This window comes from Devosia sp. MC532, assembly GCF_016461625.1.
Taxonomy (GTDB): Bacteria; Pseudomonadota; Alphaproteobacteria; order Rhizobiales; family Devosiaceae; genus Devosia.
On record NZ_JAEMNZ010000013.1, the window covers coordinates 1 to 55622 of the forward strand.

General features: G+C 57.7%; 58 protein-coding genes, 1 tRNA gene and 1 pseudogene (1 of these 60 running past the window's edge). 33 read left to right on the top strand and 27 right to left on the bottom strand.

Features of this window, described 5'->3' with window-relative positions; all coding sequences use genetic code 11:
- Window positions 1–92: 92 nt before the first annotated feature.
- Complete coding sequence (locus JHC09_RS14745) at window positions 93–488, bottom strand: DUF6538 domain-containing protein (RefSeq protein WP_199532594.1); 396 nt, start codon at window positions 486–488, stop codon at window positions 93–95.
- A gap of 91 nt (window positions 489–579) precedes the next feature.
- Window positions 580–669: transfer RNA gene (locus tag JHC09_RS14750), tRNA-Ser, on the bottom strand.
- A 504-nt stretch (window positions 670–1173) separates the two neighbouring features.
- Here JHC09_RS14750 and rplU point away from each other — a divergent pair.
- The 16 genes from rplU (at window position 1174) to JHC09_RS14830 (ending at window position 14427) form a co-directional block, all read left to right on the top strand.
- Window positions 1174–1668, top strand: a complete 495-nt coding sequence (gene rplU, locus JHC09_RS14755; protein ID WP_169196507.1) for a 50S ribosomal protein L21 — start codon at window positions 1174–1176, stop codon at window positions 1666–1668.
- Between the two features lie 12 nt (window positions 1669–1680).
- The gene (gene rpmA, locus JHC09_RS14760; protein WP_169196508.1) at window positions 1681–1947 is read left to right on the top strand and encodes a 50S ribosomal protein L27; all 267 of its coding nucleotides are present in this window, start codon (window positions 1681–1683) and stop codon (window positions 1945–1947) included.
- A gap of 118 nt (window positions 1948–2065) precedes the next feature.
- Window positions 2066–2593: a GNAT family N-acetyltransferase gene (locus JHC09_RS14765; RefSeq protein WP_199532595.1), complete on the top strand. Its 528-nt coding sequence runs from the start codon at window positions 2066–2068 to the stop codon at window positions 2591–2593.
- Window positions 2590–3150, top strand: a complete 561-nt coding sequence (locus tag JHC09_RS14770) for a GNAT family N-acetyltransferase (protein ID WP_199532596.1) — start codon at window positions 2590–2592, stop codon at window positions 3148–3150. The genes JHC09_RS14765 and JHC09_RS14770 overlap by 4 nt, the downstream gene beginning before the upstream one ends.
- Window positions 3151–3155: 5 nt before the next feature.
- Complete coding sequence (locus tag JHC09_RS14775; RefSeq protein ID WP_199532597.1) at window positions 3156–3683, top strand: GNAT family N-acetyltransferase; 528 nt, start codon at window positions 3156–3158, stop codon at window positions 3681–3683.
- Entirely contained in the window at window positions 3680–4717 is a 1038-nt protein-coding gene (gene obgE, locus JHC09_RS14780; protein WP_169196512.1) for a GTPase ObgE, read from the top strand. Before JHC09_RS14775 ends, obgE begins: the two co-directional genes overlap by 4 nt.
- Before the next feature lie 115 nt (window positions 4718–4832).
- Window positions 4833–5966, top strand: a complete 1134-nt coding sequence (gene proB, locus JHC09_RS14785) for a glutamate 5-kinase (protein WP_199532598.1) — start codon at window positions 4833–4835, stop codon at window positions 5964–5966.
- Window positions 5963–7249, top strand: a complete 1287-nt coding sequence (locus JHC09_RS14790; protein ID WP_199532599.1) for a glutamate-5-semialdehyde dehydrogenase — start codon at window positions 5963–5965, stop codon at window positions 7247–7249. The genes proB and JHC09_RS14790 overlap by 4 nt, the downstream gene beginning before the upstream one ends.
- 63 nt (window positions 7250–7312) lie before the next feature.
- Window positions 7313–7948, top strand: a complete 636-nt coding sequence (locus JHC09_RS14795) for a nicotinate-nucleotide adenylyltransferase (RefSeq protein ID WP_349236559.1) — start codon at window positions 7313–7315, stop codon at window positions 7946–7948.
- Window positions 7949–8129: 181 nt separating this feature from the next.
- The gene (gene rsfS, locus JHC09_RS14800; protein ID WP_248306085.1) at window positions 8130–8519 is read left to right on the top strand and encodes a ribosome silencing factor; all 390 of its coding nucleotides are present in this window, start codon (window positions 8130–8132) and stop codon (window positions 8517–8519) included.
- Between the two features lie 6 nt (window positions 8520–8525).
- Window positions 8526–9011, top strand: coding sequence for a 23S rRNA (pseudouridine(1915)-N(3))-methyltransferase RlmH (rlmH, locus tag JHC09_RS14805; RefSeq protein ID WP_199532600.1), 486 nt, complete (start codon window positions 8526–8528; stop codon window positions 9009–9011).
- A 117-nt stretch (window positions 9012–9128) separates the two neighbouring features.
- Window positions 9129–10538 carry a peptidoglycan DD-metalloendopeptidase family protein gene (locus tag JHC09_RS14810; RefSeq protein ID WP_199532601.1) on the top strand — a complete coding sequence of 470 codons (1410 nt, stop codon included), beginning with the start codon at window positions 9129–9131 and terminating at the stop codon, window positions 10536–10538.
- 8 nt (window positions 10539–10546) lie between these two features.
- Window positions 10547–11959, top strand: a complete 1413-nt coding sequence (locus tag JHC09_RS14815; RefSeq protein ID WP_199532602.1) for a S41 family peptidase — start codon at window positions 10547–10549, stop codon at window positions 11957–11959.
- Between the two features lie 87 nt (window positions 11960–12046).
- Window positions 12047–13201 carry a divergent polysaccharide deacetylase family protein gene (locus JHC09_RS14820; protein WP_199532603.1) on the top strand — a complete coding sequence of 385 codons (1155 nt, stop codon included), beginning with the start codon at window positions 12047–12049 and terminating at the stop codon, window positions 13199–13201.
- A gap of 9 nt (window positions 13202–13210) precedes the next feature.
- Entirely contained in the window at window positions 13211–13744 is a 534-nt protein-coding gene (locus JHC09_RS14825) for an RNA pyrophosphohydrolase (protein WP_199532604.1), read from the top strand.
- Complete coding sequence (locus tag JHC09_RS14830; RefSeq protein WP_199532605.1) at window positions 13741–14427, top strand: aspartate/glutamate racemase family protein; 687 nt, start codon at window positions 13741–13743, stop codon at window positions 14425–14427. Before JHC09_RS14825 ends, JHC09_RS14830 begins: the two co-directional genes overlap by 4 nt.
- Window positions 14428–14507: 80 nt before the next feature.
- On the opposite strand, the gene JHC09_RS14835 is transcribed toward JHC09_RS14830, so the two are convergent.
- The 6 genes from JHC09_RS14835 to JHC09_RS14860 all read right to left on the bottom strand — a co-directional run bounded on the left by JHC09_RS14835 (window position 14508) and on the right by JHC09_RS14860 (window position 21940).
- On the bottom strand, window positions 14508–14930 hold the full coding sequence (locus tag JHC09_RS14835; RefSeq protein ID WP_199532606.1) for a F0F1 ATP synthase subunit epsilon: 423 nt from the start codon (window positions 14928–14930) through the stop codon (window positions 14508–14510).
- A gap of 92 nt (window positions 14931–15022) precedes the next feature.
- Window positions 15023–16462 (bottom strand): F0F1 ATP synthase subunit beta, encoded by a 1440-nt coding sequence (atpD, locus tag JHC09_RS14840; RefSeq protein WP_169196523.1) that lies wholly within the window; start codon window positions 16460–16462, stop codon window positions 15023–15025.
- 21 nt (window positions 16463–16483) lie between these two features.
- Window positions 16484–17371, bottom strand: a complete 888-nt coding sequence (locus JHC09_RS14845) for a F0F1 ATP synthase subunit gamma (protein WP_169196524.1) — start codon at window positions 17369–17371, stop codon at window positions 16484–16486.
- Window positions 17372–17392: 21 nt separating this feature from the next.
- Window positions 17393–18928 carry a F0F1 ATP synthase subunit alpha gene (gene atpA / locus JHC09_RS14850; protein WP_169196525.1) on the bottom strand — a complete coding sequence of 512 codons (1536 nt, stop codon included), beginning with the start codon at window positions 18926–18928 and terminating at the stop codon, window positions 17393–17395.
- On the bottom strand, window positions 18929–19489 hold the full coding sequence (locus JHC09_RS14855; protein ID WP_199532607.1) for a F0F1 ATP synthase subunit delta: 561 nt from the start codon (window positions 19487–19489) through the stop codon (window positions 18929–18931).
- 282 nt (window positions 19490–19771) lie between these two features.
- Complete coding sequence (locus tag JHC09_RS14860) at window positions 19772–21940, bottom strand: primosomal protein N' (protein ID WP_199532608.1); 2169 nt, start codon at window positions 21938–21940, stop codon at window positions 19772–19774.
- 247 nt (window positions 21941–22187) lie between these two features.
- Between JHC09_RS14860 and JHC09_RS14865 the strand changes: the two genes are divergently transcribed.
- From JHC09_RS14865 to JHC09_RS14880, 4 genes are all read left to right on the top strand, one after another.
- Window positions 22188–23303, top strand: a complete 1116-nt coding sequence (locus JHC09_RS14865; RefSeq protein WP_199532609.1) for an FUSC family protein — start codon at window positions 22188–22190, stop codon at window positions 23301–23303.
- Between the two features lie 41 nt (window positions 23304–23344).
- Entirely contained in the window at window positions 23345–24274 is a 930-nt protein-coding gene (locus tag JHC09_RS14870; RefSeq protein WP_199532610.1) for a tyrosine recombinase XerC, read from the top strand.
- Window positions 24275–24335: 61 nt separating this feature from the next.
- Window positions 24336–25277: a DMT family transporter gene (locus JHC09_RS14875; RefSeq protein ID WP_199532611.1), complete on the top strand. Its 942-nt coding sequence runs from the start codon at window positions 24336–24338 to the stop codon at window positions 25275–25277.
- 68 nt (window positions 25278–25345) lie between these two features.
- Window positions 25346–26686, top strand: coding sequence for a hypothetical protein (locus tag JHC09_RS14880; protein WP_199532612.1), 1341 nt, complete (start codon window positions 25346–25348; stop codon window positions 26684–26686).
- Window positions 26687–26759: 73 nt separating this feature from the next.
- On the opposite strand, the gene JHC09_RS14885 is transcribed toward JHC09_RS14880, so the two are convergent.
- The 6 genes from JHC09_RS14885 to sdhC are packed head-to-tail and all read right to left on the bottom strand — an operon-like array spanning window position 26760 to window position 31069.
- Window positions 26760–27542, bottom strand: a complete 783-nt coding sequence (locus tag JHC09_RS14885; RefSeq protein ID WP_169196532.1) for a succinate dehydrogenase iron-sulfur subunit — start codon at window positions 27540–27542, stop codon at window positions 26760–26762.
- Window positions 27543–27599: 57 nt separating this feature from the next.
- Window positions 27600–27896, bottom strand: coding sequence for a hypothetical protein (locus tag JHC09_RS14890; protein ID WP_169196533.1), 297 nt, complete (start codon window positions 27894–27896; stop codon window positions 27600–27602).
- A 4-nt stretch (window positions 27897–27900) separates the two neighbouring features.
- On the bottom strand, window positions 27901–28449 hold the full coding sequence (locus JHC09_RS14895) for a hypothetical protein (RefSeq protein WP_199532613.1): 549 nt from the start codon (window positions 28447–28449) through the stop codon (window positions 27901–27903).
- Window positions 28450–28470: 21 nt separating this feature from the next.
- Window positions 28471–30282 carry a succinate dehydrogenase flavoprotein subunit gene (gene sdhA / locus JHC09_RS14900; protein ID WP_199532614.1) on the bottom strand — a complete coding sequence of 604 codons (1812 nt, stop codon included), beginning with the start codon at window positions 30280–30282 and terminating at the stop codon, window positions 28471–28473.
- A gap of 4 nt (window positions 30283–30286) precedes the next feature.
- Complete coding sequence (gene sdhD / locus JHC09_RS14905; RefSeq protein ID WP_199532615.1) at window positions 30287–30679, bottom strand: succinate dehydrogenase, hydrophobic membrane anchor protein; 393 nt, start codon at window positions 30677–30679, stop codon at window positions 30287–30289.
- Window positions 30680–30682: 3 nt separating this feature from the next.
- Window positions 30683–31069, bottom strand: a complete 387-nt coding sequence (gene sdhC, locus JHC09_RS14910; RefSeq protein WP_169196537.1) for a succinate dehydrogenase, cytochrome b556 subunit — start codon at window positions 31067–31069, stop codon at window positions 30683–30685.
- Window positions 31070–31453: 384 nt separating this feature from the next.
- On the opposite strand from sdhC, the gene JHC09_RS14915 reads away from it, so the two are divergent.
- Window positions 31454–33481, top strand: coding sequence for a methyl-accepting chemotaxis protein (locus tag JHC09_RS14915; protein ID WP_248309041.1), 2028 nt, complete (start codon window positions 31454–31456; stop codon window positions 33479–33481).
- Between the two features lie 114 nt (window positions 33482–33595).
- Here JHC09_RS14915 and JHC09_RS14920 read toward each other — a convergent pair whose 3' ends face one another.
- Window positions 33596–33802: a DUF1737 domain-containing protein gene (locus tag JHC09_RS14920; RefSeq protein WP_169196538.1), complete on the bottom strand. Its 207-nt coding sequence runs from the start codon at window positions 33800–33802 to the stop codon at window positions 33596–33598.
- Window positions 33803–33869: 67 nt separating this feature from the next.
- On the opposite strand from JHC09_RS14920, the gene JHC09_RS14925 reads away from it, so the two are divergent.
- The 3 genes from JHC09_RS14925 to JHC09_RS14935 all read left to right on the top strand — a co-directional run bounded on the left by JHC09_RS14925 (window position 33870) and on the right by JHC09_RS14935 (window position 35452).
- Window positions 33870–34508, top strand: coding sequence for a carbonic anhydrase (locus tag JHC09_RS14925; protein ID WP_199532616.1), 639 nt, complete (start codon window positions 33870–33872; stop codon window positions 34506–34508).
- A gap of 330 nt (window positions 34509–34838) precedes the next feature.
- Complete coding sequence (locus JHC09_RS14930) at window positions 34839–35084, top strand: hypothetical protein (protein ID WP_199532617.1); 246 nt, start codon at window positions 34839–34841, stop codon at window positions 35082–35084.
- A gap of 71 nt (window positions 35085–35155) precedes the next feature.
- Window positions 35156–35452, top strand: a complete 297-nt coding sequence (locus tag JHC09_RS14935) for a hypothetical protein (protein WP_199532618.1) — start codon at window positions 35156–35158, stop codon at window positions 35450–35452.
- Here JHC09_RS14935 and JHC09_RS14940 read toward each other — a convergent pair.
- The 3 genes from JHC09_RS14940 to JHC09_RS14950 all read right to left on the bottom strand — a co-directional run bounded on the left by JHC09_RS14940 (window position 35449) and on the right by JHC09_RS14950 (window position 38324).
- Window positions 35449–36312 carry an EamA family transporter gene (locus tag JHC09_RS14940; RefSeq protein ID WP_199532619.1) on the bottom strand — a complete coding sequence of 288 codons (864 nt, stop codon included), beginning with the start codon at window positions 36310–36312 and terminating at the stop codon, window positions 35449–35451. The genes JHC09_RS14935 and JHC09_RS14940 overlap by 4 nt on opposite strands.
- Window positions 36312–37187 (bottom strand): EamA family transporter, encoded by an 876-nt coding sequence (locus JHC09_RS14945; RefSeq protein ID WP_199532620.1) that lies wholly within the window; start codon window positions 37185–37187, stop codon window positions 36312–36314. Before JHC09_RS14945 ends, JHC09_RS14940 begins: the two co-directional genes overlap by 1 nt.
- Window positions 37188–37289: 102 nt before the next feature.
- Window positions 37290–38324 carry an aspartate-semialdehyde dehydrogenase gene (locus JHC09_RS14950; RefSeq protein ID WP_169196544.1) on the bottom strand — a complete coding sequence of 345 codons (1035 nt, stop codon included), beginning with the start codon at window positions 38322–38324 and terminating at the stop codon, window positions 37290–37292.
- A gap of 320 nt (window positions 38325–38644) precedes the next feature.
- On the opposite strand from JHC09_RS14950, the gene JHC09_RS14955 reads away from it, so the two are divergent.
- Window positions 38645–39835: an NAD(P)/FAD-dependent oxidoreductase gene (locus JHC09_RS14955; RefSeq protein ID WP_199532621.1), complete on the top strand. Its 1191-nt coding sequence runs from the start codon at window positions 38645–38647 to the stop codon at window positions 39833–39835.
- A gap of 56 nt (window positions 39836–39891) precedes the next feature.
- On the opposite strand, the gene JHC09_RS14960 is transcribed toward JHC09_RS14955, so the two are convergent.
- Complete coding sequence (locus JHC09_RS14960; RefSeq protein ID WP_199532622.1) at window positions 39892–40452, bottom strand: acyloxyacyl hydrolase; 561 nt, start codon at window positions 40450–40452, stop codon at window positions 39892–39894.
- A gap of 180 nt (window positions 40453–40632) precedes the next feature.
- Between JHC09_RS14960 and JHC09_RS14965 the strand changes: the two genes are divergently transcribed.
- Window positions 40633–41643, top strand: coding sequence for an LLM class flavin-dependent oxidoreductase (locus JHC09_RS14965; RefSeq protein WP_199532623.1), 1011 nt, complete (start codon window positions 40633–40635; stop codon window positions 41641–41643).
- Here the strand turns inward: JHC09_RS14965 and JHC09_RS14970 are convergent.
- Entirely contained in the window at window positions 41640–41921 is a 282-nt protein-coding gene (locus JHC09_RS14970; protein WP_169196548.1) for a hypothetical protein, read from the bottom strand. The two genes, JHC09_RS14965 and JHC09_RS14970, sit on opposite strands and share 4 nt — an antisense overlap.
- A gap of 131 nt (window positions 41922–42052) precedes the next feature.
- Between JHC09_RS14970 and JHC09_RS14975 the strand changes: the two genes are divergently transcribed.
- The 3 genes from JHC09_RS14975 to JHC09_RS14985 all read left to right on the top strand — a co-directional run bounded on the left by JHC09_RS14975 (window position 42053) and on the right by JHC09_RS14985 (window position 45432).
- A complete protein-coding gene (locus tag JHC09_RS14975; RefSeq protein WP_199532624.1) occupies window positions 42053–43069 on the top strand; it encodes an NAD-dependent epimerase/dehydratase family protein in 1017 nt (338 codons plus the stop codon).
- Between the two features lie 259 nt (window positions 43070–43328).
- The gene (locus JHC09_RS14980; protein ID WP_199532625.1) at window positions 43329–43967 is read left to right on the top strand and encodes a hypothetical protein; all 639 of its coding nucleotides are present in this window, start codon (window positions 43329–43331) and stop codon (window positions 43965–43967) included.
- Window positions 43968–44073: 106 nt separating this feature from the next.
- Window positions 44074–45432, top strand: coding sequence for an anti-phage deoxyguanosine triphosphatase (locus JHC09_RS14985; RefSeq protein ID WP_199532626.1), 1359 nt, complete (start codon window positions 44074–44076; stop codon window positions 45430–45432).
- On the opposite strand, the gene JHC09_RS14990 is transcribed toward JHC09_RS14985, so the two are convergent.
- Window positions 45429–46193 (bottom strand): FadR/GntR family transcriptional regulator, encoded by a 765-nt coding sequence (locus tag JHC09_RS14990; protein ID WP_199532627.1) that lies wholly within the window; start codon window positions 46191–46193, stop codon window positions 45429–45431. The genes JHC09_RS14985 and JHC09_RS14990 overlap by 4 nt on opposite strands.
- 137 nt (window positions 46194–46330) lie before the next feature.
- On the opposite strand from JHC09_RS14990, the gene JHC09_RS14995 reads away from it, so the two are divergent.
- Window positions 46331–47719: a M20/M25/M40 family metallo-hydrolase gene (locus JHC09_RS14995; RefSeq protein WP_199532628.1), complete on the top strand. Its 1389-nt coding sequence runs from the start codon at window positions 46331–46333 to the stop codon at window positions 47717–47719.
- Between the two features lie 41 nt (window positions 47720–47760).
- Here the strand turns inward: JHC09_RS14995 and trmD are convergent, their stop codons facing one another.
- The 3 genes and pseudogenes from trmD to JHC09_RS15015 all read right to left on the bottom strand — a co-directional run bounded on the left by trmD (window position 47761) and on the right by JHC09_RS15015 (window position 49644).
- Entirely contained in the window at window positions 47761–48441 is a 681-nt protein-coding gene (gene trmD / locus JHC09_RS15000) for a tRNA (guanosine(37)-N1)-methyltransferase TrmD (RefSeq protein ID WP_199532629.1), read from the bottom strand.
- Entirely contained in the window at window positions 48438–48974 is a 537-nt protein-coding gene (rimM, locus tag JHC09_RS15005; protein ID WP_199532630.1) for a ribosome maturation factor RimM, read from the bottom strand. Before rimM ends, trmD begins: the two co-directional genes overlap by 4 nt.
- Before the next feature lie 67 nt (window positions 48975–49041).
- Window positions 49042–49644, bottom strand: a pseudogene (locus tag JHC09_RS15015) (DUF4893 domain-containing protein).
- Window positions 49645–49721: 77 nt separating this feature from the next.
- Here JHC09_RS15015 and JHC09_RS15020 point away from each other — a divergent pair.
- Window positions 49722–50027 carry a hypothetical protein gene (locus tag JHC09_RS15020; RefSeq protein WP_169196557.1) on the top strand — a complete coding sequence of 102 codons (306 nt, stop codon included), beginning with the start codon at window positions 49722–49724 and terminating at the stop codon, window positions 50025–50027.
- A 2-nt stretch (window positions 50028–50029) separates the two neighbouring features.
- Here the strand turns inward: JHC09_RS15020 and JHC09_RS15025 are convergent, their stop codons facing one another.
- Entirely contained in the window at window positions 50030–50458 is a 429-nt protein-coding gene (locus tag JHC09_RS15025) for a metallopeptidase family protein (RefSeq protein ID WP_199532632.1), read from the bottom strand.
- 1 nt (window position 50459) lies between these two features.
- Window positions 50460–51866: a 3-isopropylmalate dehydratase large subunit gene (gene leuC, locus JHC09_RS15030; protein ID WP_169196559.1), complete on the bottom strand. Its 1407-nt coding sequence runs from the start codon at window positions 51864–51866 to the stop codon at window positions 50460–50462.
- A 202-nt stretch (window positions 51867–52068) separates the two neighbouring features.
- On the opposite strand from leuC, the gene JHC09_RS15035 reads away from it, so the two are divergent.
- Window positions 52069–53373 (top strand): hypothetical protein, encoded by a 1305-nt coding sequence (locus JHC09_RS15035; protein ID WP_199532633.1) that lies wholly within the window; start codon window positions 52069–52071, stop codon window positions 53371–53373.
- Between the two features lie 57 nt (window positions 53374–53430).
- A complete protein-coding gene (locus JHC09_RS15040) occupies window positions 53431–54630 on the top strand; it encodes an ATP-grasp domain-containing protein (RefSeq protein WP_199532634.1) in 1200 nt (399 codons plus the stop codon).
- Between the two features lie 22 nt (window positions 54631–54652).
- On the opposite strand, the gene purH is transcribed toward JHC09_RS15040, so the two are convergent.
- Window positions 54653–55622 carry the 3' portion of a bifunctional phosphoribosylaminoimidazolecarboxamide formyltransferase/IMP cyclohydrolase gene (gene purH / locus JHC09_RS15045; RefSeq protein ID WP_199532635.1) on the bottom strand. The gene runs 614 nt beyond the window's last position, so the window shows 970 of its 1584 coding nt (coding positions 615–1584); the start codon falls outside the window, past its right edge; its stop codon occupies window positions 54653–54655.

A 55622-nucleotide genomic window follows, 5' to 3' on the forward strand; every position in this document is an offset into this window, starting at 1 on the left:
ACCCCGATCCCTGACCAGCCTGACAGCCTCGAGCTTGAACTCCCGGCTGAACTTGCGTCTCTCCATAAAAACTCTCCAGTTCCAAAAACACCTTAACTCGGTGTCCTCAAAACCGGCAGCAGCTCAAAAGTAGGCGCTGGCAGCTCCAGCATCTCACCATCGTAGAACCCACCATCGCGCCGCTGGTCATCCTCTTCCAGCAGATACGCGTAGTAGGCTTGCTCGACAGCCGTCAGCTCCGCATCGGTCAGCTCTTCGCGGATGGAGACCACAGCATTTTGTCGACGACGATGTTCATCGAACCGCGCATCCACCTCCGCAGCGGCCTTACGAACAAGCTTGACGGCTTCTCTGGAATCTTTGGTCCTGAGAGAAAAAACCTCTTCGGTCTTCGGATACGTGTCTCGGATGTCCAACGGCACGGAAGCACGATGGTAGTAAACGCCTTTACGGCACACCAAGCGGGGATGTTTTGGCACGTCAGTCATGCCCTTCGCTGTAGCAGTTCAATGGAACAGCAGGAAGGTCAAGGCACTGGATATGCTGGGAATTCAGGAACTCTGGGCTTCCAGAGTGAAGTGGCGGAGAGGGGGGGATTCGAACCCCCGATAGAGTTGCCCCTATGCCGCATTTCGAGTGCGGTGCATTCAACCGCTCTGCCACCTCTCCGCGAGGTCTTCAGCGATCTTTTCCAAGACCGCCGTGGTTGATGGGCGGCTTATGACATAGGCTTTTTACCCTTGCAACTCCCCCGCCCCAAGATTTCCTCGCTGATATTGCGACATGTTTTCCGCCTCACCCTGCAGACCGAGGCCAAACACAAGGGGAAGTCCCGCAATCCCACGCCTTCAGCAGGGCTAAAAGCGGTCGCTATGCAATTTTGCTGGACGGAGAGGCGATTGTGGAAAACACCATGATCACAGTTCAGCAGAACCGACGAGCAAAGCCCGGTTTTTCAGGGGCTTTGCCTTGACTCTGGCGCCATTTCCCTCGATAAGCCGAGCAACTTGCGCGCTGGTGTCTAACCAGAGCGTTTGTTTCGTTTGAAAACGCTGTTCGAGGCTACGGGTCAAACTCGATTTGACCAATCGCGAAGACCGCTGATCCCAAAAGGGTTTGCGGCGCCGTAGAGCGCGACAACAAGGGACCGATTGAAACCCAATCGGACTATATATGACTTTTGCCGTTATCAAGACGGGCGGTAAGCAGTACAAGGTTGCTGCTAACGACGTCATCAAGATCGAAAAGCTGGACGCAGCTCCAGGCGACATCGTCACCTTCGACGAAGTCCTCATGGTTGGCGACACCGTCGGCGCTCCGCTGGTGGAAGGCGCTCTGGTCGCTGCTGAATTGGTTGAAACCAAGAAGCAGAAGACCGTCATCATCTTCAAGAAGCGTCGTCGCCACAATTCGCGTCGTCGTAACGGTCACCGCCAGCAGCTCACCACTGTTCGCATCACCGAAATCCTGACCGGCGGCGCAAAGCCGACCATTCAGGCTGCTGCTAAGGCTGAAGCCCCAGCTGCTGTTGCTGATGAAGCTGCAGCACCAAAGGCTGCTAAGAAGCCAGCTGCTAAGAAGGTTGCTGCAACCGACGACGCTGCTGCTGAAAAGCCAGCAAAGAAGGCCGCTGCCAAGAAGGCAGCTCCTAAGGCCGATCAGGAATAAGGAGCCCTAGAGATGGCACATAAAAAAGCAGGCGGTTCATCCCGCAACGGTCGTGATACCGCTGGCCGTCGTCTTGGCGTGAAGAAGTTCGGTGGCGAAGCTGTTATCGCTGGCAACATCATCATCCGTCAGCGCGGCACCAAGTGGGCAACCGGCACCGGCGTTGGTCTTGGTAAGGACCACACCATCTACGCACTCGTAGACGGCAACGTTGCGTTCCGCACCCGCGCAAACAACAAAGTACACGTGTCTGTCATCCCGGCAGCAGCAGCCGAATAATCCGGCAAGCTGACAATCTTGCCGGTGACCCTAGGTCCCCCGGCAAGTTTGGTGACACACCGAAAATGAAGGGGGACCGGGAAACCGGTTCCCCTTCTTTCCTTTCGGAGTGAATGCTATGACCAGCTTTAAAGACCTGCTGCCAACCACGACCACCACTGCGCGCCTGGTTCTGGCCACTCCGACCCTCAATGACGTCCAAGCCATCGCGCGCGCGTGCAATAATCGAAATCTGCATCGATTCATGTCGCGATTGCCCTTCCCATACGGCGAAGACGACGCCCGCTTCTTTATCGAAAACATTGTTCCCAGTGATGGCGAGCACGTGCTCGGCATTTATCTCGAGGGAGCGTTAATCGGTATCGTTGGTTTTCGTCTTGAAGGCGGACAGGAGCCAGAACTGGGCTACTGGCTGGCGGAAGAGCATTGGGGGAACGGTTATATGAGCGAAGCCGCCGAAGCCTTGGTGGCTGCGGCGCGCAAAACAGGCATCGCATCGCTTAGGTCGCGCGCCTTGGCCGAGAACACCGCCTCGCGCGGGGTTTTGCGTAAAATTGGCTTTATCGAAGTGGGGGAAGGCCCTGACCTCGAAGGCAATCTGATCGGACAGCCCGTCGTTTATATGAGATTGGAACTCATAAGATGACCACGCTCAGAACAGAACGCCTGACCCTCAGGCAGCCAAGCCTTGATGATGCACCAGCCTTTGTTTTGACCATGGGCTCTTATGATGTTGCGCGCTGGATGACGCCTCTGCCGTGGCCATTCACCCTGAGCATGGCGCGCGATTGGCTGGCCGATGTGATCGCGCCGAGCTCAGTGCGCACCATGTTTGTCGTTGAACAGAACGGCATCATGGTGGGTGGAGTGACCATCACCCCTGAGCTGGGGTTTGGCATAACCCGCAGCCATTGGGGACGCGGCCTCGGCACCGAGGCGGTGCGCGCCGTGCTCGATTGGTATTTTGCCTCATCCGAACGGGACGCCATCACCACGGCGGTGCAGATCAACAATTTGGCGTCGCTCCGCTTGCAGGAGAAACTGGGTTTTTTGCCCATTGATCGCGACCGACGCTTCTCTCATGCGTTGCAGCACAATGTGGAGCATGTGATCTCCCAACTGACGCGCGGTGCTTGGGTGGGACGAGAGATGCTCGCCGAACCGCAAGCGCGAGAGGATAACAGACGCGTGCTGGAATGCTGAGCCCGATGATCAAAACCGCGCGCCTAACGCTGCGTCAGCCAATATTGGCCGACGCCGAGCTGATTACCCGCTATCTCAATAATTTTGAGGTATCGGGCAATCTGGCGCGCGTTCCCTACCCTTATGAGCGCAGCTATGCCGATACTTGGCTGCGGTCTTTGCGCCCACCCAGTGTCGCAGACGAGGTCAATTTCTCAATTGATCTCGACGGACGGGGATATGTGGGCCATATCGGCTATCAATCTGGTCCATCCGGTCCTGTTTTGGGATATTGGTTGGGTCAACCCTATTGGAACCAAGGGATCATGAGTGAAGCCGCGACGGCAGCTGTCGCGTGGTTTTTTGCGCAAACCCAGGCTCCAGCCCTTTACTCGGGCGTCTACCATTTCAACCATGCCTCGCTGGCCGTGCAAAAACGGCTCGGGTTTACCGAGATGGAACGTTCCACTTTGCACTGCCTTGCACGAGACGCTGAGGTAGAGCATATCGATACCATATTGACGCACAGCGTCTGGAAGGCACGACAGGCATGAAATTTCTCGACCAGGCCAAGGTCTACATCAAATCAGGTGCTGGTGGCGCTGGCGCTGTCAGCTTCCTGCGCGAAAAATTTGTTGAGTTCGGCGGCCCCGATGGCGGCAATGGCGGACGCGGCGGCAATATTATTGCGGAATGCTGCGAAGGGCTGAACACGCTCATCGACTTCCGCTATCAGCAGCACTTCCGCGCTGACACCGGCGTACACGGCATGGGCAAGAACCGCACCGGTGCCGACGGCGAAGACATTGTGCTGCGCGTGCCCAAGGGCACCCAGATCTTTGAAGAAGATCAGGAAACGCTGATCGCCGACTTCACTGAAATCGGCCAGCGCGTTGTTCTGCTGCAGGGCGGCAATGGCGGCTTCGGCAATGCCTATTTCAAGACCTCGTCCAACCAGGCGCCGCGCCGCGCGAACCCTGGCCAGGAAGGCATTGAAAAGGGCATTTGGTTGCGCCTGAAACTGATCGCGGACGCGGGTCTCGTCGGCCAGCCAAACGCAGGCAAGTCGACCTTCCTCGCCGCTGTTTCGGCGGCAAAGCCAAAGATCGCCGACTATCCCTTCACCACGCTGCACCCCAACCTCGGTGTTGTGCGCATTGGCGAGCGTGAATTCGTTCTGGCCGATATTCCGGGCCTCATCGAAGGCGCGAGTGAAGGCATTGGGATCGGTGACCGTTTCCTCGGCCACATTGAACGCTGTAAGGTTCTGATCCACCTCATCGATGGCACCAATGAAGACGTGGCACACGTCTATGAAGCGGTGCGCTATGAGTTGGGCGCCTATGCGGACGTTTTGGCAGAGAAGGAAGAGATTGTTGTTCTCAACAAGATCGACGCTCTGACCGAAGAAGAGATCGCCGAAAAGGTCGCCGCCATTCAGGAAGTGACCGACGCTGAAATCCGCCTCGTTTCCGGCGCGACCGGTAAGGGTGTCGATCAGGTTCTTTACGACGTGCTGAACCTGCTTGATGCAGAAAAGGCCGCAGAGGACGCTGGCAAGACTGCCCACGTTCCGTGGACACCATAATCTAGCCCAATCTGGGGGTTCTCGCTGTGTTGAGAACCCCTTTTTTCCGACGACCCACGCGCCTCTTGAGAACCAGGCTCTGGCGCACCAAAGACCCACAATCGGATCTAAACAGATGACCGCCCTCGCCTCCTACCGCCGCATCACCATCAAGATCGGCTCGGCCCTTTTGGTGGACAAAGCTGGCAAATTGCGCGCCGAATGGCTGGCGCAGCTGGCTCAAGACGTGGCGAGCTTGAAAGGCGAAGGCAAGGAGATCGTTATCGTCTCCTCAGGCGCGATTGCGCTCGGTCGTGGGCTGCTGGGACTATCGGCGCTGTCGCTGACGCTCGAACAATCGCAAGCGGCCGCCAGTGCCGGGCAAATTGCGCTGTCGCAGGCTTGGGCAGAGGCATTGGGCAAGCATGGTATTGTGACCGGGCAAATCCTGATCACGCCCAATATCACCGAAGAGCGCCGCTACTTCCTCAATGCGCGCACAACCATCCGCACGCTGCTCGGCTTGGGCGCAATTCCAATCATTAATGAGAATGACTCGGTGGCTACGGCTGAAATTCGCTATGGCGACAATGATCGCCTGTCGGCGCGCGTCGCCACGATGATCGAAGCGGATTTGCTTGTTCTGCTCTCCGATATTGATGGACTCTACACCGCGCCTCCCGCCAAAGACCCCAACGCGACCCATATTCCGGTCGTGGACCGCATCACGGCTGAAATCGAATCCATGGCAGGTGGCGCTGCGAGCCACCTCTCGCGTGGCGGCATGACCACCAAGGTCGAGGCAGGCAAGATCGCAACGCTTGCGGGGACCGCGATGATCATCGCCAAGGGCACCGAAGCGCACCCGCTGGCCCGCCTCAACATGGGCGGCCTACACACCCTATTCAAAGCGGCCACCAGCCGCGCCCAATCGCGCAAACGCTGGATTATGGGCACGCTTTCGGTAGCAGGCACGCTGCAGCTCGACGCCGGTGCCGTACGTGCGCTGCGGCAGGGCAAATCGCTGCTGCCCGTTGGCGTGACCAAGATCACTGGTGATTTTGAGCGCAGCGACACGATTGCTATTCTCGATGACTCCGGGCGCGAAATTGCGCGTGGGCTGTCGAGCTTTGACAGTGCAGACGCCCGTCTCGTGATGGGCAAAAATTCTGATCGCATGGGCGAACTTCTGGGCGTTGGCAACCGCTCGGAAATGGTTCATCGCGACAATCTGGTTATGATCGGTATCGACGAGGAGGCTTTGGTATGAGCGCAGCAGAAATGACCGCGGACGCCTCCCTGCCTCAGATCATGGCCGAGCTGGGCCGCAACGCGCGCAAGGGCGCGAGTGCCCTAAAGATCGCGACGGCCGAGCAGAAGCGCACGGCCCTGCTCACCGCCGCTGGCGCGATCAACGCGCATCGGAAAGCCATTTTGAAGGCCAATGCGCTCGATATGGCAGCCGCAACGGAAAAGGGCATATCCGGCGCTTTCCTCGATCGACTTTTGCTCAATGATGCGCGGATCGACGGCATTATTGCAGCGGTCAAAACCATTGCTGAGCTGCCTGATCCCGTTGGCACCGTCATTTCCGAATGGGATCGTCCCAACGGGCTTCATATCGAGCGCGTGCGCACCCCGCTCGGCGTGATCGGCGTGATTTTTGAATCGCGCCCGAATGTGACCGCTGACGCGGGCGCGCTCTGCATCAAGGCCGGCAACGCCGTTATTCTGCGCGGCGGCTCGGATAGTTTCCACTCGTCGCGCGCCCTGGTTGATTGCCTGCTCGATGGGTTGCATTTGGCCGGCCTGCCGGTTGAATGCGTGCAGCTAGTACCGACAACGGATCGTGCAGCCGTGGGCGAAATGCTCAAGGGTCTCGACGGCAATATTGACGTGATCGTGCCACGAGGCGGCAAATCGCTAGTGGCACGCGTACAGGCCGAAGCGCGGGTGCCGGTGTTTTCCCATCTTGAGGGACTGGTGCACGTCTACGTCGATAAAAGCGCTGACCTCGACAAGGCTGTGGCGATTACCGCCAACGCCAAAATGCGCCGCACGGGCATTTGCGGCGCGGCTGAAACCCTGCTGGTTCACAAGGACGTAGTGGACACCCATCTCAAGCCGATTATCGCAGCGTTGATCGAAAAAGGCTGCGAAATCCGTGGCGATGCGCAGGTTATGAGCTTGATCCCCGACGCCATCGCGGCGACGGAGCAGGACTGGAAGACCGAATATGAAGACGCCATCATCTCGGTGAAAATCGTCGATAGTGTTGAGGCCGCCATCGCCCATATCGAGCATTATTCGAGCCATCACACCGAGGCGATTATCGCTGAGGATGGTGAGGCGGTTGAAAAATTCTTCAACGAGATCGACAGCGCCGTGATCATGCACAATGCCTCAACCCAATTCTCCGACGGTGGTGAATTTGGCTTCGGCGGCGAGATCGGTATTGCGACGGGCAAGATGCATGCTCGTGGGCCGGTGGGCGTAGAGCAGCTGACGAGCTTTAAATATCGCGTGCGCGGCAACGGGCAATTGCGGCCTTGATGCTGAAGCCCCCCTCACCCGCCGCTTCGCGTCGACCTCTCCCCCTAGGGGCGAGGTAAGAAAGTGCTCCGGCCAAAACTCAAGATTGCGGGTATCACGGAAATCCCACCTTCGGGATCGGGGATGCGCATTGGGCTTTTTGGCGGGAGTTTTAATCCCCTGCATGATGGGCACCTCCTCGTGATGGAGGAAAGCCTAAGACGTTTGCAGCTTGATGCGCTCTGGGTTTTGGTGACGCCGGGCAATCCGCTCAAGAACAACGCGGGCCTACCGAGCTTAAAAGAGCGGGTGTTGGCGGCGCGGGCGCGCATCGGCGATCCGCGCATCAAAGTCACCGGGTTCGAGGCGGCGCTCGGGATAAAATACACTTGGCAGACGCTGAACCATCTTGTCACAGCCCTGCCCGACCGACGCTTTGTTTGGATCATGGGCGCGGACAGCCTCGCTGACATGCACAAGTGGGAGCGCTGGCGGCAAATTTTTGCGACCACGCCGATTGCCGTCTATGCGCGTCCCGGCGCGGCGCGAAAAGCCTTGGTCAGCCGAGCCTCTGCCACATTTGACTACGCAAAACGTGATGAAGACGCTCCAGCCCTGATTGTCGGGGCGCAGACGCCAGCCTGGGTTTATCTCCAAGGCAGGCAATCAAATCTGTCGTCTAGCGCCATTCGAGCGGGTCAAAATCCTGCTGTTTCTTGATTTTCAGCCTGACCTTGCGAAATCCTCGGTAAACGCGTATTTTTAGGGCCAATGGTGAATTCACCGGAACAGGAAATGACGGCTTGCCGTATTCACGTCGCCGCGACATTCCGAGCAACAATTTTAGGATCGATATCCCTCGCATGACCCATGCACGCGCATGGGCGGAAGGCCTTTGCTAATGGCCACGCCCGAAAACACCGCCCCTGCTTCCCGAGACGACGTAGTGGCACAGAAGAAAACTCTCATTGAGGTTATCCTCAACACGATCGATGACGCCAAGGCCGAAGACACTGTGTCTGTCGACCTCGAAGGCAAGTCCTCGATTGCTGATTACATGGTGGTGACCTCTGGTCGCTCGAACCGTCACGTCGCCGCTGTTGCTGACCAGCTGGTCATCGCCCTGCGCGACGCCGGTTTCGGTAAGCCACGCGTTGAAGGCCTGCAGCAGGCCGACTGGGTACTGATCGATGCGGACGACGTTATCGTTCACATCTTCCGCCCAGAAGTGCGCGAGTTCTACAGCATCGAAAAGATGTGGCAGGCCGATTTCTCGGCGGATCAGCACTAAGATCTCATGCGCATCGCAATCGCGGCCGTTGGCCGGATGAAGAACGGGCCAGAGCGCGAGCTTGTGGCCCGTTATCGTGAGCGCGCTCAGGGCAGCGGCAAACCATTGGCTCTGACCGGCTTTGACGTATCAGAACTCAATGAAAGCCGGGCCGGGTCAGCGCCTGCGCGCAAGAGCGAGGAAGCCAAAGGCCTCCGCGCCGCTCTGCCCGAGGGCGGGGTTCTGGTGGCGCTCGATGAGCGCGGCAAAGCCATCACCTCGGAAAGTTTTGCCAAGCAAATCGGTCGTTGGCGCGACGATGGCCGCTCGTCAGTGAGCTTTATGATCGGCGGCGCTGACGGACTTGATCCAGAACTGGTGAAACAATGCGATTTAGTGGTGAGCTTTTCACCCATGGTCTGGCCACATCAGCTGGTTAGGATCATGCTGGCTGAACAACTTTATCGCACAACCACAATCCTTTCGGGCCATCCCTATCATCGCGGCGACTAGGCTTTCGCCATAGTCTCGCCGCTGTGATGGTTAAGCAGAGTTAACGGGCGATTGTCCGAAGGCTTGCTAAATTGCCGCTGAATTGATTCGGGATCGTTTATCCCTTGAGGAGACGCCATGCCTCTGCGGCCGGCCCGCACCGTTAAGACCCTGCTTGCCGGCACCGTTCTGGCAGGCCTTGGCGTATTCCCTATTCTCTCACAAGACGCTGAACCTATTTCCAATCCGGCAGCGGAACTCCGCCCGGCGCTCGACGTCGCCCAACCTGCTGGTGAGGTAGGTCTCGACTTAACAACTGAACAGCCTGTGGCCCCCGCGGTCGAGGTCCTGCCACCCGAAGAGCCGCAGCTCGATGTCGGCAATCTGGAAGAAGTTGAAGCCTCGCTGACCATCTCGCGGGAGCGCATCGATGCGCTTAAAGCCGAGATTGAAGCGATGGAAGGCGATCGCACCCAGCAGAACGCGGCGCTCATTGGCGCGGCGCAGCGGGTCAAACTGGCGGAAATCGAAATCGCCGATGTGGAAGAGCGCCTCTCCGAGCTGATCGTTAAAGAAATGGACGTCCGCGGTCGTCTTGATGGCGCTGACGCTGAGGTCGCCAATGTGCTGGCAGCGCTTCAACGCATATCGCTCAATCCGCCTCCGGCACTCATCGTCGATCCGAGCGATGCTTTGGGTTCGGCGCGCGGGGCTATGCTGATCTCAGCGATCGTGCCGCAATTGCGCGCCAAGGCGGATTCTGTGTCGGCAGACCTTAAAGAGCTGACCGATATTAAGATCGCGGCCATGGCCGAAGAGGAAACTCTGCGCGCCAATCAGGATGTTCTCGAAGAAGAACAATTGCGCATTGCGACCCTGATTACGGCACGCAAGACCGGTATCAACCAACGCACCACCCAATTGCAGGCGGAAGAGGAAGCGGCTGTTGCCCTGGCGGAAAAGGCCGCGACGCTGCGCGAACTGATCAGCGCGCTCTCTGACCGCGCCAACGCCTCAACGCGTCCCGCCTCGCCTGACGAGGACCTGCCGCGCCTCTCGCCAGAGGCTGTGCAATTGGCTTTTGCCAACACCAGCCGGACGCAACCTGCAGTGCCCTTCCCACTGGCACGCGGGTATTTGACCCAACCAGCCAATGGCACGCTGGCGCTCGATTGGGGCGCCAATGACGGCAAAGGTGGGGTCTCTCAAGGCCAGTATCTGATCACCCGTCCGACGGCACAGGTTCTCGCTCCATCAGATGGTTGGGTACTTTATAAGGGCCCTTACCTCAATTACGGCGAAATCATCATTCTCAATACCGGGGATGGCTACACCACGCTCCTCGCCGGTTTGGAATCCATTACGACTGAGATTGGCCAATTTGTTCAAATGGGCGAACCCCTCGGGACGATGGGATCGCGCACCATGGGACGAACAGTCACCACAGGTGCTGGTAACAACGAACCAACGCTTTATATTGAGCTGAGAAGAGACAACGAGCCTTTCGACCCGAACGGTTGGTGGGCCACTATCGAACAGACTGGATAAACACATTTATGCATCCTCCTAAGCACCGTGTCGCCGCAGTCTGTGCGGCCCTGCTCCTGTCCTCCACCAGCCTGGTTCTGGCGCAAGACGCAGCTCCAACCGATCCTGCACCCACTGAGCAACCCGCTGAGGAGGCACCAAACCCGAGCGGGGAAGAGCCAGAGCCCAGCAAGCAGGACAAGGCTGAGCCGCGGAGCGATGATGAGATCTATAGCGATCTCAATCTGTTCGGCGAAATCTTCGACCGCATTCGCGCTGAATATGTTGATCCGCCGGATGAGCAGGAGCTGATCCGCGCCGCCATTCAGGGCATGCTGACATCGCTTGATCCGCATTCGGGCTATCTGCCGCCTGCCGATTACGACGATGTGCGCGAAGACACCTCGGGCCAGTTCGGTGGTCTGGGCGTCGAGATCCAGATGGAAGACGGCTATATTAAAGTGGTCTCGCCCATCGACGACACCCCGGCTGCCAAGGCTGGCATTCTGTCGAATGACCTTATCATCGAGATCGACGGCGACGACGTTCAGGGCATGACCCAGGACGAAGCCGTTGGCAAAATGCGCGGCCCCGTCGGTACCAAGGTAAAAATCACCATCGCCCGCGAAGGCGTGAACGAGCCTCTCGAGTTCGAACTGACCCGCGGCACCATTTCGATGCGCGCTGTGCGCTGGAGCATGGAAGGGGATGACGAAGTCGCGGTTCTGCGCCTGTCGCGCTTCTCCGAACAAGCTTTCGTCGGCATCGAAAAGGCCGTGGACGATATCTGGAAAGAACGTGACGGCAAGGCGCCCAAAGGCATCATCCTTGACCTGCGCAACAATCCAGGCGGACTGGTCGATCAGTCGGTCTATGTCGCGGACGCCTTCCTTGAGCGCGGCGCTGTTGTGCTGACCCGTGGCCGCACCGAACGCGAAAGCGCTCGCTATGACGCAGCGCCCGATCCGCTGGATCGTCGCCTCAAAGACATTCCGATGATTGTTCTGGTCAATGGTGGCTCGGCTTCTGCTTCGGAAATCGTCGCCGGTGCTCTGCAAGACCACAAGCGCGCAACCGTTGTTGGCACGCGCTCATTCGGCAAGGGTTCGGTGCAGTCGATCATCGGACTTGGTCCTGATGGCGCAATGCGGATCACAACCGCGCGCTATTACACGCCATCAAACCGGTCCATTCAGGCGCTCGGCATCACGCCCGACATTGAAGTGCTGCAGAAGGTTCCTGACGAGATCAAGGGTCGTGACGAGATCATCGGCGAAGCTGCACTCGAAGGCCATATCGAGATCGAAGGCCAAGAAGAAGCGACAGTCGGCTCTTCGGTTTACGTGCCGCAAGATGCAGCCGAGGACGTACAGCTCCAGTATGCGGTGAAGCTGATTACCGGTGAAGAAACCCACGAAGCCTTCCCGCCAAAGGCGGAATAAAGGTTTTCGCACTAAACTTGTGATGCGGCGTGATTCGCGCCGCATCCTAGGCAACAAAATACCCCGAGTGGGCACGAGCGGAACGATATGGCTAATGACCTTTCGACGCCTTTGAGAGGGCGCAAACATCGGGTCGACGCCGGCCGGCAGCATTTTCCGCTGGCGCGCACGCTGTTTATGGTCAGCCTTATCATTGTGCTCGGCGCACTGGGACGCATCGCTTTGGTAGACGACCCGCTCGGTGGTCGTCCCGTGGCTGAAGTGGCCATCACGTCGACACGTGACGCCAATGCGGTCGCAAATGCTGTCGCCGTGCCGAACGCATCGGCTGGCGCGACCTCACCCGTCACAATCACTGCAGACGAGCAGCAATTTCCTGCAGGGCAAGTCCCCCTCGTTCCTTATGAGCCTGCCGAAACCACACCACGACCATCGCTGGAAGTGAGTTTGATCGGCACAGGCGTTCTGCCTGAATTGGCGGAAGAAACCGTCAATGGCATCATCCCGCGCATGTCGCCCACGGGCCTTGGCCCATTCGACGCCTACCGGCGTCCGCTCGATGAAATTGCGCCAAATCTGGCCAAAATCGCCATTGTCGTGACGGGTCTCGGCATTAACGAGCAGGGCTCGATGAACGCCATTGATCAGCTCCCGGCTGACATCACTCTCGCTTTTGCGCCCTATGGCCGCTCGCTGGTGGGCACCGTCAATACCGCAAGGGCATCCGGCCATGAGGTGATGCTGGAAATCCCGCTTGAACCTTTTGACTATCCGCAGAACGATCCCGGCCCGCACACTATGCTAACCGGCGAAACACCACGCGCAAATCTCGACAAGCTGTTTTGGCTGATGTCGCGCTTCGGTGGCTATTTCAGCGTGATGAACAATATGGGCGCGCGGTTTACCGCTTCGGCCGGAGACATGAGCCCGGTCATGGAAGAGCTGGGCCTGCGCGGCTTGGGCTATCTCGATGACGGCTCCTCGAACCGCTCGGTGGCTGGGCAGCTGGCAGAGGCCAATAATGTGCCTTTTACCCGCGCCACGACAATGCTCGACGCCAACCCATCTCGTCATGCTATTCTCTCAGCGATTGCCAGCCTTGAAGCTCAGGCCATGGAAACTGGCTCGGCGATTGGTATTATTAGTGCGCTGCCCATCTCGGTGCAGACCGTGTCTGAATGGGCACAGGAGCTTGACGCCAAAGGGATCGTTCTGGTCCCCGCCAGCGCGCTGATGAAATAGGCCTTATCAATGTTCGATCGTCCAGATCGTGAGAGCCTGCCCTATCGTGATTGCGTTGGGGTGGCTCTGTTTAATGCCCAAGGCAAGGTTTTTCTCGGCCATCGAGTCTCGGAAGGCGACCCAGATAAATCCAGTTCTTCGGGCTTTGCCTGGCAGATGCCCCAAGGCGGCATCGACAAGGGCGAAGACAGTCTCAAGGCTGCTCTGCGCGAGCTGTATGAAGAGACAAATGTCACCTCAGTGAGCCTACTCGCTGAGGCACCTGAGTGGATCTATTACGATTTTCCGCCCGAGATCATGGGCGTCGGCTTTAAGGGCAAATATCGCGGGCAGCGCCAGCGTTGGTACGCCTTCGCCTTCACAGGCGATGAGAGCGAAATCAATGTTATGGCCCCTGCCAAAGGCAAGCATAAGCCCGAGTTCAACGGCTGGCGTTGGGAGGAGCTAAGCCAGGCTCCCGAATTGATCATCCCGTTCAAACGCGATGCCTACGACAAAGTCGTCGACGCATTTGCTGACATTCCTCGGCGGTATTTTTCGTGAAAACAATTGGTCTGATTGGCGGCATGAGCTGGGAATCGACCGCTCACTACTACCGCATTCTCAACACCGAAACGGCGCGCCGTCGCGGAGGCCTCCATTCAGCGCCCGTGATCATTCACTCCGTCGATTTCGCGCCAATCGCAGCTATGCAAGCCGAAGGTCGTTGGCATGACGCCGGCGTCGTGCTCAATGGCGCCGCCAAGGCCCTTGCGGCGGCTGGAGCGCAAGTTCTAGGCTTGGCCACCAATACGATGCATCTTGTCGCTGAAGAGGTCACAGAGGGCGTTTCAGCGCACTTTATCCATATCGCCGACCCAACCGCTGATGCCCTGCTGGCTGATGGCTATAATACGGTTGGGCTTTTGGGCACGCGGTTCACCATGGAGATGGGATTCTATAAGGATCGCCTCTCGGCTCGCGGACTAACGCCCCTTACCCCAGACGTCGACCACACCAATCTTAATGGCATTATCTACGACGAGCTCTGCAAAGGCATCGTTCGCGAAGAGTCTCGAAAAATCTATCTCAACGCTATTGAGCGGTTAGCGCATCGCGGCGCGCAGGCGGTCATTTTGGGATGCACGGAGATCGGCATGCTGGTGGATGACAGTGTGAGCGCTTTGCCCTGCTATGACACCACGGAGCTGCATGCACGGGCGCTTGTCGACGCGGCCCTAGCGTAGCCCAAAACCATTCCGGCTCAAATGCAAGAAGGCCGCCTCAGTGAGGCGGCCTTCTTTTATAGCAGTACTAATCGCAGGGATTAGTGGATGTGCGTGCCGTTCAATTGAGCAGCTTCCGCAGCCAGGTTCACGAGACCTGTGACGATTTCCTGCGCGAAGGTCATTTCTTCGACCTTGGCGTTCTTCAGGGTTTCCTGTGCAGCAGCGATCTGGGTCTTGAGACCTTCATGATCGAATTCGCTGAAAGGAACCGATTCTTCGGCGAGAATGGTCAAACCACTCGGCGAAACGTCAGCAAAGCCGCCGCGCACGAAATAGATCGATGCCTTGCCGGTGACAGGAGTCACGGTGATGAAACCGGAACGGAGGGTGGTCATGAACGGCGCATGGTCGGGCATGACGGTAAAGTAGCCTTCGGTGCCCGGAGCAGTGACAGACACTGCGGTCTCGGACAGCACAAGCCGCTCTGGCGACACGATCTCGATCTTGAGGCCTTCAGCCATTCTCTTGGTCCTTTGGCAATGAAGCCCGAAATGGATCCGGGCCCCTTGACGAAAAGGGTGGGCCGCCGGGGCGGCCCACACCGATTTTTAGCTTAGGCTGCCTGAGCGGCCAGCTTCTGTGCCTTGGCAACAGCGTCTTCGATGGTGCCAACCATGTAGAAGGCTGGTTCTGGAAGGTGATCGTAATCCCCGTTCACGAGACCCTTGAAGCCCTTGATGGTGTCTTCGAGCTTTACGAACACGCCTGGCGAACCGGTGAACACTTCTGCCACGTCGAACGGCTGGGACATGAAGCGTTCGATCTTACGAGCGCGCGCCACGGTCAGCTTGTCTTCTTCCGACAATTCGTCCATCCCGAGGATGGCAATGATGTCCTGGAGAGCCTTGTACTTCTGCAGGATCGACTGAACCTGACGAGCGGTATCGTAGTGCTCCTGGCCAACAACGTTCGCGTCAAGGATACGCGAGTTCGAAGCCAGTGGATCCACTGCAGGGTAGATACCCTTTTCGGAGATCGCACGGTTCAGAACGGTCGTCGCGTCCAAGTGAGCGAAGGTGGTTGCTGGTGCCGGATCGGTCAAATCGTCCGCTGGAACGTACACGGCCTGCACCGAGGTAATCGAACCCTTGGTGGTGGTGGTAATGCGTTCCTGCATCGCGCCCATGTCGGTCGACAGGGTTGGCTGATAGCCCACTGCCGAAGGAATACGGCCGAGCAGAGCCGACATTTCAGCGCCTGCCTGAGTGAAGCGGAAGATGTTGTCGACGAAGAACAGAACGTCCTGGCCCTTGTCACGGAAGTTTTCCGCGATGGTGAGACCCGTCAGAGCAACGCGAGCACGCGCGCCTGGTGGTTCGTTCATCTGGCCGAACACGAGAGCGCACTTGGAACCAGCGGCAGAGCCGTTGTTCTCATGTGGGTCCTTGTTCACGCCCGATTCGATCATTTCGTAGTACAGGTCGTTGCCTTCGCGGGTACGTTCACCCACGCCAGCGAACACCGAGTAACCACCGTGTGCCTTAGCAACGTTGTTGATCAGTTCCTGGATCAGAACGGTCTTGCCCACGCCGGCGCCACCGAACAGACCGATCTTACCACCGCGAGCGTATGGAGCGATCAGGTCAACAACCTTGATCCCGGTGACGAGCACTTCGGAAGCAGGGTTCTGTTCAGCAAATGCTGGAGCGTCCTGGTGAATTTCACGCAGGCCTTCTGATTCGATCGCACCAGCTTCGTCGATCGGCTCGCCGATAACGTTCATGATGCGGCCGAGAGTGCCTTCACCAACTGGAACGCGGATCGCGGTGCCCAGATCGGTTACTTCGGTGCCACGGACGAGACCTTCGGTCGTGTCCATAGCAATGGTGCGTACTGCGTTTTCGCCCAAGTGCTGAGCTACTTCGAGTACCAGACGCTGACCATTGTTAGTGGTTTCAAGCGCGTTCAGGATTGCGGGCAGGTGATCGTCGAACACCACGTCAACGACGGCGCCAATGACCTGCGATACGCGACCGGCCTTTTTATCTGCCATTTGTTCGTCCTCGCTGAGGGGTTAGAGCGCTTCCGCGCCGGAAATGATTTCGATAAGTTCTTTGGTGATCTGAGCCTGACGCTGGCGGTTATAGCTCAGCTGCAGCTTGCCGATCATGTCGCCCGCATTACGGGTAGCATTGTCCATTGCGGACATCTGCGCACCGTAGAACGAAGCACTGTTTTCGAGGAACGCGCGAAGGATCTGCACGCTGATATTGCGTGGCAGAAGGTCTTCGACGATCGCTTCTTCGCTGGGCTCATATTCGTAAAGTACGGTCGAGTTATCGACCTTACCCGCACCCTCAACAGCTTCGATCTTGGCCGGGATGAGCTGGACTGCCTGTGGCACCTGGCTGATCACGGAGTTGAACTTAGCAAAGAACAGGGTGGCGATATCGAATTCACCAGCTGCGAACATGGTCTGCAGACGCTGAGAAATCTCAGACGCCTGAGCAAAACCAACGGTCTTCACTTCGCGATAGCTGACCGTATCAACGATCAGATCGGCGAACTGACGACGCAGAATGTCGTGGCCCTTGCGACCGACGGTAAGAATTTTGACGGTCTTACCTTCAGCCTGAAGCTTCAAGACGTGATCGCGCGCAAGACGTGCGATCGACGAGTTGAAAGCACCAGCCAAGCCGCGCTCACCAGTGGCAACCACCAGCAGATGAACCTGGTCGCGGCCGTTACCAGCGAGCAACACCGGAGCATCTGCCTGGCCGTCATAAACGGCGGCCAGGGAGGAGAGCACCGCGCCCATACGCTCAGCGTATGGACGGGCAGCGACAGCCGCTTCTTGTGCGCGGCGCAATTTTGCGGCCGCGACCATCTGCATGGCTTTGGTGATCTTCTGGGTCGATTTGACCGAGTCGATCCGGTTTTTTAGGTCCTTTAGCGACGGCATAGCCTGTCGTCTCCTTCGGGCTTAGGCCGCGTAGGTCTTCTTGATATCATCAAGAGCCGACTTGAGCTTTGCACGGGTGTCGTCGCTCAGAGCCTTGTCCTTCGCGATGGTGGCGAGAATGTCAGCATACTTGCCGCGCAGAGCGGACAGGGTGTGCTGTTCAAAATCCATCACCTGCGAAACTGGGATCGAGTCGAGGTAGCCGTTCGCACCAGCGAAGATCACCGCAACCTGCTCTTCAGTCTTGAGCGGGCTGAACTGTGGCTGCTTGAGCAGCTCAGTCAGACGCGCACCACGGTTCAGAAGGCGCTGGGTTGCAGCGTCAAGGTCGGAACCGAACTGAGCAAATGCAGCCATTTCGCGGTACTGGGAGAGTTCACCCTTAAGCGAACCAGCAACCTGCTTCATCGCCTTGATCTGAGCCGAACCACCAACGCGGGAAACCGACAGACCGACGTTAACGGCTGGGCGGATACCCTGGAAGAAGAGGTTGGTTTCGAGGAAGATCTGGCCGTCGGTGATCGAGATCACGTTGGTCGGGATGTAAGCCGAAACGTCGTTTGCCTGGGTTTCGATAACTGGCAGAGCAGTCAGCGAGCCAAGACCATTGGCTTCGTTCATCTTCGCAGCGCGTTCGAGAAGACGGCTGTGGAGGTAGAAAACGTCGCCTGGGTAAGCTTCACGGCCTGGTGGACGACGCAGAAGAAGCGACATCTGGCGGTAAGCAACAGCCTGCTTGGTCAAATCGTCATACGCGATAACGGCATGCTTGCCATTGTCACGGAACCATTCGCCAATCGCGCAACCGGTGAACGGTGCGATGTACTGGAGCGGTGCTGGGTCCGAAGCGGTAGCAGCGATAACGATCGAGTACGGCAGGGCGCCGGATTCTTCGAGCTGACGCACGAACTGAGCAACGGTCGAACGCTTCTGGCCGATTGCAACGTAGATGCAATAGAGCTTGTCAGTGTCCGAAGCGCCTGCGTCGTGAGCTGGCTTCTGGTTGAGGAAGGTGTCGAGAATGATCGCGGACTTACCGGTCTGACGGTCGCCAATGATCAATTCACGCTGGCCACGGCCGATTGGGATCAGCGCGTCGATAGCCTTGAGGCCGGTCGACATTGGTTCGTGAACCGACTTACGTGGCAGAATGCCAGGAGCCTTAACGTCAACGCGACGACGTTCGGTGTGGTCGATTGGACCCTTGCCGTCGATCGGGTTACCCAGACCGTCGACAACGCGACCCAAGAGGCCTGGACCAACTGGGGTGTCCACGATGGCGCCGGTACGCTTAACGACGTCGCCTTCCTTGATCTGACGGTCGGAACCGAAGATCACGACACCGACGTTGTCGGTTTCGAGGTTAAGAGCCATGCCCTTAACGCCACCTGGGAATTCAACGAGCTCACCAGCCTGAACGTTGTCGAGGCCGTATACGCGGGCAATACCGTCACCGACGGAGAGCACCTGACCAACTTCGGAAACCTGGGCTTCCTGGCCGAAATTCTTGATCTGGTCCTTGAGGATCGCAGAAATTTCCGCGGCTTTGATGTCCATTTATCCGACCTCTTTCATGGCGACTTTCATCGCGGCGAGTTTTGTCTTGAGCGAAGAGTCGATCATCTGGCTACCGACTTTGACCTGAAGGCCACCGATGAGCGAGGGATCGACGAATTGATTGAGCATGACTGTCTTGCCAAGCTTGGCTTTGAGCGTTTCCGCCAAAGCTGCTGCTTGTTCCGCGGTCAGCGGAGCGGCAGAGGTCACGTCTGCCGTGGTCTCGCCACGTGCTTCTGCGGCCAGTTCACGGAAAGCCGTGATGATCTGATCGAGAGCAAAGAGGCGACCATTCTGGGCCACCACGCGAAGGAAGTTAGCAACGGTCTGATTGACCTTCGCGCGCTCAAGAATAGCGTTGAGCGCGGATGCTTTCACATCGCTGGAGAGAACTGGAGAACGGAGATAGCGAGAAAAATCTTCGCTTTCACCGATAAGCCGGGAGACGTCAGACAGGCCAGTTTCAACCTGAGCCATCTGGTTCTCGCTCCGGGCGAGGTCAAAAAGCGCCGACGCATATGGCCGCGCGATCTGGGTAAGCACTGAGTTCTGCGCTGCCAATGCTGCTTCACCCTCTAATTGGCCGTCTCCGGATGGGTACCCGGGGCGGAATATGAACGCTTGGACGTGCTCGGAAACGGGCCACGAGCCGGACCCCTAAATTCGCGCCCGCTCTAACACAGGAAAAGCAGGCACTGCAAGGCTTGCGCATGGGATTCAGTCATTGCGAAAGTGTCGCAGGCCCGATTGCGCTTTTTATTGGGATAAATTTCCAAGCACGACTTGCTTTTCGCGCCAAGAACGGTCGGGTTTTTCACAGGGAAAATCTGCTCCGACAGAAATTTACATGAAGCTGACGGGGTCTATGTCGATTTGGACGCGCAAATCACCCTTGGCTTTTTCTGCACTCGCCAGCCAAAACCGCACGTAACCGGACAAATCAAAGTCTCGCCCAGACTGCGCAAGAAGACGCACGCGATGACGCCCTCTTATCATAGAGACAGGTGCGTCCGCTGGCCCAAAGAGCCGGACACCTTCAGCCATGGGTGCGGAGGTCAGGAGCATACGGGCATGAGCCATAGCGAGTGCCTGCTCGCCTGAGGAGACGATTAGCGCCGCAAGACGCCCGAAAGGCGGCATGCCACCGGCTTCCCGAGCATGAAGCTCGGAGGCGTAGAAGGCCTCGCGATCCCCGCTCACCATGGCTTTCATTACCGGATGATCGGGGTGGTAGGTCTGCAAGAACGCCTTGCCGTGCTGAGAGGCTCGGCCAGCTCGACCGGCAACCTGGGTGAGAATCTGGAAGGTTTTCTCCGAGGCGCGAGGGTCGCCGTGAGCGAGCCCGAGATCGGCATCCAGAACGCCAACAACAGAGAGCTTCTCGAAATGGTGACCTTTGGACACCAGCTGCGTGCCGATGATGAGATCAAATTCGCCGCGTGCCACTTCAGAGAATCGGTCGCGCAACTGTGTATGCGAGCCCATGTCCGTGGAGAGCAGCACGCGACGCGCGTCGGGGAATCGAACCGCAACCTCCTCAGCCACGCGTTCGATGCCTGGGCCGACAGCTGTTAGGCTTTCGGTATCCCCACATTCGCCGCAGACCTTGGGCGTTTTCATCTCATGGCCGCAGTGGTGGCACATGATGACGCCACGGAATCGGTGTTCCACCATCCACGCCGAGCAGTCGGGGCATTTATATTGATGCCCGCAGGAGCGGCAGAGGGTGAGCGGCGCGTAGCCGCGACGATTAAGAAAGAGAAGTGCCTGTTCGCCTCGATCCAAGGCCGCAAAAATCTCGCGGGCCAGAGTGGGTGCGATCCACTCTCCTTTTTCCGGCCCATCGGTGCGCATGTCGAGCGCGGTGATATTGGGCATGGCCGCCTCGGCAAAGCGCGAGGTGAGCCGAACATGGGCATAGCGCCCCTGATTGGCATTGTTGCGCGATTCGACCGAAGGCGTGGCCGAGGAGAGGATGACGCGCGCCTTAGCAAACTGAGCCCGCACGATCGCCATATCGCGGGCGTGATAGGTAAAACCTTCTGACTGCTTATATGCGCCGTCATGCTCTTCATCGAGCACCAGCAGGCCCAACTCGCGGAATGGCAAAAACAGGGCCGAACGCGCGCCAACGACAGCGCGGACCGTGCCATCCAAGACGCCACGCCAAATCTTGGCGCGTTGCGCCGGCGTTAAATCCGAGTGCCATTCCGCCGGGCGTGTCCCAAAACGGCGGGTGAAGCGATCGATGAATGTGTTGGTGAGGGCGATTTCGGGCAGCAGAATCACCGCCTGACGCCCGGCACGCAGCGTATCGGCCACCGCTTCAAAAAAGACTTCGGTTTTGCCGCCCCCAGTGACGCCATCGAGTAGAGCAACGCCAAAATTGTGGGCGCCCGTCTCTAATATCTGATTGAGCGCACTCTGCTGTTCGGGGCTAAGGGTGGATGGCGCCGCATCAGGATTAGGTATTTGGACGATGGGCGCGGCAGCCAATTCGATTCGCTCAACCACACCCGCCTTTTCCAATCCCTCCACCACTGAGGCTGACACCCCGGCCGCGCCGATGAGTGCAGGCTTGGGCCAAGCCATCTCATCGGCCAAAATCTCAAGCACCCGGTCACGCGCGCTGGTCATTTTATCAGGCACAACGCCGGTGCGGCGAAACGCAGTTGTCGGCTTGGGCGCATCCAGCGCTTCGGGAGAGCGCAGAACGCCGCGCAAAACCTGGCCCGGCGGGGTAATCGTATAACGGGCGACCCAATCGACCAGACGCATCAGCTCGTCAGAGAGCGGGGGAACATCATATGCCAGGGCGATATCGCGCAGACGATTATGAGCAAAACTGTCTTTGGGCGCACCCCAGACAACGCCCAAAACCAAACGCGGCCCCAAGGGCACAGACACAATGGAGCCACGCTCAACACTCATGCCATGAGGCACGCGATAGCTATAGGGCCCCTCTACGGCGACCCCGACCATGACGGCGACAATGTCTGGGCGATCTAACATGGGCCCTTTTGTGCATGAGAGCGCAGGCGTGACAAGAGCCGAGGGCCAAGCTGTCAGCGCGAAATTTGTTCGCTCAATGTTCTAGAAGGTTAAGACCTCGTTTACAATCCACAGCCGTTGTCGCAGGGCAGCTAGAACCAAAGTCGGGGCTCCGCCGCCCCTAGTGAATACCTTAAGAACGCGAACTTATCCGGTCCCGTCGGACCGTCTGGCCCAATGGCCTCATCCTCACTCATGTCTGCTGCCTATGGACACCCCGCCAACGAGCGACCGCCCGCGCCGTCGCGACGCCGCTAAACATATTTTGCACCCGCACACCCTTCGCGACGGCATGAGGATAGCCCCTCAGCCGCATGTTCGCGCCTCAGCAATGGCCGGGGTACAAGCGGCGCTGACCGGCGCGATTGCTATGCCGCTGATCTATATCTCGCCCTTCGCCCATCTCCTCAGCTTTGCCGCGCTTGGCTCTATTGTCGCCCTTTACGGGCGCTTTGCGCCCGCGCAACGAAGGAATTGGTTGCTGCTCTATTGCATGCTGTCGCAGACCGCTGTGGTTCTGGTCACATCGACCGCGGCTTGGCTGGGCGCCCCAAACCTTGTCATGCTGATCGTGCTGGCGCTGTGCTGCGGCGGACTGATGTTCGTTCAACAGACGGTCAAGATGGGCGCGCCGGGAGCGCTTTTGATGGTGTTTGCAGCAGGGGCATCCTTCGACACGCCAGTGCGCTTTGTCGAAATCATCGAACGTGGCCTGACGGTGATGCTCGTTGGTTTGCTCGCCTGGGCAATCTGTTTTCTCACGGAGAAATTTCGCAACGACCCATCGGCCTTTGTGCCCGGTGAGCCCGCCCTGCCCCGCAAGCGGCGCATTGAAGTAGCGCTCTCTATTACGCTCGCGACGTTTCTAGCAGCGGCGGCCTCCCAGCTGATCGGCGCTTCCCACCCCTCGTGGGCGGCAATGGGGGCGATGGCAGCAATGACCGGGCCACACCTCTACCATGCGCTCCATCGTGGGGTTCAGCGCCTTTTGGGCGTCGTGATTGGGGCCGCCATTGCTGGCGTGATTCTGATATTCGAACCCAATGTCTGGCAGATGATGGGGCTCATCGTCGGGCTCCAGATCATCACCGAAATCATCATCGGCTCGAACTATGCGCTTGGGCAAATGTTGGTAACGCCGATGGCGCTGCTGATGACAGTGATCGGCATGCCGGGCGTATCAGGATTTCATATGGCTACCGAGCGCATTTGGGACACGCTGATCGGGGCGGCGATTGGACTGGTGCTCGCCATTTTGCTCTCATCGCAGCCGGACCGCCTAGAGTTGGCCGCCTATAAAGCTGCCAAGAGCAACAAGAGCTAAACGGCTAGAGTTTATTCATGGAAAGGCGCTAGGGTCTCCCTATGACCGATAGCGCCTTTGCCACCGATCCTTTTGTCCGCGATAGCGTTGAGAACTGGCTCAGAGAGCTGGGCTCGATCAAGCGTCTTGCCCCCAAAACGCTGGAAGCCTATGGGCGCGACATTGGCCAGTTCATGAGCTTTTTGTCAGGCCATATGGGCGGAGCGGTGACGCTCGCGTTTCTAAAAGACCTACGCGGCGCTGATATTCGCGCTTTTATGGCGGAGCGGCGCAATGACAGCTTGGGCTCCCGCTCGCTGGCGCGGGTCCTGTCCTCGCTACGCAGCTATTTTCAATTCCTAGAGCGCGAGGGGATCCTTACATCCGAAGCCCTCAACGTCATCCGCAGCCCCAAAATCCCCAGAACACTGCCAAAGGCCCTGACTGTTATTGAGGCCAAGGAAACGGTGAGCATGGCGGGCGAACTTGAGGACAGGCCTTGGGTCGCGGCAAGGGATATGGCGGTGATTGCCCTCTGCTATGGGGCGGGCTTGCGTATTTCGGAAGCCTTGGCGCTGCGAAAAGCTGATTTGGAAAGCACGACACTGCGCGTCACCGGCAAGGGCGGCAAGGTGCGCATGGTGCCTCTCATCGCCTCCGTGCGTGCTTTTATCGACAGCTATCTTGGCCTTCTGCCTTTCGCGGTAAAACCAGACGAGCCCATGTTTCGCGCTATTCGAGGCGGGATTCTCGGCCCCCGACCAATCCAAGCGCGAATGGAATTGTTGCGCTCGGCCCTTGGCCTGCCACAAACGGCAACACCGCACGCGCTGCGGCACTCTTTTGCAACCCATTTGCTCGGCAAGGGGGGCGATCTGCGTGCCATCCAAGAGCTTTTGGGCCATGCCAGCCTGTCGACAACGCAGATTTATACGGCCGTCGACACAGAGCGGCTTTTGGAAAGCTACGCCCTTTCGCACCCGCGCGGCTAATTGGACGAATTTGCAGGCTTTGGGCTTTCGCGCTGTCCAAATCAACGTCTAAGCTTCTTACATGACCGCACAAATTTCCCCGGCGCCGCGCAGTGACCATTTGGGCTATGGCCTTGCCTTTGCGGGGGCGGCACTGTTCTCGACCAAGGGTGTGTTTATTAAGCTCGCCTTTGCTGCGGGGGTGACAACCGAGGGCACGCTGGCACTGCGTATGCTGGTCGCCCTGCCCGTCTACCTCGTCATTTTGGCGATACTGCTCTCCCGCCGACCGAAGCTGAAAGCGCTGCTGACGCCAAAAACACTCGCGGCCTCAATGGCGGTCGGGGCCTTGGGCTATTATCTCTCAAGCTATCTCGATTTCGCCGGGCTGGCTTTCGTTTCAGCCCAATATGAACGTCTCGTGCTGTTTACCTACCCGTTCTTTGTGCTGCTCTTTGGCGTCTGGTTTTTCGGTGACCGGATGATCTGGCAATTGGTGCCACCCATGTTGGTGAGCTATGCCGGACTGCTGGTGATTTTTGTCTGGAACCTCACCGTGTCGCCCGATGGACTGTGGCAGGGCACGCTTTTGGTCTTGGGGTCTGCGCTGACGTTCGCGCTCTATCAGCACTTGGCCAAGCGCCAAATGCTGATTCTGGGCTCAGGGCTGTTCACCTGCATCGGCATGGCGACAGCGGCTGTGCTGGCCATCGGCCAATCTGCCGTGCTCGACGGGGTCACTGCCTATGCCCAGTATGACAGCTACATCTGGTCTCTTGCGTTCATGCTCGGGATTTTCGGTACAGTGCTGCCGTCGTTCTTGCTGAACACGGCAATCTCGCGGATTGGCGCCCGCGCCACCTCGTCGACGGCCAGTTTTGGACCCATCGTGACGATTTTGCTCGCCGTTGTCATTTTAGGTGAAGCCTTCACCCCTTATCACGCGTTAGGCACTGCACTGGTTCTTTCAGGTTCATGGCTGTTTGCTAAAAAGGAGCGCCAGTACAAAATCAAAAGCGCATGACGCTTGGTTCCCATACGAAACGGCCTTAGGCTTGGAACCAATTCAAGTGCATCTGGGGTAAGACGACTATGAGAACATCAAGCAAGGGCCTGAGCTCTTCCCTCCTGATCGCAGCACTGATGGCCGGCCTGACATTGCCAGCATCAGCGCAGGACACGTCGGTAAATTTCGGCGACGACACTTCCGAATGGGCCAATGACGGGGAATGCGATGATCCTCGCTTCACCGGCGAAAACATGGCCGAGGAACTGGAAGCCGCCGACACTCTAAAAGACGCGACCGACTGCCAGACACTGTTCGATGCGGGCAAGATCACCCTCGCGGAAACAGCAGACGAAGCTGATGCTGCTGGGGCCGTGGCACGCGCAGAGGCTATCGCCGATGCTGAAATTGATTTTGGCGACGACAGCTCCCAATGGGCCAATGACGGGGAATGCGATGACCCTCGCTTCACCGGCGCAAATATGGCGACGGAGCTTCTTCCCGAAGATGCTCTAAGAGACGCGACGGATTGTAAGGCGCTGTTTGACGCCGGAGACATCACCTTCGCAGATGACGGCGGCGACGCTAGCCTCGAACGCACAAGCATCGACGACATCGACTTTGGCGATGATTCTTCGCAGTGGGCCAATGACCTCGAATGCGATGACCCACGGTTTGCCGGTCCAGGCATGAACAGCGCCCTGCTGACGGAAGACGAAAAGGCTGACGCCTCTGACTGCCGCGAAGCCTATGAAGACGGGACCATCCACCTGGTCGGCGAAGGCGAGGACGAAGCGGCAACGCCGGTTCGATCCGCCGCGGCGACTGCGTCTCTTGAGGCCATCGCGCGACGCATCGATTTTGGGGACGATAGCGGCGAGTGGGCCAACGACGGCGAATGTGATGACCCAGACTTTTTCGGGCCTGGCGCGTCGAATTTGACGGATGGCGGGACACGGTCGGCGGATGCGAGCGACTGCCGCGCAGCGTTTCTGGCAGGCGATGTTTCGTTCAAGACAGTCGACCAGCTCAACGTCGCCTTTGACTTTGGCGACGATAGCTCGCGTTGGGCCAATGACGGGGAATGCGATGACCCGCGTTTTGCCGGGACAGGGCTCAATAAGAAGATGCTGTTCGAGGACATTATGAGCGACGCCAGCGACTGCGAGGCGCAGTTTAACGCAGGCAGTGTCACCATCAAGCCGGTCTACACGCCCGAATATGCCCTCGGCGCGCCCTATGATAGCAGCGAGATCGACTTTGGTGACGACACCTCAAGCTATGCCAATGACGGCCAGTGCGATGATCCGCGCTTTGAAGGGCCAGGGGTCGCAGGCACCGTGTTTGAAAGCGATACACGCGCCGACGCCACCGACTGCAAGTCGGCCTATGAGACCGGCAAGGCAATGCTGATCGACGCCGAGTAATCTCTCTGGCAGCCAACAAAAAACGGCGGGGTCAAACCCCGCCGTTTGTCATTTCAGTATAGCGATAGCGCTATTAAGCGACCTGACGCTCGACCATCATCTTCTTGATCTGCGCAATGGCCTTGGCGGGGTTGAGACCCTTGGGGCAAACCTTGGTGCAGTTCATAATGGTGTGGCAGCGATACAGCTTGAACGGGTCTTCAAGATTATCGAGACGGTCATTGGTGGTTTCATCGCGGCTGTCGATGAGCCAGCGATAGGCCTGCAGCAGCGCCGCCGGACCAAGATACTTCTCACCATTCCACCAATAGCTCGGGCACGAGGTCGAGCAGCAGGCGCACAGAATGCACTCGTAAAGACCATCGAGCTTGGAGCGGTCTTCAACCGACTGCTTCCATTCTTTTTCCGGCGTTGGCGAGGTGGTCTTAAGCCAAGGCTCAATAGCACGGTGCTGCGCATAGAAATTGGTCAGGTCAGGAACCAGATCCTTGACCACTGGCATGTGCGGCAGCGGGTAGATTTTCACCGGACCGGTGGAATCGTCCATGCCCTTGGTACAGGCCAGCGTATTGAGCCCGTTGATATTCATCGAGCACGACCCACAGATGCCTTCACGGCAAGAGCGGCGCAGCGTCAGCGTGGGATCGGTGTTGTTCTTGATATAGAGCAGCGCATCGAGAACCATTGGGCCGCAATTGTCGAGATCGACGAAATAGGTGTCGATCCGCGGGTTCTCGTTTTTGTCCGGGTCATAGCGATAAACATGATATTCGCGCAGACGCGTCGCGCCTTCAGGCTTGGGCCAGGTTTTGCCCTTCTGCGGCTGGTCTGCCTTGCGCAGGGTCAGTTCGGCCATTTCTCAACTTCCTTTCGACACGCCGCTCAACTCGGCGCGAAAACCGTAAAAGCCCGATTAGTAGTTCGGCTTGCAGACTTGGTTCGATTTGGCGACGTAGGCATTGTAGGCGACGTAGTCTTCAGACTTGGGCGATCCGCCCTTCATCGAAGAAATCACGACAGCCATAAAGCGCTCATCAATCAACGACATGGCCGCATCGGCCTTGCACGCACACAGCTCTTGGTTCTGCGAGATGTTTAAGCACACCTCGAAGAACTCCTGCTTTTGTGCGGCCGTCGGAGTGGCGGCATAAGCGGGAACCGCCAAAGCGAGGCTCATGCACACGGCACCTGCAATAGTGAGCTTATTCATGCGCTTACCTACGTGTAATTTTTACAGGACGGGGACCGAACATGGAGTCGATCGTGCCCGCATAACTGTCGTTACCATCGCTGGCGAACTGGCCAATAATCCGTCCCGACGCATTGGTCAGCGCAAAGCCAGTCCCTGCACTCATCCAGCCGCGCGCATCGCTAAAGTCACTCGAACAGAAACCTGTCTGATCGAGCACCTTGGCGCCAGCACTGCCGCTTAAGGGGCCATTGCCGAACGACACCTGGCAGCTGCGGGCAAATTCGTCGCGAATGTACCAAGTGCCCATCGGCGCGAACAAGGACGAGGACGAACCATCGCTGGAGACGTGGAACGAGCCGCCAGTGACCACACGCTGGCCGGTCTGGGGATCAATCTGGCTCGTCGTCGTGATAAAATTATTGCCCTCTGACGAGGTCACCGACTGCTGGCCGAAGGTGCCCGACCCAGCGCTATAAGTGCTTGGGCCGGTATCGGTGGTTTCACAGCCAGCCAAAAGGAGCGCCACGCCGAGTGTGAGGCAGCCTGCGGCTATGCGTTGCGGTTTAGTCATAACCATTGCTTCCACCAAACCTTAGTAAACGCGTGCTTTTGGCGCGATTTTCTTGAGATCGATACCGCCCTGATCCTGCGAGGTCAGGGGATCAAGAATGACCGGGCGATAGCTCAGCTCGACCGCGCCAGTGTCTACATTAACCCGGCTCAGCGTGTGCTTGCGCCAATTGCCGTCGTCGCGGTTCGGGAAATCTTCGTGCGCATGCGCGCCGCGGCTTTCCTGACGCGCTTCCGCCGAGACAACGGTCGCAATAGCGCAGGTCATCAGGTTTTCCAGCTCCAGCGTTTCCACCAGATCGGAATTCCAGATCAGCGAGCGGTCAGTAACCTTCACGTCTGGCAGACGCTTGTAGATTTCGTTCATCTTGACGACGCCCTGCTTGAGCGAGTCATCGGTGCGGAACACAGCGGCATCGGACTGCATCGTGCGCTGCATTTCATCGCGCAGCTTGGCGGTCGGCTGGCTGCCGTTGGCATTGCGCAGACGATCAAAGCGCGACAGGATTTTAGCGTCTTCAGCCGCATTGATGCCCGGCACCGGTGCTTCACGGTCAATCACCTGACCGGCACGGATTGCAGCCGCACGGCCAAAGACCACAAGGTCGGTCAGTGAGTTCGAGCCAAGACGGTTGGCGCCATGCACCGATGCACAGGCAGCTTCGCCAACGGCCATCAGGCCCGGCACGATGCGGTTTGGTTCGTCTTCGGTCGGGTTGAGCACTTCGCCGTGGTAGTTCGCCGGAATACCACCCATATTGTAGTGAACGGTCGGTAGAACCGGGATCGGTTCACGAGTGAGATCGACACCAGCGAAGATTTTGGCGCTTTCGGTAATGCCCGGCAGGCGCTCATGCAGCACCTTTGGATCAAGGTGATCAAGGTGCAGATAGATGTGGTCCTTGTTTGGACCGACGCCGCGACCTTCGCGAATTTCAAGCGTCATGCAGCGCGAAACCACGTCGCGCGAGGCAAGGTCCTTAGCGTTGGGCGCATAGCGCTCCATAAAACGCTCGCCCTCGGAATTGGTCAGATACCCGCCTTCGCCACGCGCGCCTTCGGTAATCAGAACGCCAGCGCCGTAGATGCCGGTCGGGTGGAACTGCACAAACTCCATGTCCTGCAGCGGCAGGCCAGCACGTGCGACCATGCCATTGCCGTCACCCGTGCAGGTGTGAGCCGAGGTAGCCGAGAAGTAGGAGCGACCGTAACCGCCGGTGGCCAGAACCACCATCTTGGCGCGGAAGCGATGCAGCGTGCCATCGTCGAGCTTCCAGGCGATTACGCCCTGACACTCGCCGTTTTCGCCCATGATTAGGTCGAGCGCGAAATATTCGATAAAGAACTGCGCTTCGTTCTTGATCGATTGGCCATAGAGGGTGTGGAGGATCGCGTGGCCGGTACGGTCAGCGGCAGCGCAAGTGCGCTGGACCGGAGGACCATCACCAAATTCGGTCATGTGACCGCCGAACGGGCGCTGGTAAATCTTGCCGTCCTGCGTACGGCTGAACGGCACGCCATAGTGCTCCAGCTCATAAATCGCCGCAGGCGCTTCACGTGCGAGATATTCCATGGCGTCGTTATCGCCGAGCCAGTCCGAACCCTTGACGGTATCGTACATGTGCCACTGCCAGCTATCCGGGCCCATGTTCTGGAGCGAAGCGGCAATACCACCCTGCGCCGCCACAGTGTGCGAGCGGGTTGGGAAAACCTTAGTGATACAGGCGGTATTAAAACCCTGCTCGGCCATGCCGAGGGTCGCGCGCAAACCCGCACCACCCGCGCCAACAACCACCACGTCAAATTCGTGGTCGATCAATTCGTAGTTGGCCATGAGTTCAACCCCAGAAGACAAGCTTGAGCACGGCAATGATGCCGAGCGCGCCAAGCAGCAGACAGAAAAGCGTATTGAGAAGCATGGCCAGATCGTAGGTCTTGCCGTGCATATAGTCCTCAAGCGTATCGCGCATGCCATTGCGCATGTGGATCGCGGCCACCGCGATCAACACAGCCAATGGCAGGCCGATGTACCAAGCACCAATCAGCTCAACCACGTCGGAGCGATCTTCGCCCGCCAGTTGAACCATGATGAACAGGGTCAGTGCGAGAAGGACAATGTTGACCGCGCCGCTTACGCGCTGGGTAATGAAGTGGCGTGTCGAAGCGCGCGCATTACCATAATGCGATTTCGGATTGGCGATCTGCTCATAAGAGATTTTGTTGTCGCTCATGGCTTAGCCCACCCACACAAAAACGGTCCAGATCACGAGCGTGATCACAACCGAAGCAATAATCGTTGCCCAAGCCATTTTCTCGCGCTGGCCCGGCTCCATCATTGCAGCGCTGTCCCAGACGAAGTGGCGAATGCCACCGCACATGTGATGAACAAGGCTCCAGGAAAACAGGAACATCACGATCTGGCCAAACCAGCTGCCATAGACGCCGTTGACCACATCCAGCGCATCAGCGCTGAAGGCAGCCGCCAGCAGCCAAATGACGAAAAGCGAAACACCAAAGTAGTTCGCAATGCCTGTGGCGCGGTGAAAGATGGACATCGTCATGGTGACGGTCCAACGGTAAATCTGCAAATGCGGCGAAGTGGGGCGGGCTCTGACCGTCATGGGGACTCTGTTCCGGGACCGACTGGCGCGACGAGGTGTCGCGGACAGTTTGGAATTGGTCTAGGTTTTAGACTCACGGCGTCCGGAAATCAAAGCCCTCTGACAGCCGGAAGCTCATACTTTCTGCGCAAGCCGCACTTTGTTCGCAGAGCGCACAAGGCGTTCGCACCCCGCCTCGGACTTAATACTGCGGATATTTTACTAGATTGGCAGCGATTTAGGCGATCGGCGCAATAAAGTTTTGACATAAAACTATCAGTAAACATCTGTCACCAACCAGAATTCAGAACTACACTACAATCAACTCACTGCAGCGCAAAGTATTGTAATCAATAAGTAATATCTGAGTGGGAAGCTTCCAAGCATCAACAGGAGGTTGGTGCTATGCGTATGTTCCGAAGTGTTCGGTCCAGAATTTACGGCGCGTTTGGCGCCCTAACAGTACTAATCATCGCTACTGGCGCAGCGGCAATTATGCTGATGTCAAATGCCGAACATTTATTTCATGAATACCGTGCGACAGCCCGAGAATCCCTGACCGTCGACGAGCATGCTGCAGACGTTTCTCTGCTGCGAATTGATTTCTTGAACTATTTGCTCAACCCAACGCCCGAATGGGCTGATGAGGTTCGCAAAGTCGCCACACGCATTGCAACGGCAAATGAGGAGACTGACCAGCTCTTCGAGCATGACCCGCATGCGCTTGAGGTCACCAACCAGGTGCGCGTTCTCGCGGCGCAGTATCTGAACAATTTCGAAACGGTCGCCCGTGCCCAAGCCACCGGAGCAGACCCACGCAATCACGCGCTCACCTCCACGCTGACCGCTCTCGGCCCACGGATGTACGAGCTCTATCAGGGCCTGTCGTCGGAAACCCACACTCGGCAGAACGCACTTGGCCCGCGCATCTCTGAACAAGAAGCGCTGCAGCTGACCATCATCATGATTATTTCAGCTGTAGGTCTGGTCATTGGCCTAGCGCTGGCTATCGTCACCGGTCGTTGGCTGAACGGTACATTCGCCAAGCTCACGGGCACCATGGGTAAGCTGACGGATGGTAATTACGATATTGCCATTGAAGGCACCCAAACCCAGAACGAATTGGGCGAAATGGCGCGTGCACTCGAAACCTTCCGCGTCAACGGCATCAATGTGCAGTTGGCCGAGGAAGAAAAACAAGTGCGCGCCGCTGAGATAGCAGCCCGTGCTGACATGATGGCCAACTTCCAGAGCGCCTTTGACGGCGTAATCGAAAAAGCCATTGCTGGTGATTTCAGCGCCCGCCTCGCCACCCGCTTTGGTGATCCTGAAATCGATCGGATCGCAGGCAATCTTGATGGCATGCTCGATAGTATCGAAGAAGCGCTCGACGAGGCCGATCGTGTGCTGAGCTCGATGGCACGAGCCGATCTGCGAGACCGCATGAGCGGGGATTATCGCGGCGCCTTCTCGCGCCTCAAGCAGAGTACAAACTCGGTTGCTGACAAGATCGAGTCCATTACATTGCAGCTACGCGATACCTCCCGCTCGCTCAAGCGCGCCACTCGCGAAATTCTTGAAGGCGCGAACGATCTGTCTGAGCGCACGACCCGCCAAGCCGCGACCATTGAGGAGACCTCCGCCGCAATGGATCAGCTGGCCAATACCGTGACGCTGAATGCGACACGAGCCCGCGAAGCCAGTGACAGCGCCGAACGCATGAGTTCAATTGCAGAAGCCAGCAATGAAGTTATGGGCCAGGCCACCAATGCAATGGAGCGCATTTCCACCTCAGCTGCCAAAATCTCCAACATCATTGGCCTGATTGACGACATCGCCTTCCAGACCAACCTTCTGGCGCTCAACGCCTCAGTGGAAGCGGCGCGCGCTGGCGAGTCCGGCAAGGGCTTTGCGGTTGTGGCCGTGGAAGTGCGGCGTCTGGCACAAAGTGCGGCGCAAGCATCGTCCGATGTTAAGGCCTTGATCGAACAGTCTGGCGATGAAGTGCGGAACGGCACCAAGCTCGTCAGTGATGTGGCCGGTCGTTTGACGGAAATTGTCGAAGGGGTCAGCTCTTCAGCGGCTCTGATGGGCAATATTGCGAGCGACAGCCAAGCTCAGGCTTCTGGAATTGGTGAAGTGAATATCGCTGTGCGTCAGATGGATGAAATGACCCAGCACAACGCGGCGCTCGTTGAAGAAATGAACGCTTCCATCGAGCAGACCGAAGGTCAAGCCAGCCGCGTAGATTCGATCGTTGAAACCTTCACGCTGCGCGATTCTGCGGCGATGGACTCGGCCAACGAAACCACGTCCTCCAGTTCTGCCGACAAAGTGTCCGGCGCACGTGGACTTATTAAGAGCGTGCAGAAAGCGGCTAAAACCTACTTCGGCGGGCAAGCTGCGACCGCCGAAGCGTGGAACGAGTTCTAGACTTCGCAAAGAAACCAGTGAGGGCGCTAAAACAGCGTCCTCGCCAATCGGCTCCTCCCGAGTGTTTCTCCCGTTTCAGTACCAGCTCGCTGGTAATGGGCGGGAGAAATGCTTTTAGTAATCGGTGAGTTTACGGCTTGGGTCGTAGACCTGTTCATCAACAATACGCGTGACAGCTTGGCCACACCGCATTTTTTTCGTCACCTGATCATAAGCGTAAGTTGGACTACCATGTAATTGCCACCCCTCGGTCAAGGCCTTTGTGACCTTGTGACAGAAAGAAGAGTCGTCCTCGCCCGTCAGAAAACGATAGATCTGCATAATTGCCCCCCATATACGGCTAAAGCCGGTGTTGATCTTGAAGGCTCTTACAGCTAATCGAGTGGTTATGCATAGCTTTCCTCAGCATCTTCTCGATGGCCACGCGAACTTCATGTCCGGGCGTTATACCCGGGAAAAGGAACGCATTCGCGGTCTAGCCGACCTTGGCCAAAACCCAACCACAATGATTATTGCCTGCTGCGACAGTCGCGCGGCGCCAGAAATGATTTTCGACTCTGGCCCGGGTGAAATGTTCGTGCTGCGCAACGTCGGCAATCTTGTACCCACGTACCAACCAGACGGTGGGCAGCACGGCACCTCAGCCGGCATCGAATATGCCGTTAAGGCGCTCGGCGTCTCCAATATCGTCATCATGGGCCATGGGCGCTGCGGCGGCATGCAGGCGGCGCTCAACCCAGCGACGACCCCTCTGGATAGCGGCGACTTTATCGGCAAGTGGCTCGGCATGCTCGGCGATCTGCCAAGCCAGCTGGCTGGCGCGGATCTGTTGACCCAGTCTGAACGCCAGACGGCAATGGAGCGCATTTCGATACGCAACTCCATTCAGAACCTGCGCAGTTTCCCTTATGTGAGCCAGCTGGAAGCCGAAGGCAAACTGGCCGTACATGGCGCATGGTTTGATATTTCGACCGGGGAATTGTGGGTTATGAACCAGAACGGCGACTTTATCCGCCCCTTCCCCTAATAAAACGCCCCCAACCCATCTTTATAAAAAGCAGGCAGGTCTTCCCGCCTGCTTTTTGCCTTTTATGGGCATTTGATCTGCCACGATCGTGATCAATTGAGCTGCAGGGACACTTCACTTTAGTTCAGATCTGTCACTTCAGACGATTGTTTTCATTTAATGGCAGTGGCTTATACCGGTCTCAAAATGGTCCCGACATGGGTCCAGCCTCGCCCCATGAGGGCACACAACTGGCCATATTACGCCGTCAGATTGTTTCTCGCGGTGCCATTCAGCTCCGCCAGTGCCCCGAAAGGGCATTGCATGAAAGCTATCAGCATGGAGAAACCCATGAAGAAGACATTGCTTACATCTGTTATCGCCCTTGGCCTCACCAGCGCTGCCTTTGCGCAGGTTGCAACGCCCACGGACTTCGCTTCTGTTGACACCGACGCGGACAGCGCAATTTCTATCGCTGAAGCACAAGTGGCTTGGCCAGACCTAACGCCTGAAGCCTTCGCTGCGGCTGACACCGATGGCAATGGCGCACTCTCTGCCGAAGAATATGACGTCTTGCTGGCAGCAAGCGCACAATAATCGACCTGCCGTCGGCCGCCCTAACTGATCAGGGCGGCCGCAGCCATTCCCAGTCAGATGGAGGACCCTCCATGCGCATTATCCTTAAGGCTCTTGCAGCGTTGACCCTTTCATCGAGCCTAAGCTTTGCCCAATCCCCACTGACCTTTCAGGCCGTCGATACCGATGGCAATGGGCGACTGAGCTTTGAAGAATTGCGCGTAGTCTGGCCCGATCTGAGCCAAGACGAATATGCGCGAGCGGACGCGGATGGACGGGGCGGGCTCACGCCAGAACAACTCAATGGCCTGCAGCCCACCGCTTTACCGTCGCCCGCCATGATGCTTGACCCAGCCCCATCCGAGCCCATTGAGCCCGTTTTGGACTAAGCCACGCTGCGTCGTTTCGCTAGCGTCACAGCGAGGCCAGCAATGACGAACATCGCGCCCAAAATTTCAACGCCTGTAATTGTTTCGCCCAAGACCAGATAGGCCGAGGCCAAGCCGGTGACCGGAACGAGCAGGGTGAATGGTGCCACCACTGAAGCGGGGTGACGCATCAGCAGCCACGCCCAGATAACGCCGCCCAGCATGGATGATGGATAGGCCAAAAATGCAATCAGGCCTGCGTCGCTCAAACTAAAGCTCGATATCGCCGTGGCGATCGCGGCTCCCCCTTCGGTGAGCAGGGACAAAGCCAGAAGGGGCAAGGGCGCAGCAAGCGACCCCCAAACGGTGAGCAATAGTGGATTGACGCGCCTAGCCATGCGCGTCAGCACATTGGCCACGCCCCAAGCCAAAGCCGCCAGAACAGTAAAACTGAGCGGCAAGAATTCCGTCCCGCTCAAACGCTCAGTGGCAATGACGGCAATGCCGAAAAACGCCACACCCGCCCCCATGATCTGAAACCGATTGGGTCGCTCTCCTAAAATCAGGAAGGCGATGATCATGGTGAAAAAGGCCTGCACCTGCAGCACCAGCGAGGACAGACCCGCAGGCATGCCCCAGGCCATGGACAGGTTGAGGAAGGCATAGAGTGCAAAGCCAAAAGCCAAGCCATAGGCAATGACCAACCACGCCGGGGCTTTAGGGGGCTTGATGAAAAAGACCGCCGGAATGGCGACAGCGAGAAAACGCAGCGCCGCTGCGAACAGTGGCGGCATCGCCTCAACGCTCAGCTTGATGACGACGAAGTTAAAGCCCCAGATCGCAACAACCACAAGAGCGAGCAAAACATGACGGATAGGCATTAGCGGACGCGCACGCGGTTAAGAAAACGAGGCCCAAACACATTGAGCAGTAGGCCCAGAAAGATCAGCAGACTGCCCCCAATCTCAAACCAGCTCATCTGCTCACCTAAGATGAAATAGGCCGCAACAAAGCCAACGATGGGCACCAGCAGGGTAAATGGCGCGACCATGCTGGCGGGATATTTGCCCAGCAAAAATGCCCAACAGCCATAACCCAAAAGCGTCGAGCCATAGGCGATAAACAGCACCGAGCCGATAGCTTGCGGCGAAACAGCGAGAAGATCGGTGATGGCGCTCGGGCCATCAAAAATCAGCGCCAAGACGATCATCGGCAAGGGCGGGATCAACGCGCCCCAAACAACGAAGGCCAACATATCGATTTTGCCCGCCTGTTTGGTGACGATGTTGGAAACAACCCACCAGAAGGCCGCGACAATGGTCAACAGCAGCGGCCCCCAAATGGCGCCGCCAACATGCTCGGCCCCGATGACGCTCAAACCGACAAGCGCTAGTCCCGCGCCGGCCCACTGCACCCACGCCGGGCGATCGCGCAGAACCAGCACCGCCAGCGCTAGGGTGAAAAACACCTGCATTTGCATGACGAGACTGGCGAGCCCGGCGGGCATGCCTTCGCGCATGGCCAAGAATAGGAAACTGAACTGCAGCACCCCAACGCTAAAGCCATAAGCGGTGAGCAGGCCAAGGCTGACTTGGGGCCTTCGGATAAAAAAGACTGCCGGGAGCGCACACCCGATATAGCGCAGCGCAGTCAGCATATAGGGCGAGATTTCTTCGACGCCCCATTTGATGGCGATAAAATTGATGCCCCAAACCAGCACCACAATGAGCGCCAGAACCAGATCGCGCGGCTGCATTACACTGGTCCTTCACAGCAAAAAGGCGAGCATCACTGCCCGCCTTCTAGTCTTGTTCCGCGATTTTGCGAAGCGCCAATAGTGAGCGCTTGCATCACGAGATTACGCGCGGGGCTTGAGACCCTTGGCGATCAGCGTTTCCGCGATCTGAATGGTATTGAGCGCTGCGCCCTTACGCAGATTGTCCGAAACAACCCACATAGCCAAACCATTTTCGACGGTGACGTCTTCACGGATACGGCTGACATAGGTGTCGTAATCACCAACGGTTTCAACCGGGGTCGCGTAGCCGCCTGGTTCGCGCTTATCGAGCACGGTGATGCCATCAGCTTCACGCAGGATTTCGCGGGCTTCGTCAGCGGTAATCGGGTTTTCAAACTCGATATTGACCGATTCCGAGTGACCAACAAAAACCGGAACGCGCACGGCGGTGCAGGTGACCTTGATCTTGGGATCGAGGATCTTCTTGGTCTCTGCCAGAACCTTCCACTCTTCCTTGGTGTAGCCGTCTTCCATGAACACATCGATGTGCGGGATGACGTTGAAGGCGATCTGCTTGGGGAACTTGGCTGGGGTTGGGCTATCGTTGACGAAAATGCCCTTGGTCTGGTTCCACAGCTCGTCGACGCCTTCCTTGCCAGCGCCGGAAACGGACTGGTAGGTCGAGACAACAACGCGCTTGATCTTGGCGGCATCGTGGAGCGGCTTGAGGGCCACAACCAGCTGGGCGGTCGAGCAATTTGGGTTGGCGATGATGTTTTGACGCTTGTCGTCAGCCAGCCAACGCTCAAGGATCGCGCCGTTCACTTCAGGAACCACCAGCGGCACTTCGGCGTGGTAACGCCAATAGCTCGAGTTATCGATGACGATGGCGCCTGCCGCTGCGATCTTTGGACCCCAATCCTTGGAGATAGAGCCGCCAGCCGACATGATCGCAAAATCGACGGTCGAGAAATCGAAGTGCTGCAGATCGCGCACCTTCAAAATCTTGTCGCCATAGGACAATTCTTTGCCAATCGACTTTGACGATGCGAGAGCGAAAACTTCATCCGCCGGGAACTTGCGTTCGGCCAGAATGTTCAAAACTTCGCGGCCCACATTGCCCGTGGACCCGACGACTGCGACGCGATAACCCATTTTGGAACTCCGGTCCCTTACCATTCACCGCCCCCGCGCATCGTTTGATGCGGCCAGTGGTTTTCTGAGCCTCTCCCCGACGGGAGACGACCCGGGGAAAAGCTCTAAGCGGTTTTGGTGGTTTTAGTCATGGCAGTATCGCACTCGGCTTTTGGCCAAGTTTTTATTGCGATAGTGGCGATGGAGCCGAAGCTGCGCATGACGAACTCTAACTTCCTATTGAAGTGCAGGACTTGTCATACTCCACTGTAGGACAGAGTCAATGCGCTTGCTGAAACTCTCGGCCCCAGATACGCCTCGGATAGACGAAAGGACCACACATGGCCGACTACGATGTATTGATTATTGGCGCGGGCGCTGCAGGCATGATGGCTGGCATTGAGGCCGGCAAGCGTGGGCGCAAGGTGCTGGTGGTCGACCATGCCCGCGACCCCGGCGAGAAGATCCGCATTTCCGGTGGCGGACGTTGCAATTTCACCAATGTGAACGCCACTCACGTTCTGGGCCGCGAGCGCTTCCTGAGCCAAAATCCGCGCTTCGCGCTGTCGGCGCTGTCGCGTTACACTCCTGAAATGTTTATAGCGCGCGTGAAAAAGCAGGGCATCGCCTATCACGAAAAGACCCTCGGCCAGTTGTTCTGCGATGGCCCCGCCACGCAGATCATCACCATGCTGACCAATGATCTGCGCGCAGCTGGCGCAACGATCTGGACTGGCCGTTCCGTTGGTACCATTGAGAAAACCGACGAAGGCTTTGACGTTATGGTTGGCGATGGCCGCGTGACCGCGACAAGCCTAATCATTGCAACGGGTGGCAAATCCATTCCGAAAATGGGCGCGACCGGCTTTGCCTATGAAATTGCGCGCCAGTTCGGCCTTAAGGTCACCAACACCCGCCCGGCCCTCGTGCCGCTCACATTTGAGCCCGGCGCGCTGGAGATGCTGAAGCCTTTGGCAGGTGTTTCGACCAATGCCATTGTCTCGCACGGCAAGACTAAATTTGAAGAAGCGCTGCTGATCACCCACCGCGGCCTTTCCGGCCCAGCAATCCTGCAGATCTCGTCCTATTGGCGCGAAGGCGATGCGATCTCGGTTGATCTGCTGGCGGGCGAAGACGCGCTTGAATTCCTCAAGGCGGCCCGCAACGCTACGCCGAAACTGCATATCCAGACGGCTCTGGGTGACCGCCTGCCAAAGCGCTTGGCGCAGCTGATCGGGGAAGTCATCAACCAGCCCGGCATGATCGGCGATTTCTCGGATAAGAAACTCGCGACCGCTGCCGAAGTGATCAACAAGTGGACCCTAAAGCCAGTTGGTTCAGAAGGTTATCGCACAGCGGAAGTCACTTTGGGTGGCATCGACACCACTGACCTCGACGCGAAAACGCTGATGGCGCGCGATGTGCCCGGCCTATTCTTTGTCGGCGAGGCGGTAGACGTCACCGGCTGGTTGGGCGGCTATAATTTCCAGTGGGCTTGGGCCTCTGGCTATTCCGCAGGCCAAGCGGCCTAAATGATAAAGCCCGGGGCGACCCGGGCTTTTTTTATATCTGCTGTGTCGCGCTGGGCTTAGAATTTATAACCGAAGCGAACACCCATATTGGTCAGACCGCGATTGCCATCGCAAAGGTTCGCATTGGACGCGTGTTCGACCGTCGCCATGATCGACGCGTTCGTGTTGAGCATCACGCCCAAGCTGGCCGACTCGCGGAACACAAATGAACAGCCAAGGTCGCGCGCAGGGGCAACAGCCTGTCCATTGGTTGAGCCATTGTGGACCGCACCACCAAAACTGAGCTCGGCGAAGATGGGTGTGTCAAATAGCAGCACAGTCCAGCTGACGCCAGCATAGGCCATAGATTCGAGCCCGGCGTAATTGATGGTGGCGCCAAGATGAGGGCGTAGCTCACCAAGAGTGACCCACTCTGTCAGACCGGGGGTGTCGAACAAAAGCTCGACATTGAGATCCTGCATGCGGGAAACGTTGAAGACGCCAAACAGCGCCCCAGGCTCGTCAGCACTGTGAGCAAACACGCCGCCGCGCACTTCAGACAGTCCAAAATCCTGCGCCAATACTGGTGTTGAAACCACGCCAGCCACCACGGCAGCGGCGGCAAGAATACGCTTCATGGAATCCATCCTCATACAGAGACGGGAATTACTGCGTGAATGAAGGCTTAGCCGCAAGCTCATTTCAGCCACACTGGACAAGGAAGCGACTCCCCTGACGCTATTTTTCACGTGAAGGGTTGATTTTTCCCAGCTTCATCGTGATCTAACGATGAAACGTAATTGTACTAAGGTTGAGCCATGTCTGCGCCCTTCGCTCTGTCGCTTCAGGATCTGGCCCCCATCGCTCAGGGCTCAACCACGCCACAAGCGATGGCTGAAACCATCAAACTGGCGCAGGCGGCCGACGCGCTAGGATACACACGCCTCTGGTATGCCGAGCACCACGGCATGCCGTCCATTGCATCCTCTGTTCCCGAAATTCTGATCGGCAGCGCTGCTGCGGCGACCAAGAATATTCGCGTTGGCTCCGGCGGCGTCATGCTGCTCAACCACGCGCCGCTCCGTATCGCCGAAGCCTATCGCACCCTTGAAGCTCTGCATCCGGGCCGCATTGACCTTGGTATTGGCCGCGCGCCGGGGGGCGACGGATATGCCATGCGCGCGCTCCGCAGTGGTGGCGGCGAAGAGTTTTCAAATTATCTCGCCGAGCTGATGGCGTTTGACGACGACAGTTTCCCCGCTGATCACCCCTTCTCACGTGTTCCGGTCTCCCCAGGCGGCATCAAACTGCCACCGAAGTGGCTGCTCGGCTCATCGGGCGCATCGGCGCAAGCGGCGGGACAGGTCGGCTTTGGTTATGCATTTGCGGCGCACTTCAGCCACACCCCGGCTGCGCCCGCATTTGCCGCCTATCGCAATGCCTTTGTGCCTAGTGAAGAATTTCCAGAGCCCAAAACCCTGCTGTGTCTATCGGTCATCTGCGCGCCGACCGACGAAGAAGCAAAATATCTGTCCACCTCGCAGGCGGTAAACTGGGCGCGTTTCCTCACGGGGGAACAGCGGCAACTGACCTCTCCAGAAGAGGCCTCGGCCTACAAGCTGACCGCGCAACAACACTCGATCATTGAGCATCAATCCGCTCTTTGGATGGTCGGCAGCCCCGAGCGCATGGCAGAAGAAATTTCCGCCAAAGCGAAAGCGGCGGGCGCTGATGAAGTGATGGTGACTACAACCATCCACTCCTATGATCTGCGCCGCCGCTCCTACAAACTGCTTGCCGAAGCGCTGGGCATTCCGGCCCGCGCTTAGTGCACGGTATTTCGCGGCACTAACGCATAGTCGCCAGATGGCTCGACCCTCAATGCCAATTGCTGGCGGTCGAGCTCGGCCAACCACGCCGTCCACGAGCACGGTGTGGTTTGCCCATCGAGCGCTTCCTCATCGCCATAGCGCACGAATTTAAGGCGGAGCTGAGCCTTTTCAGCCCCGTCTCGATCGCGCGTCAAAGCGATCGCCGGACACCCGTGTTGCTCAAGTACCCAGGCTCGGATGTCGTGGTGCGCAGTTAAGAAATGACTGTTGAACATATTTTCGCTCCTCCCGGTGTTCTGCGTGTCGAACGAGTGGTCTGTGCAAGAGTTCCTAGAAGCGCGATCACACTGGCTTGAGCCGGACGCAGCCCTTAGGATGCCGCTATAGCAATGGCAGGGGCGCAGGCATGACCGACACAGTTCTTCTCACGGGCGTTTCTGGCTTTCTCGGCGGGCATGTCGCCAAGGCCCTGCTTGATGCGGGCTTTGCCGTACGTGGCAGTGTGCGCGATCTGAAAAAGGCAGATGCCGTTCGAACCACTCTGGCCAAAGCCAAGTGCGATGTCTCCCGACTGAGCTTTGTGTCTTTGAATCTGACCGAAGACGAGGGCTGGGACGCAGCGATGGACGGCGTGCGCTATCTTCAGCACACAGCATCGCCCTTCGTGCTTAATATGCCCAAAGACAAGAGCGAGCTTGTTGGCCCGGCGGTTGCTGGCACCGAGCGTGCAATTACGGCAGCGCTCAAGGCCGGTGTCGAGCGCATCGTTCTTACCTCTTCTATGGCCGCGATGGCCTATGGCCACGACAAATCCCGCACCTTGCCCTTTGGACCACAAGATTGGACCAATCTCGATGGCCGACCGCAAAACGCCTATATCGAGAGCAAGACCCGCGCCGAGCGCCGCGCTTGGGAGCTGATGACGGCTGCAGGCCAGATGGAACGGCTCGCCGTGATCAATCCCAGCGTTATTCTCGGCCCTCTGCTTGACGATGACGTTGGCACCTCGGGTCTGCTGATCAAGCGCCTGATGGATGGCTCCGTGCCGGCCGCTCCGCGTATTCCCATCACCTGCATCGATGCGCGCGATGTGGCCGAGGCCCATGTCAAAGCGATGACCACGCCAAGCGCTGGCGGGCAGCGTTTTCCTATGGGGGACGGCACTCTGCTCTTTCTCGACACGGCAAAGATTCTCAAGGCCGCCTACCCCAGCTATCGCATTCCGCGCTTTGAAATCCCGGACTGGCTGGTACGGTTCTATGCGCGTTTCGATCAGCAAGTGCGGGATAATGTTGGGGAGCTGGGGTACCCTAAGCCGCTCGATTCAAAGGCCGCGATTGCTCTGCTTGGCCATGATTTCATTCCCGCCAAGCAAGCCGTGCTGGCCACAGCGAAAAGCCTTGTTGAGCGGAAACTGGTGTAAGCATCCGCAGGGCGCGGGATAGCGTCCACGCCACTTATTCAATCGGAAGCCCCTCAGTTACATCGGACCATTCTTGGAGGATGCGACCGAACCGTCGTTGGGACGCTCAGGCTGGCCGCTGTCGAAAGCGCGTTAGCGAAGTCTTAGAAAATTCCGCGCCACGGTAACAGGTATTGATTGTGGATAGAGCGCTTTACAACGCCCGCATAAAAAGAACTACGTTACACTGATATACCACAATATTGGCAAAGGGATAATGGTGGACAGTCGTATTTGCTTGGCCGCGATCGTGGCCTCAACACTGGCATTTTCCAGTCCCTCCATCGCAGCAGAATTTGCCAGCGAAACGGCGTATCTGAACCAGCGGGCACAGGCGACAGAAACCATGTCAGGCGCTCAGGCGCTTGGTCTTATGCGCGCGGTAGAATTGGTTGTCAGCGATCAGGTCAACGGTTCGTGCTGGACCAATCAGAGTGAAGTTTTTCACACACTGCGCTCGGAATTGGTCATGGCCGGGGTCACTGTCTACACCGAGCCCCTCGCCAGCTATGATGCACTGAGCCCCATTTTGCGGCTCTCGATCATCGGTTATCAGGCTGCGGGCGGCGCGTGCATCGGTCATATGACCTTGGAAACCATCATCCGCTCGAACAGTGAAATGGGCAGCCTCACCCACACTCAAAAAGTCTTCAATATTGCTGCCGAAGCACGACTTTGGAGCGTTTCGACAATCTTCTCGGGCAAAAATCTCAACGCCACTATTGTCGAAACGTCTCGCCGCTGGGCCGATCGCCTTGCCAATGACATTCGCATCGCCCGCAATGACCCGTCGGTGCAACGCTTCAACGCAGTTTGGCCCATGGCCGCACCGCGCACCCGCGCAGAAACCGGGAAGTAAGCGCCAAAGCCATTGGCAGTTTGGCCGGTTTATGCTCGAAGGAACGGGCCATTCAGTCGCCTAAAATGCTGCCGAATGGGCGTGTTCGGCAGTGGGGTTTTGAGCGATGTCAGAGGCAGGTGCGGTGTGGTTTCAGCGTCGGGAAGCAACGGACGCGCAAACGGACGATATTCGCCTGCCAGAAGAGATCGACTACGCCCGCGTCGTGCATTCCGCTTCCTTCCGGCGATTACAGGGCAAGACCCAGGTCCTCGGGCTCGGTGATGGCGATTTTTATCGCACCCGCCTGACCCACAGCCTGGAAGTGGCGCAGATCGCGGGCGGCATTACACGGCAACTGGCGCACACCTATGCGAACGGCCCGCGCAGCCAACACCTGCCGAGCCTGATTGCCATTCAAGCCATTAGCGCCTTGCATGATCTGGGGCACCCGCCTTTTGGCCACGGCGGCGAAGTCGCACTCAACTATTGCATGCGCGATCACGGCGGCTTTGAGGGCAATGGCCAGACCCTGCGCATCATCGGGCGCCTTGAAGAGTTTTCTCATGGCGCAGGTTCAAACCTCACGCGGCGCACCATGTTGGGTATCTTAAAATACCCCGTTGCCTATTCGACCGCCGCCAATCCCGAACTGAAACCCGCCCTGAGCCAAGGCCTATCAACGCTGCAACTGATCGATCGTCAGCGCTCGAAGCCCCCCAAGGCCTATCTCGATAGCGAGGCCGATATTGTCGATTGGTTGATCGATCCGCTCTCCCCAGCGGAACGCGATGCCTTCACCAGTGCCCGCGCCAAGTCTGGAAAACATGCAGAAGCGCTGCACAAGTCCTTCGATTGTTCGATCATGGACGTGGCCGACGATATTTCCTTTGGCGTCCATGATTTCGAAGACGCACTCAAACTGCGCCTCATCAGCGAAGAGGCTTTTTTGGCGAGTGTCACCGAAGACAAATGTGCCAGCATTTTGGAAGAACTGACCGCTCGCTACCCGGAAGAGTTCGGCACCAATCCATACGCTACCTTCGTGGCGGGCCTCTTTGGTCGCTCAACTTTGAGTCTCAAACGCTGGATCGGACGTATCATCCACCATCTCATGGCCCGGATCGAAATGGTCGAACACGCTGAGTTTGACGACCCTATCGTCAAATACCGCGCGGAATTGCCTGCCCCAGACCGCGCCTTTGTCCGTGCTTTGAAGGATGTGGTCTATCACAACGTCATCCGCTCACCCTCGGTGCAGCAGATGGAGTTTAAAGGGCAGCAGATGGTGGTGTCGGTGTTTGAAGCGGTCTCATCCGAGCCGCAGGCCTTTTTGCCGCCAGACGTGCTGAAGCGCTGGAAAGACGCGGGCGAAAACCCACGTATCATTTGCGACTATATCGCCAGCATGACCGACGGCACGCTGATGAAAACCTATGAACGCCTTTTCACCCCAAGAATGGGCTCAGTGTTCGATCTGGTTTAGGTCTCTTCCATCCGTCCAGCAGCACGTTCAAAACCCTGAGCGATCGCCTCGCGCATAGCGGCGCGGGCGAGAACCGGATCACGATCCCGAATGGCTTCAGCGATACGGCGATGGACCCCCACCGTAATCGCGAGCGCATCGGGCTCGTTGACCGGCGAGGAAATGGTAAAGGCCGCTGTCAACGCCATTTCAACCAGTGCCGAGATTGACGCCATAAAGGGATTGCCCGATGCGGCGGCGACGGCTTTGTGGAATTCGAGATCGCAGCGCGCAAACTCGACCGGCTCGGTGGCGGCAGCCATTTTATCGACCCAGGCGATTAGCTCAGCGGCCGCTTCCGGATCGGCGTGTTCCGCCGCCAAGGCTGCGGCCTCAATTTCGATACCGATTCGCACTTCAGCAAGACTTCTGAGGAAGCCCACCTCTGGCCCCAGTTCAAAGAACCAGGCCAGGACATCGCCATCAAAAAGGTTCCAGCGGTTGCGCGGCAGGACGCGGGTGCCGATACGGGCGCGTGCTTCGATCATGCCCTTGGCGGCAAGAGTTTTGAGCGCCTCACGCAGAACAGTACGGGACACAGAGAAGCGTTCGAGCAATTCCGCGTCAGAAGGCAGGATCGTGCCTTCGGCATATTCGCCCGATACAATGCCCAAACCGAGGCTCCAGAGCACATCCGAGTGCAGATTTCGCGCCAGATTTCGTCCGGATAGCGTTGCAATCAGATCCCCTGAATGCCGCGTCTTCCCGCCTGACCGATCCATGCACATGCTCCTCAAATCTTCGCGCGCACCATAGGCGCAGTAAGATAACAAGAATAGACCCACAGAGGCTGGACATGATGAAGCGCCCCGCGCCATGGTGTCCAAACGCGTTGCGCATACACCAAGGACCTCATTTCATGACCAGCAAAGAAACGATCGACAAAGTTCTCAGTGAAGTCGATCACGGGCTCCAAAACAGCTTGGACCGGCTCTTTGACCTTCTGCGGATCAAGTCCATCTCGACCGATCCGGCATATGCCGCAGAATGCCAAAAAGCTGCCGACTGGATCACCAATGAGCTGACCGGCCTCGGCTTTGATGCCGCGGCCCGCCCAACGCCGGGCCATCCGGTGGTTGTTGCCCACGGCCCAGAACAGCCTGGCACGCACGTGCTGTTCTACGCCCACTATGACGTTCAGCCGGTTGACCCGATCTCGCTCTGGGATACCGATCCGTTCAATCCGCAGATCAAGGAAAAAGACGGCCGCAAGATCATCGTCGCCCGTGGAGCGTCCGACGATAAGGGCCAGATGCTGACCTTTATTGAAGCCTGCCGCGCTTGGAAGGCGGCAACGGGCGCGCTGCCTGTGCGCGTCTCGCTGATGCTGGAAGGTGAGGAAGAAAGCGGCGGCAAGAACCTGCCTCCGTTCATGAAGGACAATGCCGAAGAGCTGAAGGCCGACATCGCGCTCGTCTGTGACACCGATATGTGGGACCGCACCACCCCGTCGATCACCACCATGTTGCGCGGTCTGGTGGGCGAAGAAATCATCGTCACCGCCGCCGACAAGGACCTGCACTCGGGCATGTTCGGCAATGCTGCCGCCAACCCCAATCAGGTGGTTGCCAATATTGTCGCGGGCCTTCGCGCCGCCGATGGCTCCTGCACCCTGCCCGGCTTCTATGACGATGTTGCCGAGCTTTCCGATGAACTTAAGGCGCAATGGGCAGGCCTCGGCTTTGACGAAAAGGCCTTCCTCGGCGCCGTCGACCTGCACACTCCTGCGGGCGAAAAGAACCGCTCCGTTCTTGAACAGCTCTGGGCCCGCCCAACCTGCGAAATCAACGGCATGATCGGCGGCTATACCGGCGATGGCTTTAAGACCGTCATCCCAGCCAAGGCTAGCGCCAAGATTTCCTTCCGCCTCGTCTCCGGCATGGACCCTAAGAAAATCCGCGCCGCTTTCCGCGCCTATGTTCAGTCGATGCTGCCACCAGACTGTTCGGTCGAGTTTATTGAGCACGGCGGGTCGCCAGCTATGACGGTTCCGGCTGATGGTGCCTTGCTCCGCAAGGCACTCGCGGGCCTCACCGACGAATGGAACAAGCAGGCTGTCATTACTGGTTCGGGCGGTTCAATCCCGGTCGTGGGCGAATTTAAGAAGATCCTCGGCCTCGATACCCTCCTCATTGGCTTTGCCCATATCGACGATCAGATTCACTCGCCCAACGAGAAGTACGATCTAGAAAGCTACCACCGCGGCATCCGCTCGTGGGTGCGCGTGCTTGGTGCACTGGCGCAATAAGAAAAGAAAAGGCTCCGATTTCGGGGCCTTTTTTATTACGCTTATTTTATGAGATCCGGGCGGCGCGCCTTGGTCAGCTCAAGCGATTGCTCGGCCCGCCACTTGGCAATTTTCTTATGGTCACCCGAGGTCAAAACCGCCGGGATTTCACGATCCTCAAACACCTGCGGACGGGTGTAATGGGGATATTCGAGCATGCCGTTCTCAAAGCTTTCCTCGTCGCGACTATCCAGCGCCCCGAGCACACCAGGGATCAAGCGCACTACAGCTTCGAGCAGCACCATGGCCGCCACTTCGCCACCGGCGAGGACATAATCTCCGATGGAAATCTCTTCGAGCTGACGCGCATCGATAACGCGCTGATCCACACCCTCAAAACGTCCGCAGACGATCACCACGCCCGGGCCAACGGCCAGTTCATGCGCGCGTTGCTGGGTGAGCGGCTTGCCGCGTGGGGACATCAGAATACGCGGACGCGGATCGCTTGCCGGCGCTACGGTATCAATTGCTGTTGCTAAAATATCGGGTTTGAGCACCATGCCGGCGCCACCGCCAGACGGCGTATCGTCCACCGTGCGATGGCGGTCCGTGGCAAAATCTCGCAAATTCGTAGCGTTCAGCTGCCAATGGCCATCGGCCATGCCGCGCCCCAAAACCGAAGCGCCCAGCGTGCCGGGGAACAGCTCAGGAAAGAGCGTGATAATATGTGCCGAAAAACTCACGCTGGCTCTTCCTCACCCGGTTCAGCATCCAATGGCGGAGAAATCACCAAAAAGCCGCCCTTGATATCGATCTGGGGCACCACCGCCTTCGTGAAGGGATAAAGGAATGTGTCGCCAGAGCGCGGGTCGCGCACTTCAATCAAATCCCCAGCGCCGAAATTGGGCAGAGCAGAGACTTCACCAATCGACACACCGTTTTCCAAGCGTGCATCGAGGCCAATGAGATCGGTATGATAGAAATCATCTTCGTCATCGGTCTCTGGCAGGCGCTCGCGATCAACGAACAGCGAAACGCCATTGAGCAGTTCGGCCGCATTACGATCAGCCACGCCCTTCAAGCGCGCCACCAGCACGGTCTTGCTGAGACGCGCCTTTTCGATGGTGATCACCAGCCCTGAACGATCCGTATCGAGCGGCCCGTAGCTGCCAATGGCCTTCGGGTCTTCCGTGTGCGAAATAATCCGCACTTCGCCTTTAATGCCGTGGGCAGCACCAATCTTACCCAAGAGGATGCGGTTGGAGTTCTGAGCCATCTCGCGCCTTTGTATTCTATCCGTTGCCGCTCATATCAGGCTTCACGCACTGGGCAAAAGAGCTGGTTCAGTCTTTCGGGACCAATTCGATCACATCAAAGGTAGATTTGTAGAGCGGCAGCGGCAATTCCATCCGATAACGCGGCGAAGTGCCCGAAATCTGGAACACACAGCCCACCTGATCGCGCTCAGCATCCTCGCCGTAGAAGATCGGCTCAGGTTCGTTCTGATAGTTAAGTGCGCCTTAGTAAAACACGGAGCCACTGTCATTGCTGTGCAGTGTTCCAACGAAACGCTGAGAGCCGGTCAGCTTTTCAATCGCGGTGCTCATCTCCGAAACAACGCACTCGAAATAGGGGTAGATAGTCACAGGCATGATCCCACCCAATTTGATGACGCGGCATTGGTAGGTACCCATAGGAATTTCACTGAAAGGCGAGAAGTTAGCCCCAACCACATCAGTGAGAATTTTGCTCTCAGCCTTGGTGGCGCCAGTCATGGCTTCTTTTAATCCGTGCGTTCGGGCGGCCTCGAAACTATCAATCCGCTGTACATCTGCGGCCCGTAGCTCAACATCGGCAGGAACAGTGCAGCGGGCAGCGCTCGCTGACCCAATCAGTGCTAGAAATGAGAGACACGCCCCCGATAGCTCCAAATCCAAAAGTGGCATCGACTGTCCTCCTCAACAGGCGTCGGAACTTTGCATGGGAAGAATGTATTCTCAACTCATCTAGTAAGGAGAGCATGATGAGCAAAATTCTCACCGACCGTGAAGACATCCGCGAGTGGACGATTGCCCGGGCCGGAAATCCGGTGCTGATGGAAGTGCCTGATGGCTTGGACAGCCGCACCATTTTGCAGCTCGCTTTTGGCCAAGAGGCCATGAACGCCAATGGTGACCAGGGGCCCGACCGCGTTGGCGGCTTTCAGCTGGTGAGTTGGGAAGAGTGGTTCACCGCACTCGACGAGAACAATCTCGCACTGCGCGTGTCGGATGATCCGTCGGGCGGTAATGAAGCTGAATTTGAGTTCGTCAACAAAGACGAGATTTGAGCTTAGAGCTCTTCGGCGTCGGCCTGCGCTTCAAGCGCTTCCATGTCCTCATCGGAGAAGCCGAAGTGATGGCCCAGTTCATGGATCAACACATGGGTGACGATCTCGCCCAGTGTGTTGTCATCATGCTCGGCCCAATAATCGAGAATGGCGCGACGATAGAGAAAAACGGAATTGGGTGCTTGCCCAGTTTGCGGCACTGCCCCGTCTTCGGTGAGACCAATGCCTTGGAATAGTCCCATCAATTCAAACGGGCTTTCCATGCCAAAGCCTTCAAGCACGTCGTCTTCGGCAAATTCGGCCACCTGACAGGTGACGTCCGCCGCAAGGCTCTTGAAGGGTTCGGGAAGAGTGGCGAGCGCTTGGCTCGCCAATGCTTCAATATCATCCAATGTCGGGGCGAACCGCCCCGACCAATTGGCGGCACTCAAATTAGTGCAGGTCGCGAATGTCGACGAAGTGGCCAGCGATCGCAGCAGCTGCTGCCATGGCTGGGGACACCAAGTGGGTGCGGCCCTTAAAGCCCTGACGGCCTTCGAAGTTACGGTTCGAGGTCGAAGCGCAACGCTCTTCTGGCTTGAGCTTATCTGGGTTCATCGCCAGACACATCGAGCAGCCTGGCTCGCGCCATTCAAAGCCAGCATCCTTGAAGATCACATCAAGACCTTCAGCTTCAGCCTGTTCCTTGACCAGACCAGAGCCTGGGACGATCATCGCGGACACGGTCGAAGCAACCTTTTTGCCCTTCACAACCGACGCAACTGCGCGCAGATCTTCGATACGGCCGTTGGTGCAAGAGCCAACAAAAACGCGGTCGATCTTGATGTCGGTGATCGGCGTGCCGGGCTTGAGGCCCATGTAGTCAAGCGCGCGCCACTTCGATGCACGCTTGGTTTCGTCAGCGATATCATCTGGGTTGGGAACAACGCCCTGAACCGAGATAACGTCTTCTGGCGAGGAACCCCAGGACACGATTGGCGGCAGCTTGGCTGCGTCGAGAACGACGACCTTGTCGTAGTGTGCGCCTTCGTCGGTGTAGAGGGTCTTCCAATAATCGACGGCCATGTCGAAGGCTTCGCCCTTCGGCGCGCGTGGACGATCCTTGACGTAAGCAAAGGTGGTTTCGTCTGGAGCGATCAGGCCAGCGCGTGCGCCGCCTTCAATAGTCATGTTGCAGACCGTCATACGGCCTTCCATGGACAGCGAGCGAATGGCTTCGCCAGCAAACTCGATCACGTGGCCGTTGCCGCCGGCCGTGCCGATTTCACCGATGATAGCAAGAATGATGTCCTTGGCCGTGACGCCTGCTGGCAACTGACCGTCAACACGCACCAGCATGTTCTTGGCCTTCTGCTGAATCAGCGTCTGGGTCGCCAGAACGTGTTCCACTTCGGAGGTACCGATACCGTGGGCCAAAGCGCCAAAAGCGCCGTGGGTGGAGGTATGGGAGTCGCCGCACACAATAGTCATGCCCGGCAGAGTAAAGCCCTGTTCCGGCCCAACGATATGGACAACACCCTGACGCTTGTCGAAGGGGTCGTAATATTCGATGCCGAAGTCGCGGGTGTTCTCGGCCAGCGTCTCGATCTGGATCGCACTATCTGGATCCGGATTGGGCAGCGAACGGTCGGTAGTCGGGACGTTGTGGTCAACGACAGCGAGCGTGCGCTCTGGATGACGGACCTTGCGACCGTTCATACGCAGACCTTCAAACGCCTGTGGGCTGGTCACTTCGTGAACGAGGTGGCGGTCGATGTAGAGCAGGCTCGTACCATCTTCGTTATTCTGAACGAGGTGGTCGTCCCAGATCTTATCGTAGAGCGTGCGGGCCTTGGTCATGTCCGTATCCGAGCGGAGAAATGATAGATTGGATTGGTTCTAAGCCTAAGCACGGACCTGCGTCAACTAGAACCGTACCGATGAGTACGGCTGATTTTGGAGAGAGTGCCACCTGAAACAAACTAGCGCGTGATTTAACCGAAATGACACGCATGCGGAGGCAGTGTCGCTCTCCACGCTGGGGGGAATAGGCAGTGGCCCGATGACGCGTATCTTAATGGCGATTGCTGGCGTTATGGGGGCCCGACTTGCCGGAGCAGGCTTTGGCTTCTTAAGCCAGCTTATGCTCGCACGCATGTTTCTTCCGCATGATGTGGGCATGGCGTTTCTCGCACTGTCGGTGACCGCCTTCGTCAGCCTTATGGCGACGGGCGGGTATCACACCATTGCCCTCACCTATCTCGCCCGATTTAGAGCTTTTGGCCGACTAAATCTTGAGCGTGCGTTTTTAAGCGCGGCACGACGGGATATCATCGTTCTGATCGCGCTTTTTCTGGTGGTGACGCCGTTCGCCTTCGTCCTCCCGCTTGAAGACGGCTTTGCAAAAGCGGCGATCTTCGGAGTGCTCGCGGCAATTCCCCTTGCCGTCATCCGCATGAACAATAGCGTCGCGAACGCGCATAAGCGTTTCAGCCTCTCCTACGTGCCCGACTTCGTCATTCGCCCCGGACTTTTGTTGCTTTTCCTCGCTGCGCTCGCTCTATTAAGGGTGAACGCGCCAATTGATTATGTGCTGATCGCGATGGTGGTCATTGCGCTGACCGTGGCCATTGGACAGGCAATGCTGCTGGGCAAAGACCACGCCTTTGCCCGGGTGGAGAGCGCACACTTGCGCGATCTTCGCCCCTATTACCGTAGCCGAGCGGCGGCCATGTTGATGGTCACAATCGTATCGGGTGCTACAGCAGACCTCGTTGTCCTGATCGGCGGCCTCTTCCTGCCACCCAGCCAAGTTGCGGTGCTGGGCGTTGCGGTGCGGCTCGCGGCTCTTGTCGGCTTCTTCAGCGCCGCATCTCAGCAATTTGTGCTCCGAGATTTGGTGGCCACAATGTCGAGTGCTAGCCGTTCGGAATCAGATGCCGTGCTGCTGCGCACCAATATCGTCAGCATTGGAAATATGATCGCAGCGACAGTCGTCGCCATCATACTAGGACCATTCGTCCTCGCACTATTTGGTCCTTCCTATGGTGCGGGCTATTGGCCCCTTGTTATCTTCCTCATCAGCCAATCCATCCGCGTGATGGGCGGGATGAACGGGCATCTGCTCGCCTTGGGTGGGCACCAAATCCGCAGCGCAGCACTATGCGCACTGGCTGTGATAGTCCTGCTGGTCCTCTCCGCGCTACTTACCCCTCTGTGGGGTCTTACTGGCATCGCGACAGCACTTTTAGTGGCTGAACTTGTGTGGGCAGTGGGGCTTGGATGGCTCACCCAGAAACTTCAGGGGAGGCGCGGTGACATCTTCGAAACTATTCGCACTCACAAATTATTTACGGCCGGACGGTAAGTAGAGAGGGTTTACTTGGGGCAGATTATTCGGCCCCTGATTGGCAGTCTGCTTGTTATGACCATCGACGCTCGAAAGACTCTACTGCCAACGAAAATACCCGGCGTCATTCTTCTCGGTGGATCTTACGGCAGCCTCGCGGCGGCACGCAGTTTTGGTCGACATGGCATCCCGGTTGCCTTCTTCTCAACCCAACACACGGCCGCGCAATATTCGCGATACATTCAGCACCATGTGGCCTGGCAGGGCCCTGACCAATCCAATGCGCTAGAGTTTTTCATCGAGAAAAGCCTGCAGCTGGGGTTTGCGAACTGGCTGCTTTTGCCAAGTAGCGATCACGAAGTGCAATTCGTGACTCAAAACTATGGCGCTCTTGCCGCCCATTTTGCCCTTGTCACCATGCCTTGGGCCGCCCTTGAGCAACTGAACGACAAGGCGCAACTTTGCAGCTTGGCCGAGCAGCTCGGTATTGATTTCCCGAAAGTCTATTGGGATGGAGACGCCCACACGACCAGCGCTGAGGACATTCGCTATCCAGTCGTTCTCAAACCCTCTTCAACCGAGAAGATCAATCCGCTGACGAAAGCCAAAGCTTGGCGTGCCGATAGCATCGCTGAGTTCGAGCCTAAGTTCACTGCCGCAACGCAATATATGGGCGAACACGGGTTTGTTGTGCAGGAGCTGATCCCGGGCGACGGCAGCGCCCAATTTTCATACGCGGGCCTGTGGGATCACGGAATTGAACTCTGCGGCCTGACCGCTCGGCGCTCGCGTCAGTTTCCGGCAGAGTTTGGCACAAGCCCCTTTGTAGAAACTTTAGAGCTGCCAGAGGTTGGAGCCCAAGCGCGGCGGCTCCTCGAGGCGGTCCACTATCACGGGCTGGTCGAGGTTGAGTTCAAACTCGATCAGCGTGACAATAGCCTAAAGCTCCTCGACGTGAACACCCGCATCTGGGCCTGGATCGGCCTTGGCGAGGCCGCAGGGTTTGATTTTCCGACACTTGCGGCTCTATTGGCTAAGAGCGAAATGCCAGAGACGCACACGGCAAAATATGGCCCAAGCTGGCGCCATCCGGTGCCCAACACGCTTTCGCTTCTGCAGTCTCTGGTGCGCTCAGGGCGGCTGGGTTACGCGGGACGCCGATCCATCTTCGCGCGCTCCGTATCGTCAATTTTCGCGGCTGACGATCTCAAGCCGGCGCTCGCAGAAGTCCCCGTGCATCTTCTGCGCAAGATTAAAAGGCTGCTCCCGCGGTAGGCGAAAGCAGCCCAGTTTTATTTTAGTGACGGAAGTGACGCATGCCCGTCATGACCATTGCGATACCGGCCGCATCGGCGGCGGCGATCACTTCGTCGTCACGCACCGATCCACCCGGCTGGATAACAGCTGTTGCGCCAGCGGCAACAAGCGCTTCAAGCCCATCGGCAAATGGGAAGAACGCATCGGACGCAACGACAGAACCTTGGGTCAGAGCGCCTTCAATACCAGCAGCCTCAGCCGCATCAATGGACTTGCGGTGCGCCACACGAGCGGAGTCTACGCGGCTCATCTGGCCAGCGCCAATGCCTGCAGTCGCGCCATCCTTCACGTAGATAATCGCGTTGGATTTGACGTGCTTGGCGACCTTTGCCGCGAGCTTGAGATCGGCCAACTCGGCTTCAGTCGGCTGGCGTTTGGTGACAACTTTAAGCTCACAATCATCGACATTGCGATTGTCACGCCCCTGCACCAAGAGCCCGCCCGAAACCGACTTCACCACGAGGCCATCGGCCTTGGGGTCCGCCAGACCCCCTGTAAGCAAAAGACGCAAGTTCTTCTTGGCCGCAATGATCGCTTCCGCTTCCGGCGTCGCAGAAGGAGCAACGATCACCTCGGTAAAGACCTTGACGATTTCGGTCGCGGTTTCAGCGTCGATCTCACGGTTGAGCGCAACGATGCCACCAAAGGCCGAGACCGGGTCGGTGCGCAGGGCGTTGAGATAAGCGGTCTTCAGATCTGCGGCGACAGCGACACCACATGGGTTGGCGTGCTTGATGATCGCGACGGCTGCCGTCTGGTTCGGGTCGAACTCCGAAACCAGTTCAAAGGCAGCGTCAGTATCATTGATGTTGTTATAAGAGAGGGTTTTGCCCTGCACTTGGTTTGCCGTTGCAACGCCGGGGCGTTGCTCGCCATTGGCGTAGAAGGCCGCCCATTGGTGTGGGTTTTCGCCATAACGCATCACTTCGCGCAAAGTACCGGCGAAGGAG

What these genes read in the sequence shown, in the direction of transcription:
- JHC09_RS14745 (WP_199532594.1), bottom strand. Translation starts at nt 488, where the DNA reads ATGACTGACGTGCCAAAACATCCCCGCTTGGTGTGCCGTAAAGGCGTT.
- rplU (WP_169196507.1), top strand. Translation starts at nt 1,174, where the DNA reads ATGACTTTTGCCGTTATCAAGACGGGCGGTAAGCAGTACAAGGTTGCT.
- rpmA (WP_169196508.1), top strand. Translation starts at nt 1,681, where the DNA reads ATGGCACATAAAAAAGCAGGCGGTTCATCCCGCAACGGTCGTGATACC.
- JHC09_RS14765 (WP_199532595.1), top strand. Translation starts at nt 2,066, where the DNA reads ATGACCAGCTTTAAAGACCTGCTGCCAACCACGACCACCACTGCGCGC.
- JHC09_RS14770 (WP_199532596.1), top strand. Translation starts at nt 2,590, where the DNA reads ATGACCACGCTCAGAACAGAACGCCTGACCCTCAGGCAGCCAAGCCTT.
- JHC09_RS14775 (WP_199532597.1), top strand. Translation starts at nt 3,156, where the DNA reads ATGATCAAAACCGCGCGCCTAACGCTGCGTCAGCCAATATTGGCCGAC.
- obgE (WP_169196512.1), top strand. Translation starts at nt 3,680, where the DNA reads ATGAAATTTCTCGACCAGGCCAAGGTCTACATCAAATCAGGTGCTGGT.
- proB (WP_199532598.1), top strand. Translation starts at nt 4,833, where the DNA reads ATGACCGCCCTCGCCTCCTACCGCCGCATCACCATCAAGATCGGCTCG.
- JHC09_RS14790 (WP_199532599.1), top strand. Translation starts at nt 5,963, where the DNA reads ATGAGCGCAGCAGAAATGACCGCGGACGCCTCCCTGCCTCAGATCATG.
- rsfS (WP_248306085.1), top strand. Translation starts at nt 8,130, where the DNA reads ATGGCCACGCCCGAAAACACCGCCCCTGCTTCCCGAGACGACGTAGTG.
- rlmH (WP_199532600.1), top strand. Translation starts at nt 8,526, where the DNA reads ATGCGCATCGCAATCGCGGCCGTTGGCCGGATGAAGAACGGGCCAGAG.
- JHC09_RS14810 (WP_199532601.1), top strand. Translation starts at nt 9,129, where the DNA reads ATGCCTCTGCGGCCGGCCCGCACCGTTAAGACCCTGCTTGCCGGCACC.
- JHC09_RS14815 (WP_199532602.1), top strand. Translation starts at nt 10,547, where the DNA reads ATGCATCCTCCTAAGCACCGTGTCGCCGCAGTCTGTGCGGCCCTGCTC.
- JHC09_RS14820 (WP_199532603.1), top strand. Translation starts at nt 12,047, where the DNA reads ATGGCTAATGACCTTTCGACGCCTTTGAGAGGGCGCAAACATCGGGTC.
- JHC09_RS14825 (WP_199532604.1), top strand. Translation starts at nt 13,211, where the DNA reads ATGTTCGATCGTCCAGATCGTGAGAGCCTGCCCTATCGTGATTGCGTT.
- JHC09_RS14835 (WP_199532606.1), bottom strand. Translation starts at nt 14,930, where the DNA reads ATGGCTGAAGGCCTCAAGATCGAGATCGTGTCGCCAGAGCGGCTTGTG.
- atpD (WP_169196523.1), bottom strand. Translation starts at nt 16,462, where the DNA reads ATGGCAGATAAAAAGGCCGGTCGCGTATCGCAGGTCATTGGCGCCGTC.
- JHC09_RS14845 (WP_169196524.1), bottom strand. Translation starts at nt 17,371, where the DNA reads ATGCCGTCGCTAAAGGACCTAAAAAACCGGATCGACTCGGTCAAATCG.
- atpA (WP_169196525.1), bottom strand. Translation starts at nt 18,928, where the DNA reads ATGGACATCAAAGCCGCGGAAATTTCTGCGATCCTCAAGGACCAGATC.
- JHC09_RS14860 (WP_199532608.1), bottom strand. Translation starts at nt 21,940, where the DNA reads ATGTTAGATCGCCCAGACATTGTCGCCGTCATGGTCGGGGTCGCCGTA.
- JHC09_RS14865 (WP_199532609.1), top strand. Translation starts at nt 22,188, where the DNA reads ATGGACACCCCGCCAACGAGCGACCGCCCGCGCCGTCGCGACGCCGCT.
- JHC09_RS14870 (WP_199532610.1), top strand. Translation starts at nt 23,345, where the DNA reads ATGACCGATAGCGCCTTTGCCACCGATCCTTTTGTCCGCGATAGCGTT.
- JHC09_RS14875 (WP_199532611.1), top strand. Translation starts at nt 24,336, where the DNA reads ATGACCGCACAAATTTCCCCGGCGCCGCGCAGTGACCATTTGGGCTAT.
- JHC09_RS14880 (WP_199532612.1), top strand. Translation starts at nt 25,346, where the DNA reads ATGAGAACATCAAGCAAGGGCCTGAGCTCTTCCCTCCTGATCGCAGCA.
- JHC09_RS14885 (WP_169196532.1), bottom strand. Translation starts at nt 27,542, where the DNA reads ATGGCCGAACTGACCCTGCGCAAGGCAGACCAGCCGCAGAAGGGCAAA.
- JHC09_RS14890 (WP_169196533.1), bottom strand. Translation starts at nt 27,896, where the DNA reads ATGAATAAGCTCACTATTGCAGGTGCCGTGTGCATGAGCCTCGCTTTG.
- JHC09_RS14895 (WP_199532613.1), bottom strand. Translation starts at nt 28,449, where the DNA reads ATGACTAAACCGCAACGCATAGCCGCAGGCTGCCTCACACTCGGCGTG.
- sdhA (WP_199532614.1), bottom strand. Translation starts at nt 30,282, where the DNA reads ATGGCCAACTACGAATTGATCGACCACGAATTTGACGTGGTGGTTGTT.
- sdhD (WP_199532615.1), bottom strand. Translation starts at nt 30,679, where the DNA reads ATGAGCGACAACAAAATCTCTTATGAGCAGATCGCCAATCCGAAATCG.
- sdhC (WP_169196537.1), bottom strand. Translation starts at nt 31,069, where the DNA reads ATGACGGTCAGAGCCCGCCCCACTTCGCCGCATTTGCAGATTTACCGT.
- JHC09_RS14915 (WP_248309041.1), top strand. Translation starts at nt 31,454, where the DNA reads ATGCGTATGTTCCGAAGTGTTCGGTCCAGAATTTACGGCGCGTTTGGC.
- JHC09_RS14920 (WP_169196538.1), bottom strand. Translation starts at nt 33,802, where the DNA reads ATGCAGATCTATCGTTTTCTGACGGGCGAGGACGACTCTTCTTTCTGT.
- JHC09_RS14925 (WP_199532616.1), top strand. Translation starts at nt 33,870, where the DNA reads ATGCATAGCTTTCCTCAGCATCTTCTCGATGGCCACGCGAACTTCATG.
- JHC09_RS14930 (WP_199532617.1), top strand. Translation starts at nt 34,839, where the DNA reads ATGAAGAAGACATTGCTTACATCTGTTATCGCCCTTGGCCTCACCAGC.
- JHC09_RS14935 (WP_199532618.1), top strand. Translation starts at nt 35,156, where the DNA reads ATGCGCATTATCCTTAAGGCTCTTGCAGCGTTGACCCTTTCATCGAGC.
- JHC09_RS14940 (WP_199532619.1), bottom strand. Translation starts at nt 36,312, where the DNA reads ATGCCTATCCGTCATGTTTTGCTCGCTCTTGTGGTTGTTGCGATCTGG.
- JHC09_RS14945 (WP_199532620.1), bottom strand. Translation starts at nt 37,187, where the DNA reads ATGCAGCCGCGCGATCTGGTTCTGGCGCTCATTGTGGTGCTGGTTTGG.
- JHC09_RS14950 (WP_169196544.1), bottom strand. Translation starts at nt 38,324, where the DNA reads ATGGGTTATCGCGTCGCAGTCGTCGGGTCCACGGGCAATGTGGGCCGC.
- JHC09_RS14955 (WP_199532621.1), top strand. Translation starts at nt 38,645, where the DNA reads ATGGCCGACTACGATGTATTGATTATTGGCGCGGGCGCTGCAGGCATG.
- JHC09_RS14960 (WP_199532622.1), bottom strand. Translation starts at nt 40,452, where the DNA reads ATGAAGCGTATTCTTGCCGCCGCTGCCGTGGTGGCTGGCGTGGTTTCA.
- JHC09_RS14965 (WP_199532623.1), top strand. Translation starts at nt 40,633, where the DNA reads ATGTCTGCGCCCTTCGCTCTGTCGCTTCAGGATCTGGCCCCCATCGCT.
- JHC09_RS14970 (WP_169196548.1), bottom strand. Translation starts at nt 41,921, where the DNA reads ATGTTCAACAGTCATTTCTTAACTGCGCACCACGACATCCGAGCCTGG.
- JHC09_RS14975 (WP_199532624.1), top strand. Translation starts at nt 42,053, where the DNA reads ATGACCGACACAGTTCTTCTCACGGGCGTTTCTGGCTTTCTCGGCGGG.
- JHC09_RS14985 (WP_199532626.1), top strand. Translation starts at nt 44,074, where the DNA reads ATGTCAGAGGCAGGTGCGGTGTGGTTTCAGCGTCGGGAAGCAACGGAC.
- JHC09_RS14990 (WP_199532627.1), bottom strand. Translation starts at nt 46,193, where the DNA reads ATGGATCGGTCAGGCGGGAAGACGCGGCATTCAGGGGATCTGATTGCA.
- JHC09_RS14995 (WP_199532628.1), top strand. Translation starts at nt 46,331, where the DNA reads ATGACCAGCAAAGAAACGATCGACAAAGTTCTCAGTGAAGTCGATCAC.
- rimM (WP_199532630.1), bottom strand. Translation starts at nt 48,974, where the DNA reads ATGGCTCAGAACTCCAACCGCATCCTCTTGGGTAAGATTGGTGCTGCC.
- JHC09_RS15020 (WP_169196557.1), top strand. Translation starts at nt 49,722, where the DNA reads ATGAGCAAAATTCTCACCGACCGTGAAGACATCCGCGAGTGGACGATT.
- leuC (WP_169196559.1), bottom strand. Translation starts at nt 51,866, where the DNA reads ATGACCAAGGCCCGCACGCTCTACGATAAGATCTGGGACGACCACCTC.
- JHC09_RS15035 (WP_199532633.1), top strand. Translation starts at nt 52,069, where the DNA reads ATGACGCGTATCTTAATGGCGATTGCTGGCGTTATGGGGGCCCGACTT.
- JHC09_RS15040 (WP_199532634.1), top strand. Translation starts at nt 53,431, where the DNA reads ATGACCATCGACGCTCGAAAGACTCTACTGCCAACGAAAATACCCGGC.